This is a genomic window from Mesorhizobium sp. M0106 (genome assembly GCF_040322715.1).
Taxonomy (GTDB): domain Bacteria; phylum Pseudomonadota; class Alphaproteobacteria; order Rhizobiales; family Rhizobiaceae; genus Mesorhizobium.
Map to the genome: position 1 here is coordinate 1 of NZ_JAMYUA010000046.1, position 46,044 is coordinate 46,044.

Sequence of the window (46,044 nt, forward strand, 5' to 3'; positions counted from 1 at the left end):
GCGGGGGGCGGGGCGGCTCTTCCCGACCCGGGCGGGGCGGTGGGGGGGGGTGGGCGGCCTCGCCACCGGCGTTGTCTCGGCCCGCCGGTCTGGGTCCATGGCGACGTCGCCTCGGGCAATCTGCTCGTCGAAGATGGCAAGCTCTACGCGGTCGTCGATTTCGGTAGTTCGGCTATCGGCGATCCTGCCTGTGATCTGGTGATCGCGTGGACGGAATTTTACGGCGAGAGCCGTCAGGCGTTCCGCGACGCCATTGCCCTTGACGAGCACAGCTGGGCGCGCGCACGGGGCTGGGCGTTGTGGAAGGCGCTGATCGTCGCTTCGGGACATGACGGCAACCAGCGCGAGGCGGAAAAATCGTGGCGGGTCATCGATGAGGTGCTGGCGGATCACACAAACAGTCGGAGCGGGAAGGCTAATTCAGTCTGAACGCGTCCCGCTCTGATAACGAAAGCATTACTGCCCGCCCATCTCCTTCCTGAACGTATCGAAATCGACCTGCATGCCGTTGAAGATGGTGCTCCAATGGCGGGTCAGCGCTGAAACGGCGACCGCCTCCTGGATCTCCTCGTCGGTGGCGCCGGCGCGCTTGGCGTCCTGCGTGTCCGACCAGATACAGTAGTTGCACGGGATTTGCGCCGCCACCGCCAGCGAGATCAGCGACTTGACCTTCGGCGGCAGCGCCGTCTTGTCGCTGAGCTGGATGGCCTTGACCTCGGCCCATGCACCGGGCAGACCGACTTTCGGGAACTGCATTACGAAACTCGGTACGCCGCCCATGGTCGACTGGATGTCCTTGACGGCTGCGTCATACTCATCGGCATAAGAAGGAGCTGCAGCCAGCGTCAGCACACAGGTGGCGGCGAGCAGGCAGGCACGGCGGATGGAAGAATGCGTTGATGAAAGAGTACGATAGGCAGACATGACGTTCTCCTCTGGCATTTGTTGGCCTTACGGTGTAAGGTAACGTCGAAAATGAACCTTACAGTGTAAGTTGTCAAGCGACACCATGGACACATCGATCAAAAAAAAGCGACTGCGCGGCCGGCTGTCTCGCGAGATGATCGAGGATGCGGCTTTGAAGGTGATCGAGAGCGAGGGCCTCGCCGGGTTTTCGATGCGCAAGCTGGCGGCAGAACTCGGCTGCGAAGCCATGAGCATCTATCACCACTTTCCTTCGGTGGCGCATCTCTTCGAAGCCTTGGTGGATCGGCTGATCGGCTCCCTCGAAATGCCCGACGCGGACCTCCCTTGGCGACAAAGGTTACGCATTGCCGTGCAGGATTTCCGCCGCGTCGCGCGTGAGCACCCGGCCTTTGCCACGTTCCTTGTAACCTACCGGATGAATTCGCCGACCTGTCTCACTTGGCTGAACGGCATCCTTGGCCTGTTCGAAGCCGGCGGCTTCGGACCGGAACTGGGTGCGCGGCTGTTCCGCACCACCGGCTATTATCTGATGGGTGCCATCCTCGACGAGACTGCCGGCTATGCAACGGGGCCTTCGGCCGTGACCATCGTCAGCGACGAGCAACTGGCGCAGGATTTTCCAAAAGTAGCTGCGGCCGGGCGTTATTTCGGCACCGCCGAATTCGACCGGACGTTTGATCTCGGCCTTGACATGCTCCTGGACGAAATGGAGCGCGCCCGCGACGGCGCCAACGCGCCGAATACCGGGTCTTGACCTCATGCGCTCTCTGTTCGCCCTGATCCTGCTCATCGGTACCGGCATCGGCGTCGTCTACCCCTGGGCGATGACCAACTTCTCCGGCCATGAGATCGGCACCTGGCGGGTGTATGACCAGGGCCGGTTCAAGCCGGTGACGGTACCCCTGAGCGCGCGCGACGGGCCGGTGCGCGTGCTGGTCGATCTTACGGCAAGAGCCGAGCGCATCGTCTCGCAGCAGCGCACTGTGTTGACCCTCACTGCCGCCACCGGCGGCAGGACGGTGCTCGCCTCGACGCTGCAGTTCAATCACTCCGACAATCCGCGCCAGGTCAGCCCGCAACTGCCGGACAGGATCTTTCGCGACGAGGCCGGCCTGATCCCGACCGTTATCCCCGGCCCTTACATCTTCACCGTCGGTCGGGGCGACGCCGAAGGCATCCCGATGCGGGCCGTCGATCTCGTCCTGCGCTCGGGTGCCGGCGAGGTCGACCGCCGGGCGCGCCCGGTCGGTTTTTCCCTGATGGCGGCCGGCCTGGTCGGGCTGGTGCTGGCATTCCGTTTCGGCGGCCGCCGGCCGGAAAATCCAAACTCGCAGCCGCCACCGCCGCGCTGGGGCAGGGGCTCCAATTGAACTATCGCCACGCCTACCACGCCGGGAACTTCGCCGACGTCGTCAAGCATGTCGTGCTCAGCCGGCTGATCGAATATCTGAAGCAGAAGGACAAGGCGTTTCGGGTCATCGACACCCATGCCGGCATCGGCCGCTACGATCTGTCCTCGACCGAAGCGCAAAAGACCGGCGAATGGCAAGGCGGCATCGGCCGGCTCGTCGATGCGGCCCTCGATGCGCCGGCGGCGGCACTGCTGGCGCCGTATCTTGAAGCCGTACGTTCGCTCAATCCGGACGGCGGCGTGAAAAAATATCCGGGTTCGCCGTTGATCGCCCGGCACCTGATGCGCAAGCAGGACCGGCTGTCGGCGGTCGAACTGCACCCTAAGGATGCCGCCAGGCTGAAGGCGCTGTTCGACGGCGACTTCCAGACCCGGGTGATCGAGCTCGACGGCTGGCTGGCCCTCGGCGCGCATCTGCCGCCAAAGGAAAAGCGCGGCCTCGTGCTCATCGATCCGCCTTTCGAGGAAGAGGGCGAGTTCGGTCGCTTGGTCGAAGGGCTGCAAAGAGCCCATCGGCGCTGGCCAGGAGGGATTTACGCGCTGTGGTATCCGCTCAAGGACCGCAGGGCGGTCGCCGCCTTCCGCAAGGCGCTGAAGCAGACGGGCATTTCGAAGCTGCTCGACATCGGTTTTGAGATCAGGCCGGCCGCCGTCGAGCCGAGCCTCGACGGCTGCGGCATGGTGGTGGTCAATCCGCCCTTCACGCTGGAAGGCGAGTTACGGACGCTGCTGCCGGCGCTGCACCGGCTGCTTGCTGTCGAGCAGCCATCGCATTGGATGCTGGACTGGCTGGCGGGAGAGTAGTTTGAGGTGCGGCCTTGCCGTTCCATCAGCGAAACCGCGTCACTACAACCGCCATCGCTACAACCGCTTGACCGCGCGTCAGCGAATCCGCACAGTGCGCGCAGTCGACCTTGAGAGGCTGCCATGACTCGCTTCGCCCAATCCGCCCTTGCCGCACTGCTCGCCGTTTGCACGCCGCTGGCCGCGCCTCTTGGCGTCACCCAGGCAGTCCAGGCGGCCGACCTTGCAATCTATACCGACGAGGATAGCGGCGTCTGCGGCGAGGCCTGGGTGCTGAACAAGATCACCGACCGCTTCTCCTATCAGGTGCATCACGTGCCGCATCTGCCGGATGTGCAGATCGTCGACTTCCAGCGCATCCACCAGCATCGCTATCTGCCGGCCGACGACACCTGGCCGATCGGCCGCCGTTATTGCGGCGCCACCGTCAGCCTCTCCGACGGCGGCGCTCGCACCATCTGGTACCTGATCGAGGAAGGCCAGGGTTTTGCCTCGATCGGCGACAATGTCGAATTCTGCGTCTCGGGCTTCGACCGCTGGATGGTCTACAACGGCCGCTGCCGCGTCCTGCGCTGATCGCGCACTCGCTGATTCCGACTTTTTAGCACCGGCCACCTGATCGACCGTCACCGTTTCCATGCGGCGCAGCATTCGCGGGAAGCGCGATCTGCTGTCACGAGTTTGCGGGGAACAGCACCACATGGATTCGCTTGTTTATACTGTTGCTCTCGGCGCGGTCGTTGCAGGCTTCGTCCAGGGGCTTTCCGGGTTCGCTTTCAGCCTGGTTGCCATGTCGATTTGGGTTTGGACCGTGGAGCCCCAGCTTGCTGCTACCATGGCGGTCTTTGGGGCGCTCACCGGCCAGATCATCGCCGCCGTCACCGTCCGCCGGGGCTTCGACTTCAAGCTTCTGCTGCCATTCCTGATCGGCGGGATCATCGGGATTCCGGTCGGTGTCGCCATCCTGCCCTTGCTGGATGTGCAGTTGTTCAAGCTGGTCTTCGGAGCGCTGCTGGTCGTTTGGTGTCCCTTGATGCTCTTTGCCCGTCGCCTCCCTCCTATCACGGTCGGAGGTCCTGTTGCAGACGGCGCAATAGGTCTGATCGGCGGCATCATGGGTGGACTTGGCGGCTTCACCGGCCCGGTTCCAACGCTGTGGTGCGTGCTGCGCCAATGGGAAAAGGACAGGCAGCGCATTGTCATCCAGAATTTTAACCTTGTGACCCTCTCCATGACGATGGCCGCCTATCTTGCGGCCGGAAAGATCAGGCTCGAAATGCTGCCGATGTTCGCCGTCGTCGCGCCGGCGATGTTGATACCGACACTCCTTGGCGCGAGACTCTACATCGGCGTTAGCGAGGCGACTTTTCGAAAGATCGTCCTCACACTCTTGGCCGCATCAGGTGCGGCATTGTTGGCATCGTCCTTGCCGCACCTCATAAGCCGGGTTTGAACGACACACAGAAATCCCGACTTCCGCCGTGCCATGCGCTATCGACCGATGCGGCCTGCTCCCGATAGGTAGGCGCAGATCAGTTCGACGAGTTGCTTTTGCAGCTCCGGCGCGGCGAGCTTGTTCCGGCGTGCCGCGTTGTGGATCACACCTTCGATCGCTGACGATAGCACGCGCGCCACGGTCTCCATGTCGGCGCCTTTCCTTGGCTTGCGGTAAGTGGCGACAGCAGTCGCATAGTGATTGAGGTATTGTGCCTGGAACGAAGCATGGGCGGCCCTGGAGCTGCGATCGCCCGGCGCCTCGTCGAGCAGCACCTGATGTAGTGTCGGGTGAATGCTGTGCGCGGCGATCATGCCGCGCACCAGCTCCTGCGCGAATTTCCTGAGCGGCTTTTGGTCTTCCGCCGAATCGCGAATGACCGACAGCACATGATCGAAGTGACGGCGCCGGACGGCAGCGAGCAGGGAAAGCTTGTCGGGAAAATACTGGTAGAGCGTGCCGATGCTTACACCTGCTGTCTCGGCAACCTTGTTGGTGGTGAAGCCGGCCCACCCCAGCCCGCTCAGAACATGAGCCGCCGCCTCGATGATCGCCTCGACGGTTGCCCTGGAACGCGCCTGGCGCGGCTGTTTGCGCATGCGCGGATGCGGTTTTGCAATGCGAGTAGACACGTTCGCCCATTCTCCTGAAAATATAAACAACATACTCGCATTTCCGGAAAAGGACACCGACCATGAATGCGCTCGCTCTGCTTCGCAGCCTGTTTGCCTATCAGGCCTGGGCCAATGACGAACTGCTGGAAAAGCTGGCGAGTCTCGACCCGCATGTTCACGGCAAGGAACGGCAAGCCGTGATACGGCTCGTCGATCACAGCCATGTGGTGTCGCGGATATTCTCGGCGCACCTGGTTGACGCAAGCCATGGCTACTCCGCCGACACCACCGAGGACACGCCGGCGTTCGACGAACTTCGCGCCGCGGTCGCAGCGACCGATCGCTGGTATCTCGATTATCTCGAACCGTGTCGTCGCGGCAGCTGTCCGAGCCCGTCGCATTCGTGTTCACCGACGGGGATAAGGCATTGATGTCGCGACAGGAAATGCTGACCCACGTCGTACTGCACGGCGACTATCATCGCGGTGAAGCCGGGCGCATCCTGGCGCAGATTTCGGTCATGCCGCCATGGGATACCTTCGCCGTCCATCTCCACAGGGCCGAGCCTTCGCGCCGGCTGCAGATGAGCCGTGAGCCGCTCGGCGCCTGAACGGCCGAGCGCATTCGATCACGCGGTCGGCTCGACCGGATCTATCGAGCGATATCCTGTCCTTCAAAAATGCGAGCTATCCGCTTACTTTCATCGCGTCGTGCAAGATAGTGCAGCGGCGAGCTCGTCGCGTTGCTTCCTACTTACCTGTAGTTTATCGTTTCGGACAAGACGAGGCGGGCGACCGCCTTCGCTCTTGACAATGTTCGCGCCGAGCGTCGGACGTTGAAGCGCAAAGCTGGTCGAAAAGGTCCTGAGCTTGACGAGAAGATCGGTCGAGATAGAGCGACCAGAATTTCTGTCGCAGAACTTCGCTGCGGGACACAAAGATTCGCAGCCGATTTTTGCGCAGGTAAAATGGTCGCGCGCTCGCCGTAACCAAAACTTAAGCTGCAAAAATCATTCTAATGCTTCGCTGGCTAGCAAGCCGCGAGTCAGATATGCAATGCGCGCCGGGTCAATAACGGCCGTCGGCACAACGGAAGGGGCATGATATGGCTAAGCAGTCATCCAAAGCGCCGGCATCCAAGGCACCGGCAAAGTCACCGGCAAAGAAAGCACCAGCAAAAGCAGCCGCGGCAAAGGCCGCAACTGCTGTGAAGAAAGCAGCACCCGCTGCCAAAGCGAAAGCCGCCGCGCCTAAGGCAAAAGCAGCGCCGGCCAAAAAGCCGGCCGCCAAGGCCGCGGCAAAACCGGCCGTGAAGAAAGCAGCACCTGCCAAGGCAAAAGCAGCACCGGCCAAGGCCAAGGCTGCACCGGCTAAGAAGGCGGCACCGGCCAAGAAGCCGGCTGCAAAGGCCGCGGCGAAGCCCGCTGCGAAGAAGGCAGCACCGGCAAAGGCCGCCGCTGCGAAATCTTCTGCAGCAGTGAAGAAAGCAGCGCCCGCGGCCAAGCCGAAGGCAGCGCCCGCAAAGGCGAAGGCCAAGAAGTAGTCGCGGTCCTGCTGTCGCAGGGGACAGTACTCAAGACAGCCAGGGCGGGATGCCGGACAGGCGCCTCGCTTCTTGGTTGACAGTCGGGCAGGACCAGAAAGAGGCGGGAGGAAGACGTCTTTTCGCAGCTCCCAGGACTTCGCCATGCGGCGAAGTCCGGTGGGATTTTCGTGGCTGCCAAAACCAACCTTCGGTGCAAGGCCGAGTTGGTAGCTAATCGGATTTGGATTGTCCGACCCGCTCGCGTCTGCCGCACTGCGGCTTATCACATCGCGATTGACGTCGAGACAATGGTTATACGCTGGCGGCGCGGTTTTCCGCCTCTGGCCGTTGATGAACCCTGCATGATCGGTCAACAGTGCCCACGCACGAGCTCCCTGTCGGAATCGATTTTCGGTGAGGGTCATGCGCGAAGTCACAATGCTACCGCGTCCTTTTGCGCGTCCAACGGGGCATATGGAGCTGTAGCCGGCAAACAGGAATCGACAATGCCCAGACTGCTCTACGCGTCTACTTCCCCCTACAGTTCCAAGGTGCGCATGGCAGCACTTTATGCCGGCATTGCGGTCGACCTCGTGCCGATAAAGACCGAGGAAAGGCCGGCCGAACTGATCGGCGCCAATCCGCTCGGCAAGATCCCGGTGCTGGTGCTCGATGACGGCCGCTCGGTCCACGACAGCCGCGCCATCACCCAGCATCTCAACCGGATGTCGAAGAACGCATTGTTTCCGCGCAATCCCGACAAGCGCCTTGAGGCGGAGGTGCTGGAGGCATTGGCCGACGGCATCTGCGACTGCGCGCTGTCGATGGTCTACGAGCGGCGCACACGGCCGGAAGAGATGGTCTACCAGCCTTGGCTCGAGCGCCAGTGGACGAAGATTTCGGACGCGCTCGATCTGCTCAACGCGAACCCGCCGAAGCTGCCGAAGAAAATCACCCTCGGCCAGATCGCATTGCGCGCCTGCCTCGGCTATCTCTCGCTGCGCTTCGCTGGAAAATGGGAAAAGGGCCGCGGCCGGCTGACGCGCTGGGCGGCACGCTTCGACGAGAAATTCCCGGAGCTGAAGCCCGCCATCCCGGCTTGAGGGCGGGCGGCCTCAACCGGTGCCACAAAAAAAGCCGGGCGCGAGGCCCGGCTTTTTCGTGTCGTGGCTTGGACGACTTAGAACTTCATACCGACGCCGAAGGTGACGCGATTGTCGGTCGACTTGACCTTGCCGATACCGTCGAAGTCCTTCCTGCCGAAGTCCGTGTAACGATACTCGACGCGGCCGAACACATTGTCGGTGATCTTGATGTCGGTACCCACGCCGGCTGTCCAGCCAAACTGCGTGTTGGTGTCGCTTACGCCGGCAGCTTCAATCTTCTGGTTCTTCAGCGCGCCACCGGCGGTGCCGTAGAGCAGGATGTCCGGGGTGACAGCGTAGCCGAGGCGGGCACGCAGCGAGCCCTCGAAGCCACCCTTGGCCTCGATGCCGGCATCGTCGCCCTTGACGCCGTTGTAGCCGATATCGGCTTCGGCACCGTAGACGAAGTTCTCCTGCTGCCAGTTATAGCCGCCGAAGACGCCGCCGACAAAACCCTTGGTGTCGACGTCGACGCCAATGTCTTTGGCTTTGGCGTGGCCAGCGAAGCCGTAGCCGACGCTCACACCGGCATAGGGACCGGCCCAGGATGCGACCGGAAGTTCTGCGATCGGGGCAGGTGCCGGCGGCTCTTCCTGAACCACGTCCGCGGCATAGGCGGTTCCGCCGAGGGCGAACAGCCCAAACGCCACCGCGAGCGGTCGCGCAAATTTAAGATTGGCTTGCATTGTTCTTTACTCCTTAAGCCACAGGACACAGGCTTGTTTTTTCATGAGCGCCCTCAACCCGTCCGGGGGGTGAAACGGATCCGGCGTTCAACGGTTCCAAATGTCGTGTCGAAATGCGGCTGAAGCGAACCTGAACTTGGGTCATTACCTGGCACGAATGAGGCAGAACCTTGACGTTGCATCTTCGCAACAGCGAATGTCAGCAGGTTCGCCGTGCTGCACTGCACACGGCTTGGTGTAAGGGCTCCAGCGCCCTATATTGCGGGCGGGCTGGCCCGAATTCCGGTCGAGCCAAAACGCCCACCGGCCACTTTGCCACAATCTTGCCCCAGGTGGAAATGGGATTTAACGCTTGGCGGGCCATAATTTGCCGGGGCGATCCCGGCAGGTCGGAATCGGCATCGGATTAAGGATTGACAGATGAGCAAGGTCGCCGCGACGGCACTGGTGACGGGCGGGGCGAAGCGGATCGGCAGGGCGATCGTCGAGGATCTTGCCGCGCATGGTTTTGCCGTCGCCATTCACTGCAATCGCTCGCTGGCCGAGGCGGAGGCACTGGCGGCCCAGATCAACAGTGGTCATTTTGGTCGACATGGCCGGGCCGCAGTGGTTGCTGCCGACCTGACCGAGATGGACGCCGTCGGCGACCTAGTCGGTCGCGCGGCGGTGGCGCTCGGGCCGGTGTCGCTGCTGGTCAACAACGCCTCGCTGTTCGAGCACGACAGCATTGAGGATTTCGACTGGCCGGCCTGGGATCGCCATTTCGCCATGCATGTCAAGGCGCCGGCGCTGTTGGCACAGACTTTCGCCCGGGCCTTGCCGCAGAACAGTGAGGGGCTGATCGTCAACATGATCGATCAGCGCGTCTGGCGGCCGACGCCGCGTTATTTCTCCTATGCGCTGTCGAAGTCGACCTTGTGGGCGGCGACCGAGATGATGGCGCAGGCGCTGGGTCCCCGCATCCGTGTCAACGCCATTGGTCCTGGCCCGACCTTGAAGAACACGCGTCAGCACGACAGCGATTTCGATGCCCAGATTGCCGGGCTGATCCTGAAACGCGGCCCGGAATTGCCGGAATTCGGTGCCACTATCCGTTATCTCTGGGCGGCACGCTCGGTCACCGGCCAGATGATCGCGCTTGACGGCGGCCAGCATCTTGCATGGCAGACGCCCGATGTGACAGGCATGACGGAATGAGCCCCATGGACCAGAAACAAAAAACGCGCGGTGGCGCCGACGACCTGCCGCCCGAAATCGACCTTGAGGACGAGGCGGCCGAGGAGGTCGTCGAGCCTGCAGCCAGCGGTCCGGACGTTACCTTCACCGCCATCGACTGGACCCCGCATGCCGGCGACGCCGACGGCATGGTCGGCGCCGAGGTGATCCAGACGCTGGTAAAGCGGCTGCCCAATGCGCCCGGCGTCTACCGCATGATGAATGCCGCCGGCGACGTGCTCTACGTCGGCAAGGCACGCAGCCTGAAGAAGCGGGTCACCAGCTACGCGCAAGGCCGGTTCCACACCAGCCGCATCGGCCGCATGGTGCGCGAGACGTCGACCATGGAGTTCGTCGTCACCCGTACCGAGATCGAAGCGCTGCTGCTTGAAGCCAACCTCATCAAGCGCTTGCGGCCACGCTTCAACGTGCTGATGCGCGACGACAAGTCGTTCCCCTATATCCTGTTGACCGGCGACCATGTCTCGCCCGGTATTTACAAGCACCGCGGCGCGCGCTCGCGCAAGGGCGACTATTTCGGCCCCTTCGCCTCGGCCGGCGCAGTTGGCCGTACCATCAACTCGCTGCAGCGCGCCTTCCTGCTCAGGAGCTGCACCGACTCCTTCTACGAGAACCGCACCCGGCCTTGCCTTTTGTTCCAGATCAAGCGCTGCGCCGGCCCGTGCACCGGCGAAATCTCGCACGGCGACTATGCAAGGCTTGTCGCCGAGGCGAAGGATTTTCTCTCCGGCCGCAGCCAGAAGGTGAAGACGGAGATCTCCGCCGCCATGCAGCAGGCTTCGGAGAACCTCGATTTCGAACGCGCCGCCATCTATCGCGATCGGCTGGCGGCGCTGTCGCATGTGCAGAGCCATCAAGGCATCAATCCGCAGACCGTCGACGAGGCCGATGTCTTCGCCATCCATCAGGAGGGCGGTCAGGTCTGCATCCAGGTGTTCTTCTTCCGCACCGGCCAGAACTGGGGCAACCGCGCCTATTTTCCCAAGGCCGATCCGGCGCTCGAAGCCGGCGAGGTGCTGGGATCGTTCCTGGCGCAGTTCTACGACGACAAGCCGACGCCGCGCACCATCCTGTTGTCGCATGGCGTCGAGGACCAGGAATTGCTGGCGGAGGCCCTCTCCACCCGCGCCGGCCGCAAGGTGTCGATCTCCGTGCCGCAGCGCCGCGAGAAGAAGGACCTGACCGACAACGCGCTGCAGAACGCGCGCGAGGCGCTCGGCCGGCGGCTCGCCGAAACCTCGACCCAGGCGCGGCTGCTCACTGGCTTTGCCGAGACCTTCGGCCTGGAAAAACCGCCGGTGCGCATCGAGGTCTATGACAACTCGCACATCATGGGCACCAACGCCGTCGGCGCCATGGTCGTCGCTGGGCCGGAAGGTTTTGTGAAGAACCAGTATCGAAAGTTCAACATCCGCTCGACCGAGATCACGCCGGGCGACGATTTCGGCATGATGCGCGAGGTGATGCAGCGGCGCTTTTCGCGGCTGTTGAAGGAACATGGTGACGCCCCGCAAACCGAGGGCGCGGACGAGGCGAGCCCTACCGAACCGGGCGACGATATCGAGGACGCGGGCGGCTTCCCCGCCTGGCCCGACGTCATCCTCATCGACGGCGGCCAGGGCCAGATGACGGCGGTGCGCAAGATTCTCGCCGATCTCGGCATCGAGGACCGCGTCGTGGCCATCGGCATCGCCAAGGGTCAGGACCGCGATGCCGGCCGCGAACGCTTCTTCGTCAAGGGCAAGGCCCCATTCTCGCTGCCCGTTCGCGATCCGGTGCTCTATTTCGTCCAGCGGCTGCGCGACGAAGTCCATCGCTTCGCCATCGGTTCGCACCGCGCCCGCCGCAAGAAGGAGATGGTCAAGAGCCCGCTCGACGAGATCAGCGGCATCGGCCCCGGCCGCAAGCGCGCGCTGCTGATGCATTTCGGTACGGCCAAGGCGGTCAGCCGTGCCGCCGTCGAGGACCTGGTCAAGGTCGACGGCATTTCGGAGCAGGTGGCGAAATTGGTCTACAATCATTTTCACGAGAGCTAAGACCTATTGCCGATATTTCGGCTGGCTAATCGATTCTGGCCTGTTGACCCCCCACATTCGCTTCTGATTTGACTAAGCAGGCAGAAAGAGTTCCCAAAACATGTCCCAGCGCGCGTTCAACCTGCCCAACATGCTCACTTACGCCCGCATCCTGGCGGTGCCGCTGGTGGTGCTGTGCTTCTTCCTGGAAGGGCATCTGAAATCGAGCGACTTCGCCCGCTGGTCGGCGCTCATCATTTTCCTGCTCGCCTCGATCACCGATTACTTCGACGGCTATCTGGCGCGCGCCTGGCAGCAGACCTCCAACATCGGCAAGATGCTCGACCCGATCGCCGACAAGCTGCTGGTCGCCACTTGCCTGCTGCTGCTTGCCGCCGACACCGACCGCCATGCCGGCATCGCCGGCTGGTCGCTATGGGCGGCGATCATCATCCTGTGCCGCGAGATCCTGGTCTCGGGCCTGCGCGAATATCTGGCGGCCTTGAAGGTCTCGGTGCCGGTGACGCAGCTCGCCAAATGGAAGACCACCATCCAGATGATCGCCATCGCCTTCCTGCTTGCAGGTCCCGCCGGCGACAAGATCTTCCCGCTGACCACCCAGACCGGGCTGGTGCTGCTGTGGATCGCAGCCCTGGTGACGCTCTACACCGGCTACGACTATTTCCGCGCCGGCCTCAAGCACATCATGGATGAATAAAATGTCGACGAAGCTCATCTATTTCGCCTGGGTGCGCGAGCGGATCGGCAGACCGGAGGAAGAGGTCGAACTGCCGGCCGGCATCGAAACGGTCGCCGACCTGTTGCGCTGGCTGAAATCGCGCGGCGAGGAGTACGAGAACGCGCTGCAATATCCTGACGTGATCCGCGTCGCCATCAACCAGGAACATGTCGAGCACCGCGAGAAGATCGCCGGCGCGCGCGAGATCGCGCTGTTCCCGCCGATGACCGGTGGCTGAACCATGTCCGCGGTGGTGCCGGTCGTGCGCATCCAGGCGGAGGATTTCGACGTCGCCGCCGAGATCGCCAGGCTGACCAGGGGTCGCAACGATATCGGCGCTGTGGTGACCTTCTCCGGCCTTTGCCGCGACGAGCAAGGCAGGCTCTCGGCGCTCGAGCTCGAACATTATCCCGGCATGGCGGAAGCCGAGATATCCCGCATCGCCGGCGAGGCAATCGATCGCTGGCCGCTGCAGGGGCTCACCGCGATCCATCGCCACGGCAAGATCGCGCCCGGCGAAAACATCGTGCTGGTAGTGGCGGCTTCCGCCCACCGGCAAGCGGCGTTCGAGGCCGCGAATTTCCTGATGGACTATTTGAAATCACGCGCGCCGTTCTGGAAAAAGGAACACCATAGCGACGGTTCCGAGGGCGGCTGGGTCGACGCCAAGGATGCCGACGACAAGGCGGCGAGCCGCTGGAAGCAGCCGCCGTCCGAATAAATCCCGCGACAGCCATTCATTGACCGCAATCCTGCGAAACCCTTGGCCGGAAGGGGAGCAGGATCATGCTGGACAGGATCGCCGAGTTCTTCATCTTCGGACTGGTGCCGCTGGCCGTCGGCATCCTGGCCGTCCCGGATCGTTCCGCGGCTGCCGAAAAGACCCTCAAGGGCGAGGTGATGTATCGCGAGCGCATCGCGCTGCCGCCCAATGCCGTGCTTTCCGTGCAGCTTGCCGACGTGTCGCTGGCCGACGCGCCGGCCGCAATCATCGGTGAGCGCAAGGTGGTGCCGGCCGGCCAGGTGCCGATCAAGTTCGAGATCAGCTTCGATCCGCAGGTGATCCGGCCTGATATGACCTACGCGCTGCAGGCGCGCATCACTGTCGACGACCGGCTGCTGTTCGTCACCGATGCGCGCCACCAGGTCGACCCGCTCAGCGACGCGCCACAGACCATTATGCTGAAAATGGCGGCGCCGAGCGATGCGCCGGCGGCAGCCTCGGTGTTCGGCCAAAGCTGGCTGGTCGAATATATCGACGGTGTCGGCGTGATTGCCGAGCCGCGGGCGACATTCCGCATCAGCGAAGCCGGCAAGGCCGGCGGCAGCGGCCCTTGCAACGTCTATTTCGCCACTGCCAGGGTAGACGGCTCGACGATCGCCATCAGCGACATCGGCTCGACCTTCAAGGCCTGCGCGCCTCAGGTCATGGTCGAGGAAAAGGCGCTGTTCGAGGCGCTGGCCAAGGCGGCATCCTACCACGTCGACGCCGGCAAGCTTGTCATCATTGACAGCGGCGGCCGCGACATTCTGCGCTTCAACGCCGCGAGCTAGCGCATCACCCAAGCCGATTACTCTCTGCGGCAGCTGCATGCCGATCACGTTGTGTTTCAGCGGGAATAGGCCGGGCAGGGGGCGCGTTAGTTCCACATAAAATGGCGGGTAAGGCAAACGGGACGTTTGTCCCTTCGTTGAAGCCGCCAGAATGGCTGCGGCTCGTTCTGGCCTTAACTCAAAGGAGTCCAGACATGAAAACGCACACGCTTATCCTTGCCGCCACCGGTGCATCGCTCCTTGCCTTTACCGGCCTTGCCAAGGCGGACGACCATCTCGTCAATGCTCTTGACCACGGTCTCAAAGCGGAGAGCCAACCGTTCCAGACCAACAAGGCCGGCCATAGCGGCGATCTCGCACCGGGGCAGGGCAGCCCGTTTTCAGGTGAAGAGACCAAGACCCCGTCCACCGACACGGAAGCGGCGAACGAACATGCGAACGTGAAGGAACGCCAGGCGAAATAGACCGGCAGAACCCGCCGCTAGGGGGCGGCGGGCGACATGTATCGGGCGACGATGCCGCATTTCATGCGATATTTCTCAATTCGTCGCGAGTTTGAATACCGCGCCATAGTGATAGGGCGGCACATCAACCAGCTCGGCGAGCTTGAACCCGCTCGCTTCCACCGACGCGGTGGTCTGTTCGGGTGACAGCCTCAGCTCGGTCTTTGGCCCGCGCGGCTCGCCCAGGACCGTGGTCTGCTCGCGCGGATACTGGTGCCAGTTGACGATGGCAAAACGACCGGCAGGGCCAAGCGTCGCGCGCACGGCGCGGGCAAGCCGCGGCCGATCCGGAACGCCGTGGAAAGCGTTGGCGATAAAGACGAAGTCGACGGTTTGAGGCACCAGCCTGGCAAGTTCATAGGCGTCGCCCGCCAAAAACTCGCAATTGCTCGCGCCTCCTTCGGCCAGCCGCAGCCTGGCGACTTCGAGCAGATCGGCATCAATGTCGATAGCGATCACATGACGGGCGACCCTGGCGATTGGCAGCGTGAACCAGCCGTCGCCGCAGCAGAGATCGACCACGTCCGTGCCGGGCTTCATGCCGACTGCCGCCAGGACACTGGCAGGCTCGGGCCACAGCGCTTCCCACCAGCCGCTGGTTGGCATTTCGGTGCCTTGGAAGAAACCGGGAATGGTGCTGGTCATGGCCTGGTCGGCTCCATTGTCGGGACCGCGGTTGATCCGCCCCTCCGAGCTTAACGCACCCGTGACCCGTCGAGGAGCCTGAAGCTGAAAATGTCCGCTACTGCATGTCGCGCAAAAGTGTGCAGCGGTTTTGCGATAATGACATGCATCAAGACAAGAAACTTGAAGCGCGTCGCATGAGGCCGGTCGAACGCGACGCGCTTTAGCAAAAAAGGCCGGCGTTGCGCCGGCCTCTTCGATGGGGTTCGGGATGCCGGCTCAGCCGACGATCTCGGTGTCCGAGAACCAGTATTTGATCTCCTGCGCAGCGGTTTCCGGCGCATCGGAACCGTGCACGGAGTTCTCGCCGATCGACAGTGCGTGCAGCTTGCGGATGGTGCCTTCGGCGGCGCTTGCCGGATTGGTGGCGCCCATCACTTCGCGGTTCTTGGCAATGGCGTGCTCGCCTTCCAGTACCTGCACGACTGTCGGGCCCGACGACATGGATTCGACCAGCTCGCCGAAGAACGGACGCTCCTTGTGGACGGCATAGAAACCTTCCGCCTCGCGGCGGCTCATCCACACCCGGCGCGAAGCGACGACGCGCAGACCGGCATCTTCCAGCATCTTGGTGATAGCGCCGGTGAGATTGCGGCGGGTCGCGTCCGGCTTGATCATGGAAAAGGTGCGTTCGAGCGCCATGGGATCGTCCTTGTGATGGAGAGTGGAATTGAGGGTGGCGGGCTCTATACAAGCCGCCCGCCGCCTTGCCAAGGGGAGGCCGGCCCGGCGCGCATTTCTGCGCTGGGGCGGCGGACTTTCAAGTCGAACCATGCCGCCGCTCCATCTTTTTGCTGAGCATCGGATTTTCCAGAAACCGTACTCACTTTGGGTCCGATCGACTGGCCGCCCTATAGCGCGTCGTCGTCAGCCTGAGACTACGTCGTCATAACTGCATCTCAATCGTCAGGTTGGCCGTGTCGCCAGCCCCGAGGCCTTCGCGGACCCGCACCGCAGTCTTGATCGGCAAGAGCAGACTGCCGGATTTCTTGTCGGGAAACAGCGATGTCCGCCATCTGGTCTGGCCGACGACGGCTTCCACGCCAAGCGAGCCCCAGGGCCTTGCCATCCCCAGCATCGCCGTCTTGATCCGGGCTCCAAGCTCCGGCGGCAGCGTCACGAAATGCCAGCCGCCCTTGCCCGGATAGACCCAGATCTGGGCCTGCATGTCGTAGCGAAACATTCTATGCCCTTCCTCAGGTTAAGGCCGTCACGACTGGCTTTGCCATGGTGTCTTGCTGGCAATGATGACGATCGGCGAAACCATCCATGACATCCACAGCCCTGCAGGGGGAGGAGTCATTCTTCAGCGCAAAGAGGATGGCAGCGCCGCCATTGCACTACCGCCTTATCACGATCGAAGCGCGCCGGACCTCCCAGCCTTCCCGTTCCAGTTCCGGCACGCTGTGTTCCTCCGAGGGATAGCCGACGCAGAAATAGCCGATCAGCGTCCACTCCGCCGGCACGTCCATGATCGTCGCCATCTCGGCCGGATCGAGGATCGAGACCCAACCCATGCCTATTCCTTCGGCGCGCGCCGCCAGCCACATCGTGTGGACCGCCATGACAGCGGAATAGTCTATGGTGGCTGGCATGGTCAGGCGGCCGAGCCCATGCCCTTGCTCGGTTGCGCGGTCGGCGAAAACCGCAAGTTGGCAGGGCGCCTCATTCAAGCCGGCAAGCTTCAGGCGCGAATACAGGGCGGCGCGTTCACCGCAAAAGCTTTGGAGTGCCTCCGCGTTGCAGCGCTCGAAGCAGGCCCTGACGGCGGCGCGGCATGCCTCGCTCTCGGCGACGACGAAGCGCCAGGGCTGGCTCAGCCCGACGGACGGTGCGGCGCTGGCAAGCTCCAGTAGCCGCTCCAGCGCTCCATCGGGGAGCGGCGTCGACTTGAACCGCCTGACGTCGCGCCGCCACAGGAAAAGGTTGGCGAGCGCAGCGCGAAAATCGGCCGGGAACTCTGGGTTTGCGGTCATGGCGCGCTGCCTTTGTTGTGATTGCCCGGTTCGCCGGATGTTCGTCTTGTTTGCTTCGATCCAGGCGCTGATGAGGCGCTTCGAGCGACACTTCGTCTACCCGCATTGTCGCATTTCGCCGGCTGGCAACTTTCAGCTAAGGCCGGACGACGTCCCTGCCGGCAACGCCGTTGGACCTCGATCGGCAAAACAAAACCCGCCTCGGCAGGCCGGGCGGGCGTCGGTGCGAATCATCACCATATCGGGATTAGTAGCATAGCTGCCGGCACAAAGCAAGAACAAAATGTGCCGCCGCCGATGAAAACTGCCGATTTCAACTCTCGAGGCGGGAGATCGCTGCCGCCACGACGTTGCGGCCGAGGCCGCCATGCAGATCGAGGCATCGTTCGAACCATTGCGCCACGACGTCGCCGTCGTCGAGCAGCCGGTAGGGCGTGGCGATGCGCGCCCATTGCAGCGCGCCGAAGACGATGTAGTCGGCAAACAGCGCCGACCGGCCGCCGATGAACGGCTGATAGCCAAGCATCGAGCGCAGCGGCTCCAGCGAGGCGCGGAAGCCGGCGAGCCCGGCGTCGCGGGTGGCGTAAACCGCCTCCAGGCGCTTGCCGAAGCGCTGCTCGCGGTTCTGCCGGAAATAGGCGGCGTTCGCCTCGTCCTGCATGGCGTGCAGGTCCAGTATCGCAGCGGTGGTGACGTAGGGATGGATGGTCAGCTGCGACCAGCGTTCGATGAAGCGCGCCGTCGCCTTGCCGCCGTCGCCGGAAAACAATGTCGGGCGCTCAGGATAGGCCTCCTCGAGATAGAGCGCGATAGCGAAGGAATCGGCGACCACCGTCTCGCCGTCGCGGATCACCGGAACGAGCTTCGAGACGCCGCCTTCCACCTTCGGCACTTCGAGGAAACGGGTCGGCTCGCTGGTGATGTCGAGCCCTTTGTGGGCCAGCGCCATCGCCGCCTTCCAGCAATGTGGGCTGAATGGGCGGGCGGCGTCGCGTCCGACAAGGTCATAGAGCAGAATGGTCATTGGCGGCAGCGTCCTTGCAGTCTAACTATGCCCGAAACAGACCCGCGCAGGGGGTCTCGCAGGTCGAGAGAAAATGAAACAGCATTTCAGGATGTTTGCGGCCTACAATCAATGGGCCAACGGCCGCATCTACGATGCCGCCGCCGATCTCGACGAGGAAGAGTTCGACCGCAATGTCGGCGCCTTCTTCGGTTCGATGATGGGAACGCTCAACCACCTCCTGGCAGCCGACCGTATCTGGATGAAACGCTTCACCGGCGAGGGCGACGCGCCGGCAAGGCTCGACACGGTCCTGCACCGCGCCTTGCCAGGCTTGCGGCTGGCGCGCGAGGCCGAGGACAAACGGATCATCGACTGGGTCGACGGCCTGAGCGACAAGGCGCTGTCGGGCCGCTTCTCCTACATGACCGTCTCGGATATGCGCACCGTCTCGCAGCGGCTGGCGCCGGCGCTCGACCACTTCTTCAACCACCAGACCCACCATCGCGGCCAGGCGCATGCGATCCTGACCATTCTGGGCAAGCCAAGCCTCGGACTGGACCTGACGATGTTCCAGCGCAGCGAGGAGGGCAGGGCTTTCGCCTGAACCTGGGGCGGCTGGTGAAGCGGACGGTGGATAGAGGGCGATCTGCCGAGATTGCAAAACGCGCCAAAACATTTTATGGAGCGGACGGTCGTGAGGGCGGCCGCTTCAGCAGCATTCAGCAGCAACAGCGAGAATTGGCACGCATGCCCAATGAACCCTTGCGCCTTGTGGCGTTCTTCGCCGTGGTCCTGGCGCTCCTCAACTCCGGTTATTATTTCCACCAGGGCGACATTGTCGCGACCATCTATTTCATGATCGGCGCTATTCTTGTGACCGCGGTCACGCGGATGAGCATCAGAAGGCAGCTGATTTAGGACCGATCTCCTTATCTGGCCGCCATCTCGACGGCTGGTTCGCTTCGACTGCGATCGAATTGAAAGCAAAGTCTTAGGACTTCGTTTGCGCTGTTGCTTCAAGGTAGCCGGCTGAAGCAGGAGCAAAAGCATGCAGATCGATTTGTCCCCGACGAGCTGGGGCAGGGTCGTGGCGGTTACCGTCGCGGGCACGGCGGTCTGCATTGCAGCCGCGTTCTTCGTCGATTCCTTCAATTTCCCGTATTTGTCGCCGGAAGCGCTGTGGCGGGCGCAGCTCACAGACCTGCTGCTGCCGCTTGTCCTGGCCAGCTCGTTCTTCTTCTTCCTCATGTGGAAAATGCGCCAGCTGGCGATCGCGCAGAAGGTACTGGCCGTCGTCGCGGCGACCGACAGCCTGACGGCGGTATTCAACCGGGGTGCATTTTCCATGCTCGTCGAGGCCTATCTCGAACAGGCCCGCAGCCATTCCGTCGTAAATGCCGGAGCCTTGCTGATCGTCGATGCCGACCATTTCAAATCCGTCAATGACCGCCTCGGCCACGACTGCGGAGACCAGGCGCTCAAGCTGATCGCCAGGACAATCCAGGGCCAGCTACGCGGCGCCGACATCGTCGGCCGGATCGGCGGCGAGGAATTTGCGGTTTTCCTTCCCGGCGCGGATCCTTCGCAGTCCTGGCTGGTGGCGGAGACAATTCGCCGGCGCGTCCGTGAGGCGGAGTTCACGCCTGGCGGCCGGCCCTGTCCTCTCACGGTCAGCATCGGCGGCGTCGCCTTCAGCGGGCCGACCACCTACGCCGAGATGTTCGTGGTGGCGGACAAGCACCTTTACAAGGCCAAATCGAACGGCCGCGATCAGGTCAGTTTCGAAACCGCGGCAGCGGGCGACCCGCCGGGCGGCGGCCCGATGACGGTCCATTGATGGTCGTTTCTGTCAGGCGGCGTAGCCGCCGAGGCCCCGGGCGACCGGCTTGACCGAGACTGCCGGCTGGGCGGCCGGCCAGAGGATGCCTGCCGTTACGGCAAAGGTGATCAGGGCGTCGCGTGCCGCTTCGGCCGAGATCTCGCCGGCACGTGCCGCCTCGCAGGCCTTCACCGCGGCGCCATAGCTCAGCCGGCGGCGCGAAGGCGGGAACTCGGTGAGGAATTCGTGCATCTCGGAGAACGAAGCGATCGTACGCTTGTAGCCGGCGCCAACGGTTAGGGCGACCGGGGTGGAAAACGTCCTGTCGTGCATTCTGGCCTCTCGAATGGGCGGAGGTCACGGCGGACGCCGTTCTCCGGTCTGGGGGTCGGGCAGAAACGCGGATCACGGCGCGAGGTTCCATGTTGCCGGTATTGTTTTTTCGCCGGCTCCGGGAGCGGTCGCCGGGCGAGCAGCGCCGACGTCGAGGCGGGTGCCTATTTCCACATGCCGCGCATGCGGGCGCCGAGGTCGACACGCACCTGCGGCTGGCGGCGCGGATCGTCCGGGGCCTGGACGCTGGCCCAAGCCACCTGTTCGAAGGCGCCTAGGATCGAGCGCGGGATGAAGCGCGTGCGCGAGGCATAGACATGGCGGTCGCCGCGCGCCGCCTGGCCGTGGACGAAAAAGCGATGCGGCATGACCAGGTGCAGGCTGTCCTTGGCCCGCGTCATCGCCACGTAGAGCAGCCGCCGCTCTTCGTCGACGTCCTCCTTGCTGCCGACGCCGAGATCGATCGGGATGCAGCCGTCGACGGTGTTGAGCACGAAGACGTTCTTCCACTCCTGGCCCTTGGCCGAATGGATCGTCGACAGGATCAGATAATCCTCGTCGCGGTGCGGCGGGCCGGCCTCGTCGCTGGTCGCGTCCGGCGGATCGAGTGTCAGCTCGGTGAGGAAGCGCTCGCGCGACGCATAGCCGGAAGCGATCTGCTCGAGCTGCAGGAGATCGGCCCGGCGCGTCGTTGCATCCTCGTGGATACGTTCCAGATGCGGCTCGTACCAGAGCCTGACCTGTTCGATGTCGGCCGGCCATTTTTGCGCGCCGGCGCGCAGGCCGCTATAGAGCGCGACAAAGCCCGGCCAATCGTCGGCGGCACGCTGCGGCGGCCGATAGCGGGCAAGCCCCATCGTCTCGTCAAGCGAATTTGCCATGGTCTCGACGATCGCATTGGCGGCCGAAGGGCCGATGCCCGGCAGAAGTTGCAGCACGCGAAAGCCGGCGACGCGGTCGCGCGGGTTTTCGGCAAAGCGCAGCACGGCCAGCAAGTCCTTGACGTGAGCTGCATCGAGAAATTTCAGCCCGCCGAACTTGACGAAGGGGATGTTGCGGCGCGTCAGCTCGATCTCCAGCGGGCCGCTATGGTGCGAGGCGCGAAACAGCACCGCCTGTGCTTTGAGAACGGTGCCGGCCTCGCGTTCGGTGAGTATCGCCTGGCAGACATAGCTCGCCTGCTCGGTCTCGTCGCGCACACTCACCAGCTTCGGCTTTTCCGCAGATTTGCGCTCGGTCCAGAGATTTTTGGTGAAACGTTCCGACGCTTCGCCGATTACCGCATTGGCGGCCGCCAGGATCGTCTCGGTCGAGCGGTAGTTGCGCTCCAGCATGACGACCTCGGCCGGCTGCGCGAACTGCTTGGGAAAATCCAGGATATTGCGCACTTCCGCGGCGCGGAACGAATAGATCGACTGCGCGTCGTCGCCGACCACCGTCAGCCCCGATCCGTCGGGCTTGAGCGCCGTCAGGATCGATGCCTGCAGCCGGTTGGTGTCCTGGTACTCGTCGACCAGCACATGGTCGAAACGTGCACCCAGATGCGCGGCGATTTCCGGCTCGCCGGCCATCTGCGCCCAGTAGAGCAGCAGGTCGTCGTAATCGAGCACGTTCTGCCCCTGCTTGGCCTCGACATATCGGGCGAACAATTGCTTCAGCTGTTCGGCCCAGCCGGCGCACCACGGGAACACCGAACCCAGCACCTCGCCGAGCGGCGCCTGTGCGTTGACGGCGCGCGAATAGATCGCAAGGCAGGTGCCCTTGGTCGGGAAGCGGGCTTCGGTCTTCGAAAACCCAAGCTCGTGGCGGGCGAGGTTCATCAGGTCGGCGGAATCCTCGCGATCGTGGATGGTGAAGGCCGGATCGAGGCCGATCTTCAGCGCATAATCGCGCAGCAGCCTGGCGCCGATGCCGTGGAACGTGCCGGCCCAGCTCAGCGCATCGGTAATCACCGAGGCATCGCGCCCCAGCACCTCGCCGGCGATGCGCTCGACCCGCTTGGCCATTTCCGCTGCGGCACGGCGCGAAAATGTCATCAAAAGGATGCGGCGCGGGTCGGCACCCCTGACGATCAGATGCGCGACCCGGTGCGCCAGCGTGTTGGTCTTGCCGGAGCCGGCGCCGGCAATCACCAGCAACGGTCCGGCGATCTTGCCGTCGCCATGTTCGACGGCAAGCCGCTGCTCGGCGTTGAGCTTCGCCAGATAGGCCGGCTGGAAGGACGAATCACGGGCGGCGAGGTTCATCGCCCATCAAGCATCGTTTCTGCTTTGTTCGCAACGGTTTGCGGAGCCGGAATAGGGCCCGTGAGCGAAGAAGCCTTGCGGGCAGGCCTGTCGACTAACGCTCGGGCTCGACGCCCATCCTTGCCGATTGCCGCCGTAGCGCCTCGCGATCGTCCTGTGGCGGTGGCAACAGCAGCGGATCGAAATCGTCGGGCACCTCGTCGATCACTTTCTTGGCGACGCGATAGGCAACATAGACGATTGCCCCGGCGATGAGCAGACGGATCATGCCATCCTCCATTGATTGTGGAGCAACCGGAGACGCGGCATTTTGTTCCCGGGCCTCTTGGCGAATGCAGGAACGACACCGGCCGCGCAACCAAATCGCCGACGCCTCGTTGTCGGGCGAGAGGAGACTGCGATGAAAAAGCGCTCAATCCTGCTGCTTATGGCAGCTCTGACTGTTGCGGGTTGCGACAACAATATCCAGCCGACCAAGGCCCCTGGCGACACGGTCGATCAGAACCCGCAGGTCGACAAGAATCCGGTGCCGAAGTCGACGACCGGCGGCGATCAGCCCGGCACGCCGCCGAAACAATGACCGCCTCAAATGGCGTCGATCGGACAAGCGGCGCCGGTCAAGGAAGGTGGCCGGCGCCGCTTGGGAGGAAGCTGATGGCGCCGGCCAGGCGGAGATCAGGCCCGCCGCACATCCAAGGATAGCCGAGTCTTTCCGCAGCGTCATGGTCGATAGCGTACAGACGGCACGCCCCTGTGGACAAACCTGCCGGCCACAGCAGCGTTTGTTCATCACATAGTTCGTTCTTCCCATGGAACAAACCAAGCTGCTGCGTGTTTGGATGTCGATCGGACGCTCCCAAGGCCGCCGTTCACGAAAGAACCCGCTCTCCTTGTCCCCCCTCAGGATAGCGGGTTCTTTTTGCGTCTTGCGGGAAGTCGCGGCGCGCGGGGTCGACATCACCAGCTTTGTCGGTTTTCGCGGCTTATGCGGCGAACCGGGGCTCAAGCCCTTGCGAAGCATGGTTGTCCCGTGCAAAAGCCCGGCCATGCTGATCATCAACGACCTTTCGCTCCGCATGGCCGGACGCCTGCTTCTCGACCATGCCTCGCTGACCTTGCCGGCCGGCAGCAAGGCTGGCCTTGTCGGCCGCAACGGCACCGGCAAGACGACCTTGTTCAAGGCGATCACCGGCGATCTCGCCTCCGAAACCGGCTCGATCAGCCTGCCCAAGAACACGCGCATCGGCCAGGTCGCGCAGGAAGCGCCGGGCACCGAGGAGCCGCTGATCGAGATCGTGCTCAAGGCCGATCTTGAACGGAGTGCGCTGCTCGAAGAGGAAAAGACGGCGACCGATCCGCACCGCATCGCCGACATCCACATGCGGCTGGCCGATATCGATGCGCACTCGGCCGAGTCACGCGCGGCCACCATTCTCGCCGGCCTCGGCTTCGACGATGCCGCGCAGCGGCGCCCGGCCTCGTCCTTCTCCGGTGGCTGGCGCATGCGCGTCGCGCTGGCCGCCGTGTTGTTTGCCGAGCCCGATCTGCTGCTGCTCGACGAGCCGACCAACTATCTCGACCTCGAAGGCACGCTGTGGCTGGAAAACTACGTGTCGAAATACCCGCACACCGTGCTGCTGATTTCGCACGATCGCGACCTGCTCAACCGCGCCGTCAACTCGATCGTCCATCTCGACCAGAAGAAGCTGACCTTCTGGCGCGGCGGCTACGACCAGTTCGAGCGTCAATACACCGAGCAGCGCGAATTGCAGGAGAAGGGCCGGGTCAAGCAGGAAGCCGCGCGCAAGCACATGGAATCCTTCGTCGAGCGCTTCCGCGCCAAGGCGTCGAAGGCGAGGCAGGCGCAGTCGCGCATCAAGGCGCTGGAGAAGATGAAGCCGATCGCCGCGATCGTGAACGACGCGGTGCGGCCGTTCTCCTTTCCGGAGCCGGTGAAGTCGGTGGCCTCGCCGATCATTGCGCTGAACAACGTCAACGTCGGCTACACCGAGGGCGAGCCGATCCTGAAGAAGATGACGCTGCGCATCGATGCCGACGATCGCATCGCGCTGCTCGGCGCCAACGGCAACGGCAAGTCGACTTTCGCCAAGCTTTTGGCCAGCCGGCTGAAGCCGGAGACCGGCAGCATGACGGTCGCGCCCGGGCTGAAGGTAGCAATCTTCGCCCAGCACCAGCTCGACGACCTCAGGCCCGACGAAAACGCCTATGAGCATGTCCGCCGGCTGATGCCGGAGGCGCCGGAATCCAAGGTGCGCGGCCGTGTCGCCCAGTTCGGCCTGACCACCGAGAAGATGAACACCGCCGCCAAGGACCTGTCCGGCGGCGAGAAGGCGCGGCTTTTGATGGGCCTGTCGGCCTTCGAGGGGCCGAACCTGTTCATCCTCGACGAGCCGACCAACCATCTCGACATCGACAGTCGTGAATCGCTGATCCACGCGCTGAACGATTTTCCCGGCGCGGTCATCCTGATCTCGCACGACCGCCATCTGCTCGAAGCGACCGCCGACCGGCTGTGGCTGGTCAAGGACGGCGCGGTTAACCCATATGACGGCGACCTCGAGGATTACAAGACGCTGGTCACCGGCGTCTCCGGCGACCGCCGCGGCAAGCGCGAGGCGGACAAAGCGTCGAAGGCCGACCGCCGCCGCGATGCAGCCGCGCGCCGCGCCGCCTTCGAGCCGCTGGCCAAGGAAATCCGCGCCACCGAAGCGCTGATGGACCGCCTCCGCAAGCGCATCGACCTGATCGAGGACGAGCTCGCCAATCCGGCCGTCTACGAAAAGGACCCCTCGACCGCGACAAGGCTGGCCAAGGAGCGCTCACAACTTGCGCAACAGCTGGCCGGCCATGAGGAAAAATGGCTGTCGATGTCGGCGGAGTACGAGGAAGGCACGGCGGAGTAGGTGAGCGTAATCTCCCCGCTCGTGGGTTCCCGCCTGCTGACAGCCATTTGGAGCCGCCGGTCGTTGGAGTTTGATCAAGAGCGAGTCACACCGACGACGTAGCGATTCTTCACGCCCCCCTCTGTCCTGCCGGACATCTCCCCCACTTGGGGGGAGATTGGCTCGTCATCTGGCCCTACACCTGGTTGTCCAAAGCAGCTAGTTTGCTCCCATGAATCAGCACGCGAAGCTCAAAATCGGCCATTCGGCCTGTCCGCATGATTGCCCATCGACCTGCGCGCTCGAGGTCGAGCTGCTCGATGAAAAGCGCATCGGTCGCGTCCATGGCGCCAAGGCCAATAGCTATACGGCCGGCGTCATCTGCGCCAAGGTCGCCCGTTACGCCGATCGCGTCCATCATCCCGACCGCCTGCTGAAGCCGCTGGTGCGGGCCGGCGCCAAGGGCGAGGGCGCCTGGAAGGAAGCGAGCTGGGAGGCGGCGCTTGATCTGGTCGCTGAAAAATTCATCGCGGCGGAGGCAAAATACGGCTCGGAGACGGTCTGGCCCTATTACTATGCCGGCACGATGGGGCTGGTGCAGCGCGACGGCATCGAGCGGCTCAGGCACGCCAAAAAATACTCCGGCTTCTTCGGTTCGATCTGCACCAATCTGGCCTGGACCGGCTGGATGATGGGCGCCGGCGCGCTGCGCGGCCCCGACCCGCGCGAAATGGCAAAGTCCGACTGCGTGGTGATCTGGGGCACCAACGCCGTGGTCACGCAGGTCAACGTCATGACCCACGCCATCAAGGCGCGCAAGGAACGCGGCGCCAAGATCGTCGTCATCGACGTCTACGAAAATGCAACGATGAAGCAGGCCGATCTCGGCCTGGTGCTGAAGCCCGGCACCGACGGCGCGCTGGCGTGCGCTGTCATGCACGTGCTGTTCCGCGACGGCATGGCCGACCGCGCCTATCTGGAAAAATACACCGACGACCCGCACGGTCTGGAAGCGCATCTCAAGACGCGGACGCCGCAATGGGCCGCTGATATCACCGGGCTTTCTGTCGACGAAATCGAGGCCTTCGCCCGTCTCGTCGGCACGACGAAGAAGACCTATTTCCGCCTCGGCTACGGTTTTTCGCGGCAGCGCAACGGTTCGGTCAACATGCATGCCGCAGCCTCGATCGCGGCGGTCACCGGCTGCTGGCAGTATGAGGGAGGCGGCGCCTTCCATACCAATTCGGGCATCTTCAAGCTCAACCAGGAGCTGCTCGAAGGCACACAGATGCGCGACCCCGCGATCCGTCATCTCGATCATTCGCGCATCGGCCCGGTGCTGACCGGGGCTGAGGATGCGCTCTATGGCGGCCCGCCGGTGACGGCGCTGCTGATCCAGAACACCAATCCGGTGAATGTCGCGCCGGAGCAGCGGCTGGTGAAGCAAGGTTTTCTGCGCGACGATCTGTTTTCCTGCGTGCACGAGCAGTTCATGACCGACACCGCCAAGCTCGCCGATGTGGTGCTGCCGGCGACGATGTTTCTCGAGCATGACGACGTCTACAAGGGTGGCGGCAACCAGCACATCACACTCGGGCCGAAGCTGATCGACCCGCCGGAAGGTCCGCGCACCAACCATTTCGTCATCGAGGAGCTCGGCAAAAGGCTCGGTGTCGCCGATCGTCCTGGCTTCGGCATGACCGAGCAGCAGCATATCGACATCATTCTGGGCAAGCGCGGGCTGGGCAGCTTTTCGAGCCTGAAAGAGCAGAAATGGGTCGATTTGCAGCCGGATTTCGAGGCGGCGCACTTCCTCGACGGCTTCGGCCATGCCGACAAGAAGTTCCATTTTCGCGCCGACTGGACGGGCCAGGCGTCGCCCAACCGGCCACCGAAAAGCATGGGCCTGTTCGGGCCGGTGGCGAGCCTGCCGGAATTCCCCGACCATGTCGACCTGATCGAAGTGGCGGACGCGGCGCACCCGTTCCGGCTGACCACCTCGCCGGCGCGCAATTTCCTCAATTCGACCTTTGCCGAAACGCCGGTGTCGCAGGCAAAAGAGCGCCGGCCGGAGCTGCTCGTGCATCCCGATGATGCGGCGGCACTCGGCGTCGCCGACGGCGGCCGTGTCGAGGTCGGCAACCAGCGTGGCGAAGTGGTGCTGCACGCAAAGCTGTTCGACGGCATCAAGCGCGGCGTCGTCGTCGCCGAAGGCATCTGGCCGAACAGCGCCCATGAGCGCGGCGAGGGCATCAACGTGCTGACCGGCGCCGATGCGCCAGCGCCCTATGGCGGCGCCGCCTTCCACGACAACAAGGTCTGGCTGCGCCCGGCGGATTGAGCGTCGGAACGATATCTCCATCCGGCCGTTTTCGCGTGGCGGGTGGAGGCATTGTCATGGCAGAAGTGTTGCCGGCGCCGGATCCCATCGGAAGGACACTGTCGTCCGGCGAACTCGTAACCACGATGTCCCACTTTCATCGCGCCGAGATTGCGCGCATGGCTGGGTGGCGTGACCGCCTGGACCGGACGAGCAACTGGGCGATAACCGTTGTCGCGGCGATGCTCTCCGTTTCGCTTTCGACAGCCAGCGCTCACCATGGCGTGCTGCTGTTTGCCATGCTGCTTGTCCTGCTGCTGCTGTGGATAGAGGCCCGCCGATATCGCTTCTTCGACTTCTATCGGGCTCGCGTGCGCCAGTTCGAACGGCACTATTTCGCGCAGATATTCTCGCCGCAGCCGGACTTCGCGTCCGATTGGCTGTTGATCGTCGGCGAGAGCCTGCGCGCGCCGAAATTCCTGATTTCGCAACGCGTGGCTTTGGCGCGCCGCCTGCGTCGCAATTACATTTACATGCTGCTGATTCTGCTGCTGGCCTGGATCCTCAAACTGTCGACCCCCAGTCTTCTGACCGAAGGCGTCCGCATCGGCTTCGTCGGGTCGATGCGTGAGGCCGTCGCCAGTGCTGCGCTGGGTCCCGTTCCTGGTGGCGCCATCGTCGTGCTGGTCGCCGTCCTCTATGCAGGCCTGCTGGTGACAGCCTTTCTGACAGAGAGCGACGACGGCGAACTCTCCTTCGGTGACGTCCACGTCTAGCAACGCAACGCCCTGTCGCGCGTTGTTGGACACGTGCATTGGGCGATGGGGGTTTCATGGCTTGGCAGGCTCCGACACGTTCCAGCCTGACACTGCTGGTTTGCGCTTTCGTCCCCGCGGGCGCGGCCTGGGCAGCGGAGACGCTCGTTGCCGGTACCCGGGCCTCCGGCATGGGTGGTTCGGGCGAAGGCGCTTTCGTCGCCGAGATCGTGCTTCTGCTGCTTGTTGGGCGCGGCCTGGGCGAAGTGCTGCAGCGTTATGGCCAGCCGGCAATCATGGGCCAACTGATCGGCGGCATCCTGCTCGGTCCTTCGCTGTTCGGCTGGCTGTGGCCGTCGGCCCAGCACCTGATCTTTCCCAGCGATCCTGCGCAAAAGGGCATGATCGACGCCGTCTCGCAGCTCGGCATCCTGATGCTGCTTTTGCTGACCGGCATGGAGACGGACCTGCGGCTGGTGCGCCGGGTTGGCGCGGCCTGTTTTTCCATTTCGGCGACCGGCATTGTGGTGCCCTTCATCTGCGGTTTCGCGCTGGCGCAATTCCTGCCGGACGCACTGCTGGCCGACGCGACGCAACGCACCGTCGCCGGGCTGTTCCTGGGCACCGCGCTGTCGATCTCGTCGGTCAAGATCGTCGCCATGGTGGTGCGCGAGATGAACTTCATGCGCCGCAACCTCGGACAGGTGATTATTTCCTCGGCGATTATCGAGGACACGATCGGCTGGCTTATCATCGCCGTAACCTTCGGCATCGCCACCAATGGCAGGCTGCAGTTCGCGCCGCTGGTGACCACCATCGCCGCAGTGGCACTGTTCATGGTGTTCTCCTTCACCATCGGCCGCCGTCTTGTCTTCACCTTGATCCGCTGGACCAACGATCAATTCCGCAGCGAGTTTGCGGTGATCACCATGATCCTCATCATCATGGGCGTGATGGCGCTGATCACCAACATGATAGGCGTCCATACCGTGCTGGGGGCGTTCGTCGCCGGTATCCTTGTCGGGGAATCGCCCATCCTCTCCAGCCATATCGAAGGCCAACTTCGCGGCGTCATCACCGCGCTGTTCATGCCGATCTTCTTCGGCATGGCGGGGCTTTCCGCCGATCTCACCGTGCTTGCCGATCCGACGCTTGCCATGCTGACGGGCGCTCTCGTGGTCATCGCCAGCATCGGCAAGTTTGGCGGCGCCTTCATCGGCGCCAGGCTCGCCGCCATGTCGTTCAAGGAAGCAATCGCCGTCGGCAGTGCCATGAACGCGCGCGGCTCGACCGAGGTCATCGTCGCCAGCATCGGCCTGTCGATGAACATCCTGTCGCACAATCTCTTCACCATGATCGTCACTATGGCCGTGATCACCACGCTGGCCATGCCGCCCATGCTGCGCTGGGCGCTCGGCCGGCTGCCGGTTGGGCACGACGAGCAGCAGCGGGTCGAGCGCGAGGCGTTGGATGAATACGGCTTCATTTCCAGGCTGGAGCGGCTGCTGGTGCTGGTCGACGACAGCAGGATCGGCAAGTTCACTGCATATCTCGCCGGACTGGTCGGCGGAGGCAGCGGCATGCCCACCACCTTGCTTCAGCCGAAGGACGGCCGAATTGACAGGCCAACCGACAGCAAAGGACAGGAGCGCACCCTGAAGGAAATCAAGAAGGGTGCAAAAAAAAGCGCCCGGGCGGTGAAACGGATTGAAGATACGCTTGTCGGCAAAGTCCACCTGACGGCCCGCACCGAATTGGAAGCCACCGGTGAGACGATCGCCGAGGAGGCCCGCAAGGGATACGGCCTGCTGCTGGTCGGGCTTGACAATGTGCTGACCGCCGATGGCGCCTTCGCGCCGGCCCTCAACGACATTGCCGGAGGATTTGACGGCCCGCTTTGCCTGGTCCTGAACGGCGGCAATGCTGGCGAAAAGATGCCGACGCTGAAGGCCGGCACCAGCATTCTCGTCCCCGTCAACGGTACTCAAGTGGCGCGTCGCGCCGCCGACTTGGCGCTGGCGCTGGCCCGTCCAAACCGGGCGCGGATCAAGGTTCTCTACGTCTCGCAAAAGGCAGCCAAGGGCCGCAGGTCGACATCGGTGTCGCATAGCCGCGAAGAGGCCGTCCTGAAAGACATCGCCGACCTGGCCAGCCGCTATGGCCTGCATATCGACACCGCGTTCCATACTCGCGTCACACCCGACAAGGCGATCACCCGGGAGGCGGCCAAAGGCGCGGCGATCGTCGTAATGGGCGTCACCCAACGTCCGGGTGAGGACCTGTTCTTCGGTGAAACCGCCGGCGCTGTTTTAGCCGCCTGCAACTGCCCCGTCGTGCTTCTGGCCAGCGCGCGGCCCAAGCACGACGCTGCTGGCGCCGAGCTGGCAGCGTGAATTTCACGGCGCATCAGCCAATCGAGAACAGATCGTCCTGTCCGGAAACCACAAGCCGCAAATCGACGACGATTCAAACGGCATCTGGCGCCGGCTCTTGCTGGTGCCCTGACGATCCAGATCGGCGACCCGATCGACCGGGAACTGCTGCGCTAGCTAGCGCCGAGATCCACGCGGTCTTTGCCTGGGCAGGAAGCGACGCGACCCCGCCATGTGACCGGCAGCCGACGACAAGGAAAGCTGATTGACCTGTATCACGCCTTTGAAAAGTTCGCCGGGAGGCGTGTTCGCCTTCAATCGCTCGACGTCTTAAAGCGCTTCGCCAAATCGGCCGAGCGCAGCTTCGAAGGTCCTGACGGTCAGATGAAGCAATTCCAGAAGTCGATCAAACGGCGAGCCTTTCTATCGCGGCATCGGCATTCGCACCGAATGGCAGTCGCAGGGCGACCATGGCATGGACATGGGAAGGATAAGCGGCGAGGCTATTCGTAAATTTTCGCCAGATTTCCCAGTCCTTCGGCAAAATTTCGCACCTGCTTCTGAATTATCACGGCGTCTATGGCGATCGTTTTGAGTTCATGGGCAAGCGAGAGTCCCGCCTCGGTCGTTTTTTTACCCATCAGTTCCTTGATATGAACCCATCTCGGCCTGAAATTCTTCACCATAAGCGTCATAACTTCAAGATTCGAGGTCATCTCCGGCCCAAAGAGACGAAGGCCGGACTCGATCGCTTTCATCTCAAGTCCAATTTCGATACGATCGCAAAAGATCTTCAGCTTGTTAATCTCTTCACTCGTCGGGCGGGGAGGAGATTTGACTTCGAACTTTTTGTAGTTTCCCGCCGCGCTTTCTGCGTCATTGGCAATTCCAAGAAAATAGTTCGCCAGATAGCCCGCGCGTTCTGCTGTAAGCCTATCGCTTCGCAAATTGAGTTTAATTAACTCGTCATGTCGTTTCTGCTGGCGCTCTTCGGTCTTGTTCATGGCATTGACCGTTATGAACGCTGCAGCGACTGCCAAAGCGCCCGCGAAAAGCGTCTGATAATCGTAAAGCCATCTGGCTTGATGGTTGAGGTCGGACCAAGCCATTCCCACGATGAAACCTATGACTGCCGAGGTAATGGCCACAAACCATGCTTCGTGTCTTTCCATTTCGGAAATCTCCCGCCTGATCCTACCGTGCGGCCAGCCTTCGGCAACAGGCGCTGCAAGCTAGCTCGCAGTTCGATGTGCTCCAGTATCGAGGCGGCGTCATTTCCCTATCGCCTTGTCAATGACCTCAGTAAAGTTCGGCGGTTCGATACTATCGCTGCCATGTCCTGGCGGCGGCCTGCACAGAGCTTGCAGGATCAACGCGCGATCCTCCTTCGTTGCCGCTTGCTGCTCGATCATCTTGTAGTACGTTTCAATGATCGTGGCTCGCTGACGCGCATCGTCCATCAACAGCATAGATCGCATATTGAACCGGACCACGAGTCTAATCAGCCAAAAATAAAGCGCCAGCGGTATTGTGACCACCACCAATCGGCTAACAGTGGCGACAGTCAAGACAACGGGATTCGTTACGTCGCTGTTTTCAATGCCAGCTGCCTCGGTTAGATGCTTTAGTAGCACGATGACTGCATCATTGTCGTAAATGGCCCATGCCGGCAGTACTACCAAAAGAATGAATAGGACAAAGCCAGAAGTCACAAGTGCCCACCAGGATCCGCTCGCGCGATCGGTCCAATAAATCCTTACGCCTTGATAGGCAGATCTCGCTTTTGTCGCATCGAGGAAGCTGGAGAGCTTATCGTCCGCATCTTGCGTACTGGCGTCGATGACTGCTTGGAACGCTTCGATCTGCCCGCTCAGATCCTTGGCCCGATTCTCAAAGGCCCCTGCCTGCTTCGCGGCATTTTCTGCTGCCTCCAGTGCACCGTTTGCGCGCTCGGTCAAACTTTCAGTGGTTTCTCGAAGGGTATTAGAAGTCAGCGCAGCTTGGCTTCTTAAGTCGTCAATGAGGGTGTTAGATTTGGATGTGATCTCTTCCAACCTCTCAGCAACAATGCCTGTTCCGTCGAGCGGGGCATCTTCCACAACTCTCCAGGCGGAATAACTACCCAACTCCCGGATGACGGCAAATGGCGTGTTTGTGATATTCGGTTTCACAAATCGCCCCATCTCGTAGATGAGGCCGGCAGCGAAAGCTGCAGCGATGTCTTCGGGGCTTTGTGCTCGAGATTTGCCTATCTTCACAGCTTCGTCGAGCGAGTCATTGGTAACAATCGGGATTTCAGAAAACAGAACGCTTCGGCCTTCAACTTCAAGCACTGTGGCAGGCGCAGTGGTTGTGGCGTGGTTGATCAAGCCATCCGTGAAATCCTTAAGGCTGCTATAGACATCGGTCTCATTATTTCTCAGGCGGATCATCCTTTCCGCAAAAGCCTGGGCAATTCCCTTATAGATCTCAGTCTGCTGCTGCGCGTAAAGAGAAGTTGCCTCGCGCGAATTTTGGCCACCAGGGTCGTAGCTGTTCATCTTCAGAATCGATCTGACGTCGTTATAAGTAATCGCGTCCACTCTGATTCCCCCTCAAGCGCTAAATACATGGTCTTTCAGGGCGCGATATTGCGCAAGTGGCAGAAAATTCTCTCCCTTCGGTGTCGCGCGGCGAGGCTCGGCATCGCGCTGTCGGCACTCCGGCAAGTGGCGGCAATGCCGGCCTCTCTTACTCGCCGCGCGATCAGCATTGCGAAAGGAACAGGAACAATACAAAGCGAACCGAACGGTTCGGTTCTGTTAACGGAGTGTATAGGAAGCGGTGGACGCCGGCTCACAAAATGTCCACGCTGAAAATCACCATTGACCGCATAACAAACTGAAAAGAAAGAAGAACATTGTGGCGCAAGGAGCTGCATGTCGAATTTCAAGCGGCCAATTTGGCGCACCCGTACAAAATTTTCGTGATTGGAAACGACAGGCTTGCCGACCCATCTCGGGGTGGTCCGAGCGACGCGAATTCCTCCCGAGGCACGCCACTTGACGGACAGACCAAAGAACTACCGGAGTACCGAAATGACCAAGCTCGCTCTTACCGCCGCCGCCATCCTCGTTGCCACCGGCACTGCTTTTGCCGGCAGCGACCATTATGGCTCGGACAACGTCAACCAGCCGGCCGCTGCTGCTGCTGCCAACGTCGACAACACCTTCACCGGTTCGATCCGCAAGCCAGTTACTTCCGAGCGTACCGGTGCCAAGATAACCTCCGAGTCGGTGGCGCCTGAATCCGGCCAAGGCATCTGGGGCCGCTGATTATCACGGCCCGCAACACAAAGAGCGGCGGGCTTGGCCCGCTACTCTTGCTTTCGCGTATCAACGGGCGTGTGCGCCGAATAGCATCCTGCGCCAATCGAATACGTTGATCTGCAGGTTTCATCTGTAGCCACAATCTCGGTTGCTGAAATCGTCCAGCAACGTGCACATCGGAAAAAGCCGGGTGCGTATTCGTCGGCGCGGACAGCGCTCTCATCTCGAATGCGTCGAAAGCAACGACAACTCACGAATGACCAGTACACTGGAGTACCTGAAATGACCAAGATTGCTCTTACCGTCGCCACCATCGTCCTCGTCGCCACGGGCAGCGCCTTTGCAGGCAGTGATCACTATGGTTCGGACGGCGTCAACCAGCCGGCCGCGCCTGTTGGCAACGCGCCTGTCGGCACCATCGACAGCGGGTTTACCGGTTCCATCCGCAAGCCGCTGACGGCCGAGCACAACGCCGTCGACACCGAGGCGACGACCCGGTTCGGCACGGATCAACCCGTAGTGCCCCAATCTGGCCGGGGCAACTGGGGCCGATAGTTCCTCAAACCCCGGAGCACGAAGAGCGGCGGGCTTGGCCCGCCGCTCTTGTTTGTGCGAAGCCGGGTTTGGCCGAAAGGTCGGCGATCCCCCGGCCTGTCAGGCAGTCCCTAGCGAAGATCCTTCGGCCAAATGCAGTGCGTCAGTCGGGCGCTGCCGAAGGTGAGACCGGTCCAATCGCCGTCGACGTCGAACCGAGCCAGGGCCGCGGTGGGGTATTTTTCCGCCAGCTTCTTCAGCGCCGCTTGGTCCGATCCAGCCCCGGCAAGCCCGCGCGCGAACTCCTCCAGCCCGGGATTGTGGCCAAGCACCAGCAGCGTTCCAGTCCCCGCCTTTACTTGCCGCACCTTGGCGAGGATGTCCGCCGCCGCTGCCTCGTAGAGCGCCTGGGAAAATTTGGCCTGCACCTTCGCCGGCAATTCCGCCGAGACGAGCCGCCACGTGTCGCGGGTGCGCAGCGCCGGCGACACCAGCGCCAGCTCCGGCAGCCAGCCGCGCCGGGCCAGTTCGCGCCCGACCAGTGGTGCTACCTTCAGCCCGCGCGCGGACAGCGGCCGGTCGACGTCGATGAGGTCGGGATCGTCCCAACTCGACTTGGCGTGACGCAGGAGCAGCAGTTGCTTCATGGATTCAACTCAAGTCCAAGGGATGTCGGGCTGAAAGTCTTTCCCATATCCGCCGCCATGTCTTGCACCTGTGACGGTATCAAAACTCGCCCAAAGTGCACCAAAGATGAACAGGCCTACACGCCGTTCATCTTTATCCCATCTGACCAAAATGTCTGCTTCAGTGATGGCCCAATCGCCCGATCGAACGTGAATTGCACCGACGACGGGACCTACTCGTCCGTCCTCGATCCGACAGAGATAAAAATATGCCGTGGCACTTTTCGGATCGTCCGCCTCGTCGTACTCGAAGACGCCGGCGAGATCACGCTTTGTCCGGATCGCGCTGTCGAAAACGTCCATTTGCTTGTCCGCAATCTATCAAAACAATGCCGAGACATCGCGTGCGCCATGCACGACGCGGACGATTTCGACCCGCTGTTCGGCCAGGCGATAAAGCACGAGATAATTGCCGATCGTCAACGCTCGCACATCGGCAGCGATGTCGGGCCTCTTGGGACCGGATTCCGGGAATGTGCCCAATTGCACGATGCGCTCGGCAATAGCATCCAAAAAGCGGTCCGCGGCAAGCGGGTTGTCCCTTGCAATGCCAAACCAAATATCGATCAGGTCGTCTTCTGCCGCCGGACTGCGGACAATGCGGATGTCAGCCATTCCGCCGGTTTTTGCTGGTGTTGCCCAACCGGCTGCGGGCTTTCCGTTTTATGTCCTCGATGTCGAACGGCGCAAACGGACCGCTCTCCAGCCCTTCCGTCCAGGCTTTCCGCAACCGCTCCGCTTCGGCCTCGCGCAAGGGCTGGCGAAGCCGCCATTCGCGCAGTGCCTCGCGGATCACTTCACTTGCCGAACCGTACTGCCCGCTGGCCACCGCGCCTTTGACCATGTCCAGCAGTTCCGGGGAAAGCGCTACGCTGACTTTTTCGACTGTCGCCATCAAACCGTCTCCTCACGAAGACGGTAGCAAAATTTGCTACCAAATTCAAGAACTGACCCTCACGGCGTGATCCGCGCCAGGTGCTCGAGATCGGTCTCTTCGCGCAGCGGGTCGGGCGCGATCACCACCGACGTGGCGTTGTCGGCATCGTCGGCGAAGCGCGAAAACACCGTGCGGCCGCCTTCCATCCGCGCCTTGCCTTCGGCGACAAGGCCCAACGCCAGCGGATAAAGCTGGTGCTCGGCCTTGAGCACGCGCGCGGCCAGCGTGTCCTCATTGTCGCCGACCATCACCGGCACGGCGGCCTGGGCGATGATCGGCCCGTCATCCATGTCGAGCGTGACGAAATGCACCGTGCAGCCATGGATGCGCATGCCTGCGCGGAGGGCCCGCGCATGCGTATCCAGCCCCTTGAAGGCAGGCAGCAGGGCAGGGTGGATATTGATCATGCGGCCCTGCCGCTTCTCCACGAAGCGCGCGCCGAGGATGCGCATATAGCCGGCCAGCGCGACGATCTCGGCGCCGAACGACAAGAGGGCCGCATCGATCGCCTCGTCATGGGCTTCCTTGCTGGCATAGTCGGAGCGCGAAATCACTCTGGTGGCGATGCCGCGCGCCGCGGCGATGCCAAGGCCGGCGGCATTGGCGCGGTCGGAGATGACGCCGACGATCTCGGCCGGATAGGCCGGGTTGCTCGCCGCCGCAACCAGCGCCGTCATGTTGGAGCCGCGCCCCGAGATCAGTACGACCGTCCGTTTCCTGGTCATAGGCCAATCGAGCCCCGATAGATGACGCCGGCATCGCGGCGCGGCACGATCTGGCCGATCGGCGTCACCGTCTCGCCGGCCTCCTGCAGAACGGCAGCGACCTGCGCCGCCTGGCCGGAGGCGACGACCAGGATCATGCCGATGCCGCAATTGAAGGTCCGCATCATCTCTTCCGGCGCGACGCCGCCGGTCTTGGCCAGCCATGAGAACACCGGCGGTACCTCGATGGCGCCGAGATCGAGCTCGGCCGAAAAATCCTTGGGCAGAACGCGCGGGATATTTTCGGGAAAGCCGCCGCCGGTGATATGGGCCAGCGCCTTGATGCCGTGCGTGTTGCGGATCGCCTTGAGGATCGACTTGACGTAGATGCGCGTCGGCTCGAGCAGCGCCTCGGCCAGCGTCGCCTCGTCATTGAACGGCGCCGGATCGCCCCAGCCAAGGCCGCTTACCGCGACGATGCGGCGGACCAGCGAAAAGCCGTTCGAATGCAGGCCCGAGGAGGCAAGGCCGAGCAGCACGTCGCCTTCGACGATGTCGTCGGTCGGCAGCAGCTGGCCGCGTTCGGCGGCACCGACGGCAAAGCCGGCAAGGTCATAATCCTTGTCGTGATACATGCCGGGCATTTCCGCCGTCTCGCCGCCGATCAGCGCGCAACCGGCCTGCCGGCAGCCCTCGGCGATGCCGCCGACGATCGAAGCACCCTGGTCGGGATCGAGCTTGCCGGTGGCGAAATAGTCGAGGAAGAACAGCGGCTCGGCGCCCTGCACGACGATGTCGTTGACGCACATGGCGACCAGGTCGATGCCAATCGTGTCATGCTTGCCGGCGTCGATGGCGATCTTCAGCTTGGTGCCGACGCCGTCATTGGCGGCGACCAGCACCGGATCGGTGAAGCCGGCTGCCTTGAGGTCGAACAGGCCGCCGAAGCCGCCGATCTCGCCATCGGCGCCCGGCCGGCGGGTGGCGCGCACCAGCGGCTTGATCTTCTCGACCATGAGGTTGCCGGCATCGATGTCGACGCCCGCTTCGGCATAGGTGAGCCCGTTCTTGCGCTTGCTCATTTCCGGCGCCTGCTCATCTGTTGCGCTTGCCTGTCGCTGTTTTCACTCGCGTGCGGGCTCTTCGCATGAACGGTTTTGCCCCGCAAGGCAAGCGCGCGATTAATGGTGTTTTCAGTTGGATGCCGCGGGAACCGGGCGTGATACACTCCAACAATAAAAAGAAATCCCTGCCAGAATTGCGGCGAGGCCACCGACGGTGGCAAGAGACCTGATCTCACCGTCGAAGGGCTGAGTTCCATACGAGAAGCCGGCGGCGAGCAAAGCCGCCGCGGCAGCCCACAGACCTGGATTTACAACGACCGACCGCGCGAACAGGAACGCCACGACCGCAGCCGTCAGCCAGAGGGGCCAAAAGACGACCACGCCCACGGCCAGCTCAAGAGCGAAGGCCCACAGAAGATCTTGCGTCGCTATGTTGCGGTGCGGGGCTCCGAAAGATGCGAAAGCCAGCAGACTTTCTGTCAGTCCGGCCAGATAGCAAAGCGTTACTTGCCAAGCGATTGTGATTCTCTGCGCCATCGTCATTCAGCAGTGGGGAAATAGGCTGTCGCTTCGCGGGCTCTTCGCTTGAACGGCCGCACCTCGCAAGGATGACGGCGGGATCAGACGGTCTTGGCTCGACAAAGGAGTGGACAGTCGCCCAAGCTGCCCCCCCTTATGGACGCCTCTCTCGTTCCGCCAGAACCATGTCGACGCGGTCGAGTTGTGCCTTGGCGTAGCCGCTCAGCGCTATTCCGCCATTGTTCGTTCGAATCCAGTGCACAGCCTGCTTCACCCGCTCGTAGTGCCCAAGCTCGATTTCGCAGGCAATCAGCGCGAGGATTCGAACTGCGAAGGGCTGTGTGAATTCGTAAGGTTTGTCGAGCAACTCGCTATGTCCGGCGACGTAACTGGCGAGGTCCGGGTTCTGAGCCCTGATCCGTCGCGCCAGCTCGACATATTTCCCCAGCAACCTGTCTATGCTCGTCTGGTCAAGGTGCTCGAAGTAACGAGCATAAGCTTTCAGCTCATTGTTAAATATCGTTTCAGGATGAAACTGCGACAGTCCGGGCCAGATCCATTTTTTGCCGTACAGCCTTTCAAGCAACGGCCTGACGGTAAGAAAGTCCAGGTAAACGAGCATGTTCAAATGAACATCGCCATGGCTTGCAGTAAAGGCCTCTTCGAGAATCAGGCTGATATCGTCGCTCCGGTCGACTTCGAAGACGCCTTTCCGGATGCGGCGAAAGCCATGTCCCGTCATGAACGTATCGAGATACTTACGCGCTTCGCCAACGGCCAAAGACAAGGTTCCACTCCCTCTCTGTTGCGCATCGTGCCTTGCTAGCGGCCTATTAGTCCATCCACAGCGCGCCTTGTTTCCTAACGGCCAAAGGATAGCGCGCTTCGGGCTCGCTTCCATTTGGTTAGTTCAACGCTGGCTATTCTTCACGCACCTCTGCGTTGATTGCAAATTGCGCGGCGAAAGCCCGGATATAAGCCGGCCGAGCTTCCCCGCGCGCTACATAGGCAGCCAAGTTTTGATATTCGTCCAAAATGCCTGACATTCTTAGTCGCAGCAGCACCGATACCATCAATAAATCGCCTGCGCTGAACGTATCATCGAGCCAGTCGGCGACGCCCAAGTGGGCCGAGAGTTTGTCCAGCCGAGCGCGAACACGGTCCTTTACCAACGGCAAGCGCTCCTCGCTCCAAGGCTTGTCACGTTCGAATATTCTTGCCGTCGTTAATTCGAGGATCGGCGGCTCGACGGTGTTAAGTGCGGCAAACATCCACGTGATCGCACGCGCGCGGGCATTGCGATCCTTCGGCAGCAATCCCGCATGCTGCTCAGCAAGGTGAAAGACGATCGAGCCGGTTTCGAACAGCGAGAGAGAACCTTCCTCATAGGTGGGGATCTGGCCGAAGGGATGGATGGCCAGATGGCCAGGCGCCTTCATTTCTGCGAAGGAAACAAGACGAACCTCATACGGCTGCCCCACTTCTTCGAGCGCCCAGCGAACGCGCGTATCGCGCGCCAGTCCCTTGCCGCCATCGGGCGATCGTTCAAATGCTGTGATAGTGATTGTCATCGCGTCCGTTTCCTTGCTGGGCAAATTTCCTCGGCTTCCTATCGTGAGACGAATGAGCCTCCCCGAAATCGACATCGGTCTTGACCTATTTCATTGCTGGCGCCCTCGTGGGGAGATTGGCAGCTTCTGTGTCGCTTCTCACTTGCCGTAACCCTCCATCTCCATCATGTATCGACAAACAAGAGCGACGGGATATGCGTTTGACCATCCCCAACATGATCACGATCATGCGCTTCGTGCTGGTGCCGGCCGTGGTGCTGGCCATGCTGCAGGAACGCTGGGACTGGGCCTTTGCCGGCTTCCTCATTGCCGGCATTTCCGACGGCGTCGACGGCTTCATCGCCCGTCATTTCAACCAGTTTTCCAGGCTCGGCGCCTATCTCGATCCGATGGCCGACAAGCTGCTGCTGGTCTCGGTTTTCGTGGTCCTGGGCTTCAGCGGCGAACTGCCGCTGTGGCTGGTCGTTACCATGGTGTCGCGCGACGCACTGATCGTCTGCGCCGTGCTTTTATCCACCGTCATGGCGCATCCGGTCGAGATGAAGCCGCTCCTGGTGTCGAAGGCCAACACCGCGATCCAGATCGTGCTGGCGGCAGTGGTGTTGGGCGAACTCGCCTTCGACATCCGTCTCGATCCGCTGAGGCCGGCCCTCATATTGCTGTCCGGGGTCTTGACCGTGGCTTCGGCCGCGGCCTATCTCGTGGCTTGGCTGAGGCATATGAGCGGCTATGGCGAAGGCTCCACACCCGGCACCTGAACACGGGGCACCTGACCACCGGGCACCTGACGAACGGTCCATCGACGCTGAAGCTGAGGCTGCGGCAGCTGAGGCTGCGGCATCGGCATCGTTTCGCCGCCAGATCCGCTTCTGGCTGATCAGCGCCATCATCCTCGCCGTCTTCCTCTATGTGTTCAGCGGCATCCTTCTGCCGTTCGTCGCCGGCATGGTGCTCGCCTATTTCCTCGATCCTGTCGCCGACCGGCTGGAGCGGCTCGGCCTCTCCAGGCTGATGGCGACGGTGGTCATCCTCATCGCCTTCATCGTCGTCCTGGTGCTGGCCGTCGTCATCCTGGTTCCGGTGCTCGCCTCGCAGATGGCTGATTTCGCCAGGAAGCTGCCGGACTATCTGACCCGGCTGCAGGGCCTGATCACCAGCTTCGACCCGAAATGGCTGGAAGAGAAATTCGGCGTCGACGCCAACGGCCTGCGCGAAGGCCTGAACTCGCTGCTGACCTCCGGCTTCGGCCTCCTGACCACCGTCTTCACCTCGATCTGGAGCTCCGGCGTGGCGCTGGTCTCGGTCGTCAGCCTGTTCGTGGTAACGCCGGTCGTCGCCTTCTACATGCTGCTCGACTGGGACCGCATGGTGGCAATCGTCGACAGCTGGGTGCCGCGCGATTACGTCAAGACCGTCAGGACGATCGCCAAGGACATCAACACGGCGACCGCCGGCTTCGTGCGCGGCCAGGGCACGCTGTGCCTGGTGCTCGGCGCCATGTACGCCACCGGCCTGACGTTGACGGGCCTGAATTTCGGCATCCTCATCGGTCTGTTCGCCGGGCTGATCTCCTTCATCCCCTATGTCGGCTCGCTGACCGGCCTGGTGCTGGCCGTCGGCGTCGCCTTCGTCCAGTTCTGGCCGGACTGGACCATGGTCGCAGCGGTGGCCGGTGTGTTCTTCGTCGGCCAGTTCATCGAGGGCAACATCCTGCAGCCCAGGCTGGTCGGCAAAAGCGTTGGCCTGCATCCGGTATGGCTGATGTTTGCGCTGTTTGCCTTCGGCGCGCTGTTCGGCTTCGTCGGCCTGCTGATTGCCGTGCCGGCCTCCGCCGCCGTTGCCGTTCTGGTGCGTTTCGCCATCGCCCGCTATCTGGAATCGCCGCTCTACAAGGGCCATGCCGACGAGCCGGTGCCGCCGCTGCAGGTGCGGCGCCGCGGGGGCGCGCGCGGTTGAGCCAGATGCCGGACAAGATCGATCCGCCGCGTCAATTGCCGCTCGATCTAGGCCACGGCACCGGCTATTCGCGCGACGAGCTCGTCGTCTCCAGCACCAACAGCCAGGCGGCGGCGCTTGTCGACCGCTGGCCGGACTGGCCGTCGCCGGTCGTTGTGCTGGCCGGGCCGGCCGGCTCGGGGAAAACCCATCTGGCCTCGATTTGGCGGACCCGCGCCGACGCCGTGAAAGTGGAGGCCGGCCGCATCGGCGGCTGCATCGAAAACCTCGGTCCGCATCCGGCCCTGATCGACGATATCGATGCCGAACCGATCGATGAGCACGGCCTCTTCCACCTGATCAACGCGGTGCGCGGCGCCGGCTCGAGCTTGCTGTTGACGGCGCGGCGCTTCCCGTCCGCTTGGGGCGTCAGGCTGCCCGACCTGGCGTCGCGGCTCAAGGCGGCGGCTACCGTCGAGATCCACGAACCCGACGACCTCTTGCTGGCCGGCGTCATCACAAAGCTGTTCGCCGACCGCCAGGTCGAGGTCGAGCCGCATGTCGTGCAATATCTGGTGCGCCGCATCGAGCGCTCGCTGGCCACTGCCATGCGGGTCGTCGAACGGCTCGACCGCACCGCGCTGGAGCGCAAGACGCCGATCACCCGCGCGCTCGCCGCCGAGACCGTCAGCGCCATGGACGAAGGGCAGGGCGAGTTCGAGATATAGCGGGATGATCTCGTTTGGCGGGTGTGCTAATCAAGTCGATCTTTTTGACAGTAGGTATTGGAATGAGCCCGATCGTCAGACGAATCGCACTGATATGGCTTGTCTCATCGCTGTTCTGGTCGGCGATCGTGGTCAAAGAGATGTTCGATTACGCGGACTTGATGCTCAGGGCTTACGGCGAGGAGCCTGCTCATATCACCTGGCTCAGGCAAGCCTTTTCGGAGTTTTGGCCAGCTATTCCCTGGGGCTCGGCCGTGATCCTGGTCGTGGAAGTCGGAGGCGCATTACTGCTGATTTCAGGAATTCGGCTGATCCGGCACATCAGGCAAAAAGCCTCGGCGTGAACATCAGGGACCTCACTTCCGTCTGTGTCCCATTTCGAGAAAAAAGACTGGCACCTGTCTTGCAACAAAGAGCTTGCCGGCTAATCCCGGTCCTGATTGCGTATCAAATCAGGTAGTAGGCTCGCCGGGAGATGGGTGGTTGGGGTTCTCGCCCGGCGAGCTTGCCTTTGGCAGCATCGAATCGATAGCGCCATTGCGCGGCTGGCCTCAGCTCTCTCCGCCTGCAATCACCGCTCGTTCCGTGCCAAAGCGCTTGCGATAGTCGCCGGGTACCAGGCCGGTTATCCTGGCGAATACTTTGCGGAACGAGCCGGGATCGTCATAGCCGATCTCCCAGGCGATCTGGTCGATCGACCGCATCGTAGTTTCCAGCATCTCGCGCGCCTTGCCGACGCGCAGGTGCTGACAATATTCGGTCGGCTTGAGGCCGGTGGCGCTGCGGAAGCGCCGCAGAAAAGTCCGCTCCTCCAGCCCGGCATGCTCTGCCATAGCGCCAAGCGTCACGTCGCGGGCGCCGTTCGCCTGCAGCCAGTGCTGCACCTTGAGAATCGCTTCATCGCCATGGGTCAGTCGCGGCGCAAACGGACTGTAAAAACGTTGCTCGCGGCCCGGCGGGTCGACCAGCATGAAACGCGCCGTGTCCATCATCACGGTCGGCCCGAGCACCCTGTCCACGAGCTTGAGGCCGAGGTCGGTCCAGGCCATGTAGCCGCCGGCGGTGATGATATCGGCATCGTCGATGACCAGCCTGTCGGCGTCGAGCAGGATGTCTGGAAAGCGCAGCGCCAGCGCGTCGCGATAAGCCCAGTGCGTCGTCGCCGCACGGCCGGACAACAGGCCGGTTTCGGCAAGCACGAAAGCGCCGGCACAGACCGAACCGAGCGTCGCGCCTGCCGTGTGGCGATCCCTGAGCCAGCCGGCATAGGGCGCGGCTGCTTCCCGAGCGATCGGATCTCCCAAGGTCGGCGGGAGGATAACCATGGCTGGTTCATTGTCGGCGCCGGGGTCGCTGTCGAAGGTGCGGACTACGGTGTGGCCCGCGTCCTCCAATTGCCAATGACTGACGCGAAGCCTCGCCGCCTCGGGCGACCGCTCGACAGCCAGCCGGTTTGCCAGCATGAAAAGATCGGTCAGGCCGAGCACGGCCGCTTCCTGCACGCCGGGATACAAGACAAGGCCGATTTCGATCAGATCACGCGCAGCCGTCATTTGTCAGTTTTGCCACGTTGATTGTCCGTTTTGCCAATGCTCACCCTGGCCGCACTGTTATAATTTGCCTAGCTGAAGGGGGCTAAAAGCTTCCCTGTTACCCCCCGACTTTTCCATCAAGGAGTAGGACGATGAGCACATTCACCACCCATGACGGCGCCGAGATTTTCTACAAGGATTGGGGCAAGGGCCAGCCGATCGTGTTCCATCACGGCTGGCCGCTGAGCTCAGACGATTGGGACAACCAGATGCTGTTCTTCCTCGAAAAGGGCTACCGCGTCATCGCCCATGACCGCCGCGGCCACGGCCGCTCGTCGCAGACCGCGACCGGCAACGAGATGGACACCTACGCCGCCGATGTTGCGGCGCTGGCGGAGCATCTCGATCTCAGGGATGCGATCCACATCGGCCACTCGACCGGTGGCGGCGAGGTGGCGCGTTACGTCGCGCTTTATGGCGGCGGCGGCCGTGTTGCCAAGGCGGTGCTGATCGGCGCCGTGCCGCCGATTATGGTCAAGACCGACAGCAATCCGGGTGGCCTGCCGATCGAGGTCTTCGACGGCTTTCGCGCCGCTTTGGTCGCCAACCGCGCCCAGTTCTACAGGGACGTGCCGGCCGGCCCGTTCTATGGCTTCAACCGCGAGGGCGCCAAGGTCTCGCCAGGCGCCGTCGACAACTGGTGGCGCCAGGGCATGATGGGCGGCGCCAAGGCTCATTACGACTGCATCGAGGCCTTTTCCGAGACCGACTTCACCGACGATCTCAAGAAGATTGAGGTTCCCGTCCTGATCATGCACGGGGACGACGACCAGATCGTGCCGATCGCCGATTCCGCGCTGCTTGCGGCCAAGCTGGTGAAGCACGGCACGCTCAAGGTCTACAAGGGCCTTCCGCACGGCATGTGCACCACCCATCCGGAGATCATCAATCCGGATCTGCTGGCCTTCATCCAGGGCTGACGGCTTGCATATCGGACGGGCAGCCCGGGCTCGTGCTGTCCGTCCGTCGCTTAAACATGACCGGCGACGGGAGACACACTCGAGCGTGATCCGCTTGCCCTGCCGACGAGATTTGCTTGATGAATGGTCGGAGTGGAGAGATTCGAAAACGCCCCTCAGCCTCCGCAAGTCCCCTTAACGTACTGATATCGTTAGCCTTCGTAAATAGGCCGCTCGCAATCTCTTAGCAGCATTTCTAAGCAGTTTCAACCAACCCGAAGCACGCGCGATGATGAGCCATGAGACACCAACCCCCGGATCGCTCCCAGGGTCGATCACGCGAGGGCTCCAATTTACGTGACAGCGGGCGGACTTCCCCCCTGGGGGCCTCGGCCTAGCGGCCTCCACCTCCAGCGCCTCGGCCTAGCGGCCTCCACCTCCAGCGCCTCGGCCTAGCGGCCTCCACCTCCAGCGCCTCGGCCTAGCGGCCTCCACCTCCA

55 protein-coding genes are annotated in these 46,044 nt (G+C 62.5%); 31 read left to right on the top strand and 24 right to left on the bottom strand.

Annotated features, from left to right (window positions below; translation table 11 throughout):
* On the top strand, nt 1–429 hold a 429-nt coding region (locus NKJ55_RS29425; RefSeq protein WP_352452941.1), incomplete at its 5' end, for a phosphotransferase.
* Between the two features lie 27 nt (nt 430–456).
* Here the strand turns inward: NKJ55_RS29425 and NKJ55_RS29430 are convergent.
* Nucleotides 457–924, bottom strand: coding sequence for a carboxymuconolactone decarboxylase family protein (locus tag NKJ55_RS29430; protein ID WP_352452942.1), 468 nt, complete (start codon nt 922–924; stop codon nt 457–459).
* An 85-nt stretch (nt 925–1,009) separates the two neighbouring features.
* Here NKJ55_RS29430 and NKJ55_RS29435 point away from each other — a divergent pair, with 85 nt between their 5' ends.
* The 5 genes from NKJ55_RS29435 (at nt 1,010) to NKJ55_RS29455 (ending at nt 4,595) form a co-directional block, all read left to right on the top strand.
* A complete protein-coding gene (locus NKJ55_RS29435) occupies nt 1,010–1,681 on the top strand; it encodes a TetR/AcrR family transcriptional regulator (protein ID WP_352452943.1) in 672 nt (223 codons plus the stop codon).
* Between the two features lie 4 nt (nt 1,682–1,685).
* Nucleotides 1,686–2,297, top strand: coding sequence for a hypothetical protein (locus NKJ55_RS29440; RefSeq protein WP_352452944.1), 612 nt, complete (start codon nt 1,686–1,688; stop codon nt 2,295–2,297).
* Nucleotides 2,294–3,142, top strand: a complete 849-nt coding sequence (locus tag NKJ55_RS29445) for a 23S rRNA (adenine(2030)-N(6))-methyltransferase RlmJ (protein ID WP_352452945.1) — start codon at nt 2,294–2,296, stop codon at nt 3,140–3,142. The genes NKJ55_RS29440 and NKJ55_RS29445 overlap by 4 nt, the downstream gene beginning before the upstream one ends.
* 123 nt (nt 3,143–3,265) lie before the next feature.
* Nucleotides 3,266–3,718 (top strand): hypothetical protein, encoded by a 453-nt coding sequence (locus tag NKJ55_RS29450; RefSeq protein ID WP_352452946.1) that lies wholly within the window; start codon nt 3,266–3,268, stop codon nt 3,716–3,718.
* Nucleotides 3,719–3,842: 124 nt separating this feature from the next.
* Nucleotides 3,843–4,595: a sulfite exporter TauE/SafE family protein gene (locus NKJ55_RS29455; RefSeq protein ID WP_352452985.1), complete on the top strand. Its 753-nt coding sequence runs from the start codon at nt 3,843–3,845 to the stop codon at nt 4,593–4,595.
* 38 nt (nt 4,596–4,633) lie between these two features.
* Here NKJ55_RS29455 and NKJ55_RS29460 read toward each other — a convergent pair whose 3' ends face one another.
* Entirely contained in the window at nt 4,634–5,269 is a 636-nt protein-coding gene (locus tag NKJ55_RS29460; protein WP_502904528.1) for a TetR/AcrR family transcriptional regulator, read from the bottom strand.
* Nucleotides 5,270–5,331: 62 nt separating this feature from the next.
* On the opposite strand from NKJ55_RS29460, the gene NKJ55_RS29465 reads away from it, so the two are divergent.
* The gene (locus NKJ55_RS29465; RefSeq protein WP_352452947.1) at nt 5,332–5,682 is read left to right on the top strand and encodes a hypothetical protein; all 351 of its coding nucleotides are present in this window, start codon (nt 5,332–5,334) and stop codon (nt 5,680–5,682) included.
* A complete protein-coding gene (locus NKJ55_RS29470) occupies nt 5,682–5,861 on the top strand; it encodes a DinB family protein (protein ID WP_352452948.1) in 180 nt (59 codons plus the stop codon). Before NKJ55_RS29465 ends, NKJ55_RS29470 begins: the two co-directional genes overlap by 1 nt.
* Nucleotides 5,862–6,318: 457 nt before the next feature.
* Here the strand turns inward: NKJ55_RS29470 and NKJ55_RS29475 are convergent, their stop codons facing one another.
* The gene (locus NKJ55_RS29475) at nt 6,319–7,200 is read right to left on the bottom strand and encodes a hypothetical protein (protein ID WP_352452949.1); all 882 of its coding nucleotides are present in this window, start codon (nt 7,198–7,200) and stop codon (nt 6,319–6,321) included.
* Between the two features lie 81 nt (nt 7,201–7,281).
* On the opposite strand from NKJ55_RS29475, the gene NKJ55_RS29480 reads away from it, so the two are divergent.
* Nucleotides 7,282–7,878: a glutathione S-transferase family protein gene (locus NKJ55_RS29480; RefSeq protein ID WP_352452950.1), complete on the top strand. Its 597-nt coding sequence runs from the start codon at nt 7,282–7,284 to the stop codon at nt 7,876–7,878.
* A gap of 77 nt (nt 7,879–7,955) precedes the next feature.
* Here the strand turns inward: NKJ55_RS29480 and NKJ55_RS29485 are convergent, their stop codons facing one another.
* Complete coding sequence (locus tag NKJ55_RS29485) at nt 7,956–8,606, bottom strand: outer membrane protein (protein ID WP_292662341.1); 651 nt, start codon at nt 8,604–8,606, stop codon at nt 7,956–7,958.
* Nucleotides 8,607–9,026: 420 nt separating this feature from the next.
* Here NKJ55_RS29485 and NKJ55_RS29490 point away from each other — a divergent pair, with 420 nt between their 5' ends.
* From NKJ55_RS29490 to NKJ55_RS29520, 7 genes are all read left to right on the top strand, one after another.
* Nucleotides 9,027–9,803 carry an SDR family oxidoreductase gene (locus NKJ55_RS29490; protein ID WP_352452951.1) on the top strand — a complete coding sequence of 259 codons (777 nt, stop codon included), beginning with the start codon at nt 9,027–9,029 and terminating at the stop codon, nt 9,801–9,803.
* Nucleotides 9,800–11,878, top strand: coding sequence for an excinuclease ABC subunit UvrC (gene uvrC / locus NKJ55_RS29495; RefSeq protein WP_352452952.1), 2,079 nt, complete (start codon nt 9,800–9,802; stop codon nt 11,876–11,878). The genes NKJ55_RS29490 and uvrC overlap by 4 nt, the downstream gene beginning before the upstream one ends.
* A gap of 100 nt (nt 11,879–11,978) precedes the next feature.
* The gene (pgsA, locus tag NKJ55_RS29500) at nt 11,979–12,575 is read left to right on the top strand and encodes a CDP-diacylglycerol--glycerol-3-phosphate 3-phosphatidyltransferase (protein ID WP_023719790.1); all 597 of its coding nucleotides are present in this window, start codon (nt 11,979–11,981) and stop codon (nt 12,573–12,575) included.
* Between the two features lies 1 nt (nt 12,576).
* Entirely contained in the window at nt 12,577–12,834 is a 258-nt protein-coding gene (gene moaD / locus NKJ55_RS29505; protein WP_023677674.1) for a molybdopterin converting factor subunit 1, read from the top strand.
* A 3-nt stretch (nt 12,835–12,837) separates the two neighbouring features.
* Entirely contained in the window at nt 12,838–13,317 is a 480-nt protein-coding gene (locus NKJ55_RS29510; protein WP_352452953.1) for a molybdenum cofactor biosynthesis protein MoaE, read from the top strand.
* A gap of 65 nt (nt 13,318–13,382) precedes the next feature.
* Nucleotides 13,383–14,150, top strand: coding sequence for a YbaY family lipoprotein (locus tag NKJ55_RS29515; protein ID WP_352452954.1), 768 nt, complete (start codon nt 13,383–13,385; stop codon nt 14,148–14,150).
* A gap of 194 nt (nt 14,151–14,344) precedes the next feature.
* Complete coding sequence (locus NKJ55_RS29520; protein WP_352452955.1) at nt 14,345–14,614, top strand: hypothetical protein; 270 nt, start codon at nt 14,345–14,347, stop codon at nt 14,612–14,614.
* A 75-nt stretch (nt 14,615–14,689) separates the two neighbouring features.
* Here NKJ55_RS29520 and NKJ55_RS29525 read toward each other — a convergent pair whose 3' ends face one another.
* The 5 genes from NKJ55_RS29525 to NKJ55_RS29545 form a co-directional block, all read right to left on the bottom strand.
* Nucleotides 14,690–15,298 (bottom strand): class I SAM-dependent methyltransferase, encoded by a 609-nt coding sequence (locus NKJ55_RS29525; RefSeq protein ID WP_352452956.1) that lies wholly within the window; start codon nt 15,296–15,298, stop codon nt 14,690–14,692.
* 258 nt (nt 15,299–15,556) lie between these two features.
* The gene (gene ndk, locus NKJ55_RS29530) at nt 15,557–15,979 is read right to left on the bottom strand and encodes a nucleoside-diphosphate kinase (RefSeq protein WP_352452957.1); all 423 of its coding nucleotides are present in this window, start codon (nt 15,977–15,979) and stop codon (nt 15,557–15,559) included.
* Between the two features lie 244 nt (nt 15,980–16,223).
* Nucleotides 16,224–16,520 (bottom strand): DUF1905 domain-containing protein, encoded by a 297-nt coding sequence (locus NKJ55_RS29535; protein WP_352452958.1) that lies wholly within the window; start codon nt 16,518–16,520, stop codon nt 16,224–16,226.
* Between the two features lie 157 nt (nt 16,521–16,677).
* A complete protein-coding gene (bluB, locus tag NKJ55_RS29540) occupies nt 16,678–17,313 on the bottom strand; it encodes a 5,6-dimethylbenzimidazole synthase (RefSeq protein ID WP_352452959.1) in 636 nt (211 codons plus the stop codon).
* A 313-nt stretch (nt 17,314–17,626) separates the two neighbouring features.
* The gene (locus NKJ55_RS29545) at nt 17,627–18,337 is read right to left on the bottom strand and encodes a glutathione S-transferase family protein (RefSeq protein ID WP_352452960.1); all 711 of its coding nucleotides are present in this window, start codon (nt 18,335–18,337) and stop codon (nt 17,627–17,629) included.
* A 73-nt stretch (nt 18,338–18,410) separates the two neighbouring features.
* Here NKJ55_RS29545 and NKJ55_RS29550 point away from each other — a divergent pair, with 73 nt between their 5' ends.
* The 3 genes from NKJ55_RS29550 to NKJ55_RS29560 all read left to right on the top strand — a co-directional run bounded on the left by NKJ55_RS29550 (nt 18,411) and on the right by NKJ55_RS29560 (nt 20,156).
* Complete coding sequence (locus tag NKJ55_RS29550; protein ID WP_352452961.1) at nt 18,411–18,923, top strand: DinB family protein; 513 nt, start codon at nt 18,411–18,413, stop codon at nt 18,921–18,923.
* A 14-nt stretch (nt 18,924–18,937) separates the two neighbouring features.
* Nucleotides 18,938–19,237, top strand: coding sequence for a hypothetical protein (locus NKJ55_RS29555; protein WP_352452962.1), 300 nt, complete (start codon nt 18,938–18,940; stop codon nt 19,235–19,237).
* Nucleotides 19,238–19,367: 130 nt separating this feature from the next.
* Nucleotides 19,368–20,156, top strand: a complete 789-nt coding sequence (locus NKJ55_RS29560) for a GGDEF domain-containing protein (protein ID WP_352452963.1) — start codon at nt 19,368–19,370, stop codon at nt 20,154–20,156.
* Between the two features lie 12 nt (nt 20,157–20,168).
* On the opposite strand, the gene NKJ55_RS29565 is transcribed toward NKJ55_RS29560, so the two are convergent.
* The 3 genes from NKJ55_RS29565 to NKJ55_RS29575 form a co-directional block, all read right to left on the bottom strand.
* Nucleotides 20,169–20,471: a DUF982 domain-containing protein gene (locus NKJ55_RS29565; protein WP_352452964.1), complete on the bottom strand. Its 303-nt coding sequence runs from the start codon at nt 20,469–20,471 to the stop codon at nt 20,169–20,171.
* Nucleotides 20,472–20,635: 164 nt separating this feature from the next.
* Complete coding sequence (locus tag NKJ55_RS29570; protein WP_352452965.1) at nt 20,636–22,717, bottom strand: ATP-dependent helicase; 2,082 nt, start codon at nt 22,715–22,717, stop codon at nt 20,636–20,638.
* 94 nt (nt 22,718–22,811) lie between these two features.
* Nucleotides 22,812–22,985 (bottom strand): hypothetical protein, encoded by a 174-nt coding sequence (locus NKJ55_RS29575; protein WP_023677660.1) that lies wholly within the window; start codon nt 22,983–22,985, stop codon nt 22,812–22,814.
* A gap of 132 nt (nt 22,986–23,117) precedes the next feature.
* On the opposite strand from NKJ55_RS29575, the gene NKJ55_RS29580 reads away from it, so the two are divergent.
* The 5 genes from NKJ55_RS29580 to NKJ55_RS29600 all read left to right on the top strand — a co-directional run bounded on the left by NKJ55_RS29580 (nt 23,118) and on the right by NKJ55_RS29600 (nt 31,088).
* Nucleotides 23,118–23,297, top strand: coding sequence for a hypothetical protein (locus NKJ55_RS29580; RefSeq protein ID WP_023677659.1), 180 nt, complete (start codon nt 23,118–23,120; stop codon nt 23,295–23,297).
* 466 nt (nt 23,298–23,763) lie between these two features.
* A complete protein-coding gene (locus NKJ55_RS29585) occupies nt 23,764–25,641 on the top strand; it encodes an ABC-F family ATP-binding cassette domain-containing protein (protein ID WP_023677658.1) in 1,878 nt (625 codons plus the stop codon).
* A gap of 211 nt (nt 25,642–25,852) precedes the next feature.
* Nucleotides 25,853–27,961, top strand: a complete 2,109-nt coding sequence (locus NKJ55_RS29590; RefSeq protein WP_352452966.1) for a molybdopterin-containing oxidoreductase family protein — start codon at nt 25,853–25,855, stop codon at nt 27,959–27,961.
* A gap of 56 nt (nt 27,962–28,017) precedes the next feature.
* Entirely contained in the window at nt 28,018–28,716 is a 699-nt protein-coding gene (locus NKJ55_RS29595; RefSeq protein ID WP_254820271.1) for a DUF2270 domain-containing protein, read from the top strand.
* A 170-nt stretch (nt 28,717–28,886) separates the two neighbouring features.
* Nucleotides 28,887–31,088: a cation:proton antiporter domain-containing protein gene (locus NKJ55_RS29600; RefSeq protein WP_502904530.1), complete on the top strand. Its 2,202-nt coding sequence runs from the start codon at nt 28,887–28,889 to the stop codon at nt 31,086–31,088.
* A 482-nt stretch (nt 31,089–31,570) separates the two neighbouring features.
* Here NKJ55_RS29600 and NKJ55_RS29605 read toward each other — a convergent pair whose 3' ends face one another.
* Nucleotides 31,571–32,239: a hypothetical protein gene (locus NKJ55_RS29605; protein WP_352452968.1), complete on the bottom strand. Its 669-nt coding sequence runs from the start codon at nt 32,237–32,239 to the stop codon at nt 31,571–31,573.
* 99 nt (nt 32,240–32,338) lie between these two features.
* Nucleotides 32,339–33,607, bottom strand: coding sequence for a DUF6161 domain-containing protein (locus NKJ55_RS29610; protein WP_352452969.1), 1,269 nt, complete (start codon nt 33,605–33,607; stop codon nt 32,339–32,341).
* A 537-nt stretch (nt 33,608–34,144) separates the two neighbouring features.
* Between NKJ55_RS29610 and NKJ55_RS29615 the strand changes: the two genes are divergently transcribed.
* Together NKJ55_RS29615 and NKJ55_RS29620 are read left to right on the top strand one after the other, a co-directional pair.
* A complete protein-coding gene (locus NKJ55_RS29615; RefSeq protein ID WP_352452970.1) occupies nt 34,145–34,381 on the top strand; it encodes a DUF680 domain-containing protein in 237 nt (78 codons plus the stop codon).
* A gap of 276 nt (nt 34,382–34,657) precedes the next feature.
* The gene (locus NKJ55_RS29620; RefSeq protein WP_352452971.1) at nt 34,658–34,930 is read left to right on the top strand and encodes a DUF680 domain-containing protein; all 273 of its coding nucleotides are present in this window, start codon (nt 34,658–34,660) and stop codon (nt 34,928–34,930) included.
* 110 nt (nt 34,931–35,040) lie between these two features.
* On the opposite strand, the gene NKJ55_RS29625 is transcribed toward NKJ55_RS29620, so the two are convergent.
* The 9 genes from NKJ55_RS29625 to NKJ55_RS29665 all read right to left on the bottom strand — a co-directional run bounded on the left by NKJ55_RS29625 (nt 35,041) and on the right by NKJ55_RS29665 (nt 40,390).
* Nucleotides 35,041–35,556, bottom strand: coding sequence for a SixA phosphatase family protein (locus NKJ55_RS29625; protein WP_352452972.1), 516 nt, complete (start codon nt 35,554–35,556; stop codon nt 35,041–35,043).
* Between the two features lie 9 nt (nt 35,557–35,565).
* On the bottom strand, nt 35,566–35,898 hold the full coding sequence (locus NKJ55_RS29630; protein WP_352452973.1) for a hypothetical protein: 333 nt from the start codon (nt 35,896–35,898) through the stop codon (nt 35,566–35,568).
* Nucleotides 35,899–35,916: 18 nt separating this feature from the next.
* Nucleotides 35,917–36,210 carry a type II toxin-antitoxin system RelE/ParE family toxin gene (locus NKJ55_RS29635; protein WP_352452974.1) on the bottom strand — a complete coding sequence of 98 codons (294 nt, stop codon included), beginning with the start codon at nt 36,208–36,210 and terminating at the stop codon, nt 35,917–35,919.
* Nucleotides 36,203–36,490 (bottom strand): type II toxin-antitoxin system ParD family antitoxin, encoded by a 288-nt coding sequence (locus NKJ55_RS29640; protein ID WP_352452975.1) that lies wholly within the window; start codon nt 36,488–36,490, stop codon nt 36,203–36,205. The genes NKJ55_RS29635 and NKJ55_RS29640 overlap by 8 nt, the downstream gene beginning before the upstream one ends.
* 59 nt (nt 36,491–36,549) lie before the next feature.
* Nucleotides 36,550–37,257 (bottom strand): phosphoribosylglycinamide formyltransferase, encoded by a 708-nt coding sequence (gene purN / locus NKJ55_RS29645; RefSeq protein ID WP_352452976.1) that lies wholly within the window; start codon nt 37,255–37,257, stop codon nt 36,550–36,552.
* Nucleotides 37,254–38,318 (bottom strand): phosphoribosylformylglycinamidine cyclo-ligase, encoded by a 1,065-nt coding sequence (purM, locus tag NKJ55_RS29650; protein WP_023677649.1) that lies wholly within the window; start codon nt 38,316–38,318, stop codon nt 37,254–37,256. The genes purN and purM overlap by 4 nt, the downstream gene beginning before the upstream one ends.
* A 111-nt stretch (nt 38,319–38,429) precedes the next feature.
* Nucleotides 38,430–38,837, bottom strand: a complete 408-nt coding sequence (locus NKJ55_RS29655; protein WP_352452977.1) for a hypothetical protein — start codon at nt 38,835–38,837, stop codon at nt 38,430–38,432.
* A gap of 136 nt (nt 38,838–38,973) precedes the next feature.
* Nucleotides 38,974–39,606 (bottom strand): hypothetical protein, encoded by a 633-nt coding sequence (locus NKJ55_RS29660; RefSeq protein WP_352452978.1) that lies wholly within the window; start codon nt 39,604–39,606, stop codon nt 38,974–38,976.
* Between the two features lie 133 nt (nt 39,607–39,739).
* A complete protein-coding gene (locus NKJ55_RS29665) occupies nt 39,740–40,390 on the bottom strand; it encodes a glutathione S-transferase family protein (RefSeq protein ID WP_352452979.1) in 651 nt (216 codons plus the stop codon).
* Between the two features lie 200 nt (nt 40,391–40,590).
* Here NKJ55_RS29665 and NKJ55_RS29670 point away from each other — a divergent pair, with 200 nt between their 5' ends.
* The 4 genes from NKJ55_RS29670 to NKJ55_RS29685 all read left to right on the top strand — a co-directional run bounded on the left by NKJ55_RS29670 (nt 40,591) and on the right by NKJ55_RS29685 (nt 43,397).
* The gene (locus NKJ55_RS29670; RefSeq protein ID WP_023677645.1) at nt 40,591–41,148 is read left to right on the top strand and encodes a CDP-alcohol phosphatidyltransferase family protein; all 558 of its coding nucleotides are present in this window, start codon (nt 40,591–40,593) and stop codon (nt 41,146–41,148) included.
* Nucleotides 41,120–42,346: an AI-2E family transporter gene (locus tag NKJ55_RS29675; RefSeq protein ID WP_352452980.1), complete on the top strand. Its 1,227-nt coding sequence runs from the start codon at nt 41,120–41,122 to the stop codon at nt 42,344–42,346. The genes NKJ55_RS29670 and NKJ55_RS29675 overlap by 29 nt, the downstream gene beginning before the upstream one ends.
* 5 nt (nt 42,347–42,351) lie before the next feature.
* On the top strand, nt 42,352–43,053 hold the full coding sequence (gene hdaA, locus NKJ55_RS29680) for a DnaA regulatory inactivator HdaA (protein WP_352452981.1): 702 nt from the start codon (nt 42,352–42,354) through the stop codon (nt 43,051–43,053).
* Between the two features lie 62 nt (nt 43,054–43,115).
* Complete coding sequence (locus NKJ55_RS29685) at nt 43,116–43,397, top strand: hypothetical protein (protein ID WP_352452982.1); 282 nt, start codon at nt 43,116–43,118, stop codon at nt 43,395–43,397.
* Nucleotides 43,398–43,604: 207 nt separating this feature from the next.
* Here NKJ55_RS29685 and NKJ55_RS29690 read toward each other — a convergent pair whose 3' ends face one another.
* Nucleotides 43,605–44,606, bottom strand: a complete 1,002-nt coding sequence (locus NKJ55_RS29690; RefSeq protein WP_352452983.1) for a GlxA family transcriptional regulator — start codon at nt 44,604–44,606, stop codon at nt 43,605–43,607.
* A 131-nt stretch (nt 44,607–44,737) separates the two neighbouring features.
* Here NKJ55_RS29690 and NKJ55_RS29695 point away from each other — a divergent pair, with 131 nt between their 5' ends.
* Nucleotides 44,738–45,565, top strand: a complete 828-nt coding sequence (locus NKJ55_RS29695) for an alpha/beta fold hydrolase (protein ID WP_352452984.1) — start codon at nt 44,738–44,740, stop codon at nt 45,563–45,565.
* Nucleotides 45,566–46,044: the final 479 nt, after the last annotated feature.

What these genes read in the sequence shown, in the direction of transcription:
- NKJ55_RS29430 (WP_352452942.1), bottom strand. Translation starts at nt 924, where the DNA reads ATGTCTGCCTATCGTACTCTTTCATCAACGCATTCTTCCATCCGCCGT.
- NKJ55_RS29435 (WP_352452943.1), top strand. Translation starts at nt 1,010, where the DNA reads ATGGACACATCGATCAAAAAAAAGCGACTGCGCGGCCGGCTGTCTCGC.
- NKJ55_RS29440 (WP_352452944.1), top strand. Translation starts at nt 1,686, where the DNA reads ATGCGCTCTCTGTTCGCCCTGATCCTGCTCATCGGTACCGGCATCGGC.
- NKJ55_RS29450 (WP_352452946.1), top strand. Translation starts at nt 3,266, where the DNA reads ATGACTCGCTTCGCCCAATCCGCCCTTGCCGCACTGCTCGCCGTTTGC.
- NKJ55_RS29455 (WP_352452985.1), top strand. Translation starts at nt 3,843, where the DNA reads ATGGATTCGCTTGTTTATACTGTTGCTCTCGGCGCGGTCGTTGCAGGC.
- NKJ55_RS29465 (WP_352452947.1), top strand. Translation starts at nt 5,332, where the DNA reads ATGAATGCGCTCGCTCTGCTTCGCAGCCTGTTTGCCTATCAGGCCTGG.
- NKJ55_RS29470 (WP_352452948.1), top strand. Translation starts at nt 5,682, where the DNA reads ATGTCGCGACAGGAAATGCTGACCCACGTCGTACTGCACGGCGACTAT.
- NKJ55_RS29475 (WP_352452949.1), bottom strand. Translation starts at nt 7,200, where the DNA reads ATGACCCTCACCGAAAATCGATTCCGACAGGGAGCTCGTGCGTGGGCA.
- NKJ55_RS29480 (WP_352452950.1), top strand. Translation starts at nt 7,282, where the DNA reads ATGCCCAGACTGCTCTACGCGTCTACTTCCCCCTACAGTTCCAAGGTG.
- NKJ55_RS29485 (WP_292662341.1), bottom strand. Translation starts at nt 8,606, where the DNA reads ATGCAAGCCAATCTTAAATTTGCGCGACCGCTCGCGGTGGCGTTTGGG.
- NKJ55_RS29490 (WP_352452951.1), top strand. Translation starts at nt 9,027, where the DNA reads ATGAGCAAGGTCGCCGCGACGGCACTGGTGACGGGCGGGGCGAAGCGG.
- uvrC (WP_352452952.1), top strand. Translation starts at nt 9,800, where the DNA reads ATGAGCCCCATGGACCAGAAACAAAAAACGCGCGGTGGCGCCGACGAC.
- pgsA (WP_023719790.1), top strand. Translation starts at nt 11,979, where the DNA reads ATGTCCCAGCGCGCGTTCAACCTGCCCAACATGCTCACTTACGCCCGC.
- moaD (WP_023677674.1), top strand. Translation starts at nt 12,577, where the DNA reads ATGTCGACGAAGCTCATCTATTTCGCCTGGGTGCGCGAGCGGATCGGC.
- NKJ55_RS29510 (WP_352452953.1), top strand. Translation starts at nt 12,838, where the DNA reads ATGTCCGCGGTGGTGCCGGTCGTGCGCATCCAGGCGGAGGATTTCGAC.
- NKJ55_RS29515 (WP_352452954.1), top strand. Translation starts at nt 13,383, where the DNA reads ATGCTGGACAGGATCGCCGAGTTCTTCATCTTCGGACTGGTGCCGCTG.
- NKJ55_RS29520 (WP_352452955.1), top strand. Translation starts at nt 14,345, where the DNA reads ATGAAAACGCACACGCTTATCCTTGCCGCCACCGGTGCATCGCTCCTT.
- NKJ55_RS29525 (WP_352452956.1), bottom strand. Translation starts at nt 15,298, where the DNA reads ATGACCAGCACCATTCCCGGTTTCTTCCAAGGCACCGAAATGCCAACC.
- ndk (WP_352452957.1), bottom strand. Translation starts at nt 15,979, where the DNA reads ATGGCGCTCGAACGCACCTTTTCCATGATCAAGCCGGACGCGACCCGC.
- NKJ55_RS29535 (WP_352452958.1), bottom strand. Translation starts at nt 16,520, where the DNA reads ATGTTTCGCTACGACATGCAGGCCCAGATCTGGGTCTATCCGGGCAAG.
- bluB (WP_352452959.1), bottom strand. Translation starts at nt 17,313, where the DNA reads ATGACCGCAAACCCAGAGTTCCCGGCCGATTTTCGCGCTGCGCTCGCC.
- NKJ55_RS29545 (WP_352452960.1), bottom strand. Translation starts at nt 18,337, where the DNA reads ATGACCATTCTGCTCTATGACCTTGTCGGACGCGACGCCGCCCGCCCA.
- NKJ55_RS29550 (WP_352452961.1), top strand. Translation starts at nt 18,411, where the DNA reads ATGAAACAGCATTTCAGGATGTTTGCGGCCTACAATCAATGGGCCAAC.
- NKJ55_RS29560 (WP_352452963.1), top strand. Translation starts at nt 19,368, where the DNA reads ATGCAGATCGATTTGTCCCCGACGAGCTGGGGCAGGGTCGTGGCGGTT.
- NKJ55_RS29565 (WP_352452964.1), bottom strand. Translation starts at nt 20,471, where the DNA reads ATGCACGACAGGACGTTTTCCACCCCGGTCGCCCTAACCGTTGGCGCC.
- NKJ55_RS29570 (WP_352452965.1), bottom strand. Translation starts at nt 22,717, where the DNA reads ATGAACCTCGCCGCCCGTGATTCGTCCTTCCAGCCGGCCTATCTGGCG.
- NKJ55_RS29575 (WP_023677660.1), bottom strand. Translation starts at nt 22,985, where the DNA reads ATGATCCGTCTGCTCATCGCCGGGGCAATCGTCTATGTTGCCTATCGC.
- NKJ55_RS29580 (WP_023677659.1), top strand. Translation starts at nt 23,118, where the DNA reads ATGAAAAAGCGCTCAATCCTGCTGCTTATGGCAGCTCTGACTGTTGCG.
- NKJ55_RS29585 (WP_023677658.1), top strand. Translation starts at nt 23,764, where the DNA reads ATGCTGATCATCAACGACCTTTCGCTCCGCATGGCCGGACGCCTGCTT.
- NKJ55_RS29590 (WP_352452966.1), top strand. Translation starts at nt 25,853, where the DNA reads ATGAATCAGCACGCGAAGCTCAAAATCGGCCATTCGGCCTGTCCGCAT.
- NKJ55_RS29595 (WP_254820271.1), top strand. Translation starts at nt 28,018, where the DNA reads ATGGCAGAAGTGTTGCCGGCGCCGGATCCCATCGGAAGGACACTGTCG.
- NKJ55_RS29600 (WP_502904530.1), top strand. Translation starts at nt 28,887, where the DNA reads ATGGGTGGTTCGGGCGAAGGCGCTTTCGTCGCCGAGATCGTGCTTCTG.
- NKJ55_RS29605 (WP_352452968.1), bottom strand. Translation starts at nt 32,239, where the DNA reads ATGGAAAGACACGAAGCATGGTTTGTGGCCATTACCTCGGCAGTCATA.
- NKJ55_RS29610 (WP_352452969.1), bottom strand. Translation starts at nt 33,607, where the DNA reads ATGAACAGCTACGACCCTGGTGGCCAAAATTCGCGCGAGGCAACTTCT.
- NKJ55_RS29615 (WP_352452970.1), top strand. Translation starts at nt 34,145, where the DNA reads ATGACCAAGCTCGCTCTTACCGCCGCCGCCATCCTCGTTGCCACCGGC.
- NKJ55_RS29620 (WP_352452971.1), top strand. Translation starts at nt 34,658, where the DNA reads ATGACCAAGATTGCTCTTACCGTCGCCACCATCGTCCTCGTCGCCACG.
- NKJ55_RS29625 (WP_352452972.1), bottom strand. Translation starts at nt 35,556, where the DNA reads ATGAAGCAACTGCTGCTCCTGCGTCACGCCAAGTCGAGTTGGGACGAT.
- NKJ55_RS29630 (WP_352452973.1), bottom strand. Translation starts at nt 35,898, where the DNA reads ATGGACGTTTTCGACAGCGCGATCCGGACAAAGCGTGATCTCGCCGGC.
- NKJ55_RS29635 (WP_352452974.1), bottom strand. Translation starts at nt 36,210, where the DNA reads ATGGCTGACATCCGCATTGTCCGCAGTCCGGCGGCAGAAGACGACCTG.
- NKJ55_RS29640 (WP_352452975.1), bottom strand. Translation starts at nt 36,490, where the DNA reads ATGGCGACAGTCGAAAAAGTCAGCGTAGCGCTTTCCCCGGAACTGCTG.
- purN (WP_352452976.1), bottom strand. Translation starts at nt 37,257, where the DNA reads ATGACCAGGAAACGGACGGTCGTACTGATCTCGGGGCGCGGCTCCAAC.
- purM (WP_023677649.1), bottom strand. Translation starts at nt 38,318, where the DNA reads ATGAGCAAGCGCAAGAACGGGCTCACCTATGCCGAAGCGGGCGTCGAC.
- NKJ55_RS29655 (WP_352452977.1), bottom strand. Translation starts at nt 38,837, where the DNA reads ATGGCGCAGAGAATCACAATCGCTTGGCAAGTAACGCTTTGCTATCTG.
- NKJ55_RS29665 (WP_352452979.1), bottom strand. Translation starts at nt 40,390, where the DNA reads ATGACAATCACTATCACAGCATTTGAACGATCGCCCGATGGCGGCAAG.
- NKJ55_RS29675 (WP_352452980.1), top strand. Translation starts at nt 41,120, where the DNA reads ATGGCGAAGGCTCCACACCCGGCACCTGAACACGGGGCACCTGACCAC.
- hdaA (WP_352452981.1), top strand. Translation starts at nt 42,352, where the DNA reads ATGCCGGACAAGATCGATCCGCCGCGTCAATTGCCGCTCGATCTAGGC.
- NKJ55_RS29685 (WP_352452982.1), top strand. Translation starts at nt 43,116, where the DNA reads ATGAGCCCGATCGTCAGACGAATCGCACTGATATGGCTTGTCTCATCG.
- NKJ55_RS29690 (WP_352452983.1), bottom strand. Translation starts at nt 44,606, where the DNA reads ATGACGGCTGCGCGTGATCTGATCGAAATCGGCCTTGTCTTGTATCCC.
- NKJ55_RS29695 (WP_352452984.1), top strand. Translation starts at nt 44,738, where the DNA reads ATGAGCACATTCACCACCCATGACGGCGCCGAGATTTTCTACAAGGAT.